This window comes from Paenibacillus sp. FSL R7-0297 (genome assembly GCF_038009025.1).
Lineage (GTDB): Bacteria > Bacillota > Bacilli > Paenibacillales > Paenibacillaceae > Paenibacillus_AQ.
In genome coordinates this window covers 4,262,106-4,319,776 of record NZ_JBBPAQ010000001.1, presented here as the reverse complement: position 1 = coordinate 4,319,776, position 57,671 = coordinate 4,262,106, and the positions used below count along the sequence as shown (strand labels likewise).

Below are 57,671 nucleotides of genomic sequence, written 5' to 3'. Positions count from 1 at the left end.
CGGATCATCGTTTAGCACTCCACTCACCTGAGTGCTAACACTACCTTTTATATAACATATTCTCGTTTTTGATGTCAATATCTTGCTGCATATAGAGCTCCGCTCAAAAAAGAAATGAATTCTATTTTAGTCCATGTTAGCATTCGGAATGTACTCATTACAGCGAAAGAAAGGACAATGAAACGATGAAAATCCAGCTCGAAACGCTTCCAGCAACACGTATTGCTTATATGCGCCAGACAGGCCCCTATGGTCCCGGTAACAGTAAGGCTATGGAGGCCTTAAAGGAGTGGGCACGTGCACACCAGCTGCTTACCGGATCAGCCATCCTCTTCGGGATTCCCCAGGACAACCCGGACACCACCCTGCCTGAACACTGCAGATATGATGCCTGTATCAGCGTGCCAGAGAACGCCCCAGCGGATAAGTCTATTCACTACGGTGAAATTCCCGGCGGGACCTATGCGGTTGTTACTATACAACATACCGCTGAGGCTGTTCAAAAAGCATGGACGGAGATCCTCCCCGCCCTCTACAGCAGCGGACATCTGCTCGATTACCAGCGGCCGGTCATGGAGAGATATACAGGTGATATGATCAGCAATCATCTTTGCCAGTTGTGTTTTCCTGTGCACTAAGTTAGAAGCTGAGTTTTCCGCCATGGTAGCAGTAGTAGGATTGTGCGTTAAGAGCTTTTAACCGGTTCAACGACTGCTCTGCACTCTCCAGGTCGATACAATACTGCGGATTCGCAACAGCCAATGCACTCCCCTCATTCACTGCTGCATCCCCGGTTATGACAATGCCCAGTGCCGGAAAATACAAAGAAATATGACCTGACGTATGCCCCGGGGTGGCAAGGACCTGACACTTACCATCCAGAATGCACTCTCCATCCCGGACCGTCTGATTCACCGGAACATGCCGCAAATTCTTCAATAGCTGTACAAACTCTTCACCGGACGCCTGTTCTTCTTCAGGCATCTCCACTAGCAGAGCTTCTGCCTGGATCAGCCGCTCAGATTTCATCAGGCCTAAGATCGATGGGCTCTCCACTTCGCTCGCGATGACCGTAACGGACGGGTATTTCTCCACGAACTCATACAAGGCGCCGATATGGTCATCGTCGTAATGGGTAATAATGATATTCTTCAGATTCAAGGGGTCGTACCCCAGCCTCAGGATCTCCTTCTCTATCAAAGGCATGAAAGCGGGATAACCGGTATCGACCAGGGTTAACTCTTCCCCGGATACAATGAGGCTCGGGTAAATGTAATATGGCTGTCCTTCATACTCAAACTGAATAGGTAGCTCAATGATATTCATATGATCCTCCGCATGTCTATATTAGAACATTGCATACTTCGCTTGCTCAGGCTTCCACCCTCACAGTACAGCGGCTTTAGCCTTCGCATCCTCACGCAGCATCTGGATCAGTGACTGGAGCGGCAGCGACTTCCACTTCTTCGGATGGAGCAGGAGTTGCAGATCGAAATGAATCTCCGGATGGGCAAAAGACAGCTCGGCGAGATTCCCCCGCTCGATCTCCTCCTCAGTCACAATTCTCGGCAGCAGCGCGATGCCCAAGCCGTTCCGCACACAGCGCTTGATCGCTTCCAGATTCGACAGCTCAAAACCGATCCGGAACACAATCCCGTGCTCCCGGAGCAGGTTCTCGAACAGGCTGCGGTAGATACAGCTCTCCTCCGAGACAATCAGCTCACAGTTGTTGAGATCCTGCAGCGTAACCCGCGCCAGGCTTGCCAGCGGATGACTGGCAGGCGCCACGAGAACGAGCGGCTCCTCCCGGATGATTGTACGCTCAAGCAGGGTATCCACTGTGCTGCGGTCCAGGAGGAGGCCAATATCGACCTCGCCGTCCCTGATTTTGGAGACCAGATTGGCCTCCTGCTCCGTTTGCAGATGAATGTTCAGCCCGGGGAACATGGTCCGCAGCTGCTGCAGGAACGGCGGCAAATAAAAGGCGGCAAGTGAATCAATCGTCCCGATCGTCAGTGTGCCGCCAATCTGCTGGGCAATTGTTTCTTTGGAGCGGTCGTACAGATCAAGAATCTCCACGAACAGCTTCAGCAGCTCTTCCCCCGGCGGAGTCAGACGCAAGGCCCGGCCATGCCGCTCTATCAGCGGTACGCCGTATTCCTTCTCGATCTTCTGAATCTGCATCGTTACACTGGACTGGGCATAGCCCAGTTCTTCAGCCGCACGGGTGAAGCTCTGCCGCTTAGCAACCTCGCGGAAGGTCCGCATATAGGTTAAGTCCATATCATCCACCCTAACATCAATATTATTGATAACCTACATCATTTATTATAGCTAACGACGATGCAATAATCCATGGTACAGTAGGATAAAAGGATTTTACAATTTTGGAGGACGATATTCATGTTAACAGAAGAACAGATTTATGGAATCTATGTTCCCGTGGTAACCCCGTTCCATGCCGCCGGCGAGATTGATCTGGAGTCGTATCAGCGGTATGTGAACAACATCATCAAGAACAGTATTCATGGTCTGGTCGTTAATGGAACCACTGGAGAATCGCCGACAGTCAACATACAGGAATTGCAGACACTCGTGGATGCATCACGCGAGCTTTTGAAGTCCAGTCCGATCCCGCTCGTGGTAGGTACGGGTACGAACGATACCGCTTCTACTGTAGCCCGCACAGAGCTTGCCGCGAACTCCGGTGCCGATGCCGCACTGGTTGTTGTCCCTTATTACAGCCGTCCTTCACAGGAAGGCATCATCGCCCATTTCCGCAAAGCGGCTGAGGTCGGTCTCCCGGTCATCGCGTATGATATTCCCGGCCGCGCCGGTGTCGGCATGTCCGTAGACACCGCCCGTACGATCCTTGAGATGAACAACGTTGTCGGGTTAAAAGACTGCTCAGGCTCTCCGGTGCTGGTCTCCGAGCTGTCCCGCCACGGCTCCAAGCCGGTTCTCTGCGGCGATGACTTGAACTTCTTCGATATGCTGGGCTGCGGAGCCGCCGGTGGTATGCTGGCCTCGGCCAATGTATATACTGCCTCCTATCTCAGCATCTACGAACAGTACAGAGCCGGCCAGGTTGACGCCGCACAGGCTGCCTTTGATCAGCTCGTGCCGCTGATGAAGCTGCTGTTCAAGGAATCCAATCCGGCGCCGATCAAATGGCTGCTCAGCGCACGAGGTGAGATCTCCTCCGACACGCTCCGCCTGCCGATGACCTCCATCAGCGCTGCGCTGCGTGAAGAGCTGGGTGCTTATCTCGCCGGGTAACTTCTTCTACTCAGAATGGTAACGATAAAGGTAACATCGGCGAAACCGCCGCTTCTCAGTCAGGGACTGGAAAGCGGCGGTTTTTGCTTGTTCTTCTACCAAGTAATGTTTGACGAGTAAATGATGTTTGACTAGACGCTTCCTTACATTTCTCACAAGCATAAGAGCCCATTGTATGCGATAAACCGAATACATCCGCAAAGGTTCTACCTCAAATCAAATAAAGCAGCCTCCCAAGGGAAGGCTGCAGTTTATCTTACATTATTCATCTCAAAGAGTTATTGAGATCTGCCTGCTTTGGCCGCAGGACGGCTGCTGGGGCGTCCGTTCTGGCTGCTGCCGGGTCTGCTGCCAGATTGGCTGGACCGGTTAAACTGTCCACCACCCGGTTTATTGTTTGAACCGCCCCCTGGACGGGACGCAGATTTTTCGCCCGGCCGGCTGCCGGAGCCTGCTCTGTTGCCGGACTCGCCAGCAGGCCGGCTGCTGCCAGCCCCGCTGCCCGCATAGCTACTGCCTGATGCGCTTTTCGCACCGCTGCCCGCATAGCTACTGCCCGATGCGCTTTTCGCTCCGTTGCCTGCATAGCCACTGCCCGACGCGCTTTTCGCTCCGCCGTTACCGGCGCCTTGCTTGCCTTGCGTGAACCATTCCGATTTCGGCTTGCGTGCCGGATTCGTTTTGGCTTTCTGCGACGGTTTGGCCGGTGCTTTGCCTGGACGGTCTGCCAGCAATGCCAGATTGCTCTTGGACATCGGATAAGCATGATCCTTCACTTCCGGAATCACCTTGCCGATCAGCTTCTGGATATCCTTCAGGTATGGAATTTCCTCAGCTTCGCACAGCGAGATGGCAACTCCGCTCATTCCCGCACGGCCGGTCCGGCCAATACGGTGAACGTAGGTTTCCGGAATATTCGGCAGGTTGAAGTTGATGACATGGGATAGCTCATCAATATCAATCCCGCGGGCGGCGATATCTGTAGCTACCAGCACACGTGTCGCGCCGCTCTTGAAGTTTCTCAGCGCATTCTGGCGGTCATTCTGCGATTTGTTGCCGTGAATAGCCTGGGCGGTAATATTAATTCGGGTCAAATCGCGGGTTACCCGGTCAGCTCCGCGCTTGGTGCGGGTGAAGACGAGCGCTGACACGATCGAAGGATCCTGCAGCAAACGGTTCAGCTGATTCTGCTTATTACCATTCTCCAGCAAATAAATCGATTGCTCAATTCTGTCTACGGTCGAAGATACCGGAGTAATCTCAATTTTCACCGGGTCCACTAGCAATGTCTTCACCAGCTGTGAGATCTCCGCCGGCATCGTTGCCGAGAAGAACAGCGTTTGCTTCTTGGCCGGCATTTTGGCAATAATCCGCTTCACGTCATGAATGAAGCCCATGTCCAGCATGCGGTCCGCTTCATCCAGCACGAGAATCTGCACATGCTGCAGATCCACATGTCTCTGGCTGATCAGATCGATCAATCTGCCCGGTGTAGCAATCAGAATATCTGCACCCTGGCTAAGCGCCCGTTCCTGGGCCTTCTGGGATACCCCTCCGACAATCGCTGTCGAGCGGATCGTTGTGAACTTGCTGTACGCCTGAATATTCTCGGAGATCTGCAGAGCTAGCTCTCTGGTCGGGGTCAGAATCAGGGAACGGATACGTTTCGCTCCGCCGGTTCTGGCCGGCTGCTGGCTGAGCAGCTGAATAATCGGCAATGAAAAAGCTGCGGTTTTTCCGGTACCCGTCTGGGCGCAGCCCAGAATATCTCTGCCGGCCAAGGCCGCAGGGATGGATTCCTCCTGAATTGGAGTCGGGGATGTATAGTTTTCCAGGCTCAGTGCCTTGAGAATCGGGGGAATCAAGTTCAAATCGTTAAATGTCATTTTATCTCCTTAATTTTGAGTACATATATTAGCAAGCCATTAATCACTGTATATATCATCTGCGGCGTCTCCACATAGCGCTCGTCAAAGTCATAACACATAATGATAACACGTTTTGCCATTAAAAAGAAGCGATACTTTCATCTCCCCTCTTCAAAACCAATATACGCCGGACTTTTTTCAGTTGTTCTTTAATGTTTTTCGAAAAAACAAGAAAAAAAGCAGAGGATTTCTCCCCTGCCCGTTACTTTGCAATAATATGATAAGACTAATCTACGATTTCAGCAGTATCGCCGTTATTGGCACCTGCAGCGTTAGCTTCGTCGGTGTCGATATGCATATCAAGCTTGAAATTGTCGGATACGCGCGCAATCACGTTCTCCAGCACAAGGCCGCGTTCGCCGCCAAGGCGTACTTTGAGGAGCTGCTTGTCGGCAATGCCCCAAGCTTCTGCTTCAGAAGTGTGGAAGTGGATGTGACGGGCTGCCACGATGACACCAGTCTCCAGTTCAACTTCACCGGCTGGACCTTTGATAGTGATGCCTGGTGTTCCTTCGATATGACCGGATTCACGGACAGGTGCTTTCACGCCGAGGCTGAATGCGTCTGTGCGGGATACTTCCAGCTGCGTGGCCGGGCGGGCAGGTCCGAGAATTCTTACTTTGTCGAACTTACCTTTGGTACCGATTACTGCCACTTGCTCATTTGCTGCGAATTGTCCTGGTTGTGAAAGAGGTTTGAACTCAGTCAATTGGTAACCTGCTCCAAACAATGCCTCCACGTGCTCCTGCGTAAGGTGAATATGTCGGGCCGACACACCTACGGGTACAGTCTTGCTCATTTTTAAGTCACTCCTTGTATTTTCTCTAGTATCTGTACAAGCCACTGAACATTATACATCTTATTACCCATAAAAAAAAAGACCCTCATCACAATGAGCGCCTTTTTTTGGACATTTTGCGATTCGATATATGGATTGTCATAACTTCGCCATTTTATCATCCTACTGTGGAAGGCGCCGGATTGGAGTCTGCAAAAGAAGGCAGATGATTTCTCAGGAAGGTCATCGCATTCCCGCTCAACCAGCCCTTCACTTCCTCCTCGGGGTAGTACCTCAGCAGCAAGTCGGTAAACTCCGCATATTTCCCCGGATGCTCAAGGCCTTCGACCCACATCTCAATGCCGTCAAAATCTGATCCGAACATGAGCTGCTTCGTGCCTCCCAGCGCGCAGACATGTTCAATATGCCTCCGCACATCATCCACCTTCGCCCCTCCCCCATCACGAACAAACCAGGGGACAAAGGTTAAACCCATCCGCCCGTCCATCGCAATCAGCGCCTGAATCTGCTCGTCACTCAAATTACGGGGATGGCCGCAGATGGCCGAGCTATTGGAATGTGATGCTATGAACGGGCGTATACTGCGTTCCGCCAACTCCCAGAAGCCTGCCGGTGCCAGATGGGACACATCCAACAGCATGCCGCTTCCGTTGCACCACTCGATCAGCTTCCTCCCCTTCTCCGTGAAACCACCATTGCGCGGCTCCAGCACACCGTCCGCAGCCCAGTTGGCGTAATTCCAGGTTACCCCCAGGAAACGCACTCCCAGCTCAAAGCACAGCTGTGCATAGAACAGCTTGCCCTCCAGACCGTCCACGCCTTCCAGAGAGAGCATCCCGAAGGCAGGGGCTGTTAGTATCTGTTCATCTGCCTCTTCCTTCCAGCGGAGCCACTGCAGGCCCCCTAGGCCAGCTACCTTCTGCCGGAATAATTCAATTTGCCCGAGAACATCCTCAAACTTCGCTCTCCCGCGGTCCGCCGACAAATAAACCGCAAAAACCTGAAGTTTGACATTCCCCTCCACCAGCCGCTCTGCCGTCACATCCAGACGATGGTCATTCTTGAAATCTATCTCCGGACTGGCCTGCAGCTTGCTTAAGGCATCGCAGTGGAAATCCGCCACTCTCAGCTTCTTGACACTCACTGTAAAGGTCATCTCCCTTCTCTTGAAGAACAGAAATAACGGTGGAATCTCTTATTTATAGTGTATGCCACAGCATCAGGGAAGAGACGGGACAGTAAATGAACACGGCTACGCAGTCCTATATGAGACGTGGTGTTTCAGTGATAAATAGAAGGAGAGGTTATCATGCGAAGCATATACATTCTAATATATCAAAATAACCCCACAAAGCGGGGCAACCCAAAAAATACAAAAACCTGTTTACAGTGTAAACAGGCTCAATCTAAAAAGGTCATATAATTATCTGGGTTCAACAATAAGTTTGATCGCCGTCCGGTCTTCCCCATCAATCACTATATCCGTAAAAGCCGGGATACAGATCAAGTCGACTCCGCTAGGTGCGACAAATCCCCGGGCGATGGCAACTGCTTTGACTGCCTGGTTCAGTGCTCCTGCTCCAATAGCTTGTAGCTCGGCCGATCCACGTTCGCGAAGAACACCTGCTAGTGCGCCAGCAACGGAATTTGGATTGGATTTAGCTGATACTTTTAATACATCCATAGTAAGTACCTCCCCTGGGAAAATGATGGTGTTCTTCTTCCACTACAGTAGATGTTATTCGCGAGAGAAGATTTAATTCCTTCTTTTTGCGGACCTCTCCGGAGAAATTAGTTCAAAAGATACTCTTTTTCGATATAATAAATATCACACTTAACCCAAAACAAGCGATTTTTCCCGAAAACCCTGATTTTTGTCAATCCTCTAGCTCATCACCCATTCATCTTCACGCAGCCGGATCTTCTCCAGTCGTGTCGCCTTACCCGTAGCTTCATCAAGTTCTACAAATAAACCGTGCAGCTGCCATTTGCCTTCGTCGACCACAAACCGGGAGGGAAGCTGAGTTGTAAATTTATAGATGATCGCATCCTTTTCCATACCCAGAATTCCTTCTCTTGAACCAACCATGCCCGCATCTGTTAAATAAGCCGTGCCTCCAGGCAGGATCACATCGTCATTGCTCTGTACATGAGTGTGCGTTCCAACAACGATCGAGGCGAGGCCGTCCATGAAATAGCCCATGGCAATTTTTTCGGAGGTAGCTTCAGCATGGAAATCAACCAGAATACATTTATACTCTCTGCGCAGCTCTTCCACAATCTCCTCGCCAATGCGGAAGGGATCATCAATCGCCGGTAGGAAGGTGCGGCCCTGCAGGTTCACAATTGCCAGCTGTTTGCCGTTGCCTTTAACGACTGTGTACCCTCTGCCCGGAGTCCCCGGCGGAAAATTAGCCGGACGGATGATCCGCGGCTCGTCATCAATGAACTCAAAGATATCCTTGTTGTCCCAGGTGTGATTGCCCATCGTAATCCCGTGCACACCCCAGTTGAAAAATTCATTGGCTATAGCCGCTGTGATCCCTCTTCCGGCTGCTGCATTCTCACCATTGGCAATAATAATATGCGGCTGATATTTACTTTTCAGAGATGGCAGCATTTCTCGCAATGCCTTTCTGCCCGTATTGCCAACGATGTCACCGATAAATAAAACTTTAATGATTTTCTCCTCCTAAAAGTTTTGTATGAAAGAAAAAAGGCCCCGCAGGGGGGCCGATTTCCTTGCTTATTTAGCGTATTCTACAGCGCGTGTCTCACGAATAACGGTAACCTTGATATGACCCGGATAATCCAGCTCACTCTCAATCATCTTCGTAATGTCACGGGCCAGACGGAAAGCTTCAGCATCATCAATTTTCTCAGGCTGTACCATTACACGGACCTCGCGGCCTGCTTGGATAGCATAGGATTTCTCAACGCCCTCGAAGGACTCGGAGATCTCCTCCAGCTTCTCCAGACGTTTGATGTACGTTTCCAGGGTTTCGCGGCGTGCGCCGGGACGTGCAGCTGACAATGCATCAGCAGCTCCGACCAGCATAGCAATCACCGAGGTAGCTTCGCAATCTCCGTGATGGGATGCGATACTGTTGATAACCACCGGATGTTCTTTGTACTTCTTCGCCAGTTCGACGCCGATTTCAACATGCGAGCCTTCTACTTCATGATCAAGCGCTTTGCCGATATCATGCAGCAGTCCGGCACGTTTTGCAAGCACGATGTCTTCCCCAAGCTCACCGGCCATAAGTCCAGTCAAATAAGCAACCTCCATGGAGTGCTTAAGTACGTTTTGACCGTAGCTCGTACGGAATTTCAGACGGCCCAGAATTTTGATCAGATCCGGATGCAGACCATGAACGCCAACCTCGAAGGTAGCTTGTTCACCGTATTCACGAATCCGCTCATCCACTTCTTTACGGGATTTCTCCACCATTTCTTCAATCCGTGCCGGATGGATACGTCCATCAGCTACCAGTTTCTCAAGTGCTGTACGGGCCACCTCGCGGCGGATCGGATCAAATCCTGACAGTATAACCGCTTCCGGCGTATCATCAATAATAAGATCAATCCCCGTAAGAGTTTCCAGGGCGCGGATGTTACGGCCTTCGCGGCCAATAATCCGGCCTTTCATCTCTTCATTCGGCAATGTAACAACAGAAACCGTGGTTTCTGCCACATGATCAGCTGCACAGCGTTGAATAGCCAGTGTAATAATCTCGCGGGCTTTCTTGTCCGCTTCTTCCTTGGCCTGCTGTTCTATTTCCTTAATCATCTGAGCAGTTTCGTGGCGAACTTCCTGTTCTACATTGCTGAGAATGATACTTCTGGCATCATCGATGCTCAGATTGGAGATACGTTCCAGCTCAGTAACCTGATTCTTGTAAATAACATCAATCTGCTGTTGGGTTTCATCAATTCGTTTCTCTTTGTTAGCTACTTGTTCTTCTTTTCGTTCAAGCGATTCCATTTTTTTATCCAGCGATTCTTCCTTTTGCAGCAAACGTCTCTCTTGCCGTTGGATTTCATTCCGACGTTCACGAGTTTCTTTCTCAGCTTCGGTACGGATTCTATGAACTTCGTCCTTAGCCTCGAGTACCGTTTCCTTCTTCAGCGCCTCCGCCTCTTTCTTCGCGTTCTCCACGATGACTACGGCTTCTTTCTCTGCGCTTGAAATCTTAGCTTCTGCAAGGGATTTACGAATAAAATAACCGAATCCAAAGAATGCTGCAGCTACAACGAGAACGATAATGACCCAGATCACTGTTTCCATCTGTTCACCTCCTCGTTGATATCCTCCAAGGCTTACCCTTGGGTATTTGTGCAGTTGTTAAACTATCCGTTCATCACCATACAAAAAACCGGTAATACACCGATTGCCATACTGCACATGCTGCACATGCACACTGCCCGCCTTATCCGGCGATTACATTTCATATGAGTTGTACGCGAACCGGAACATAAGAGTCTGCTTTTTGGGAAGGAAAAAGGATTCTTAGTTTATGCCGATTCATGTTATATTTTATTATTTATAAAAAGACATTGTCAAGAGAGTCGATAAACGCATTAAAGTCAAGAGAATCAATCCAGATCGAAAATCTCCTCTTCTTCCCCCGCAGAATCCTCTTCCGCACGTAGAATCTGGATCACCTGGCGTACCATTTCACCGGAGAAACCTCTGCGCATCAGAAAGGCGCCCGTCTTGCGCCGCTTCTCATTTATATCTCCGCGGAGCAAATTCCATTTCTTCCGCCCAGTCTGCAGTGCGCCCTCCATTTCCTGCTCAGGGGTGATCTGATCGAGTGCTTCAGAGATCAGCGATTTATCAATCCCCTTCTCGCGGAGCTCCTGGCGGATCCACATTTTGCCCTTGCGCTGGTTCGTTATGCGCTGTTCCGCCCACTGCTTGGCATACAGGGGGTCATCCAGAAGCCGCTCCTCCTGCAGCCGCAGCAGAACTTCGGCAATAACAGTCTCCCCTATTTCCTTCTCCCGTAAACGGCGGGCCATTTCCTGTGCCGTTCTGGGCTTACGTTCCAGATATCTCAGACCTTCTACGTAGGCCCGCTGGCGTTCATCTGCAGCAACAATTTCCTCCAGATCCGCCTTCACAAACGAGCTTCCGGAAATCATCCGGTATTTAATCATGACATCTTCATGAACAGTCATGTTATAGGCACCGAAATGAATCAAATAACGGTAGTTCGACTTCTTCAGCCGCTCTACGCGCGTGATTATGAGCTCTTCATCTTCGGGAAAATCGGCCAGAATCTGTACATCCTGTTCATCCGGCTCAGAATCCAATTGTATCACCATAATTGTCATTCACCTCGTTAACATAGACATAATGCCGTTTAATTTACGAAAAAGCACCCTGCTCATTCATCACAGGGCGCCTTATATCTTATCTTCATTATTAAAATTAAATTGCTAAGGACCTGCAACTTACCTTATTCAATCTCAAGCAGCAATTTCTCTTCTTCCTCTTGTTCTGCAACCACATCAGCTTCTGTTGGTGCAGCTACCAGAGTAGATAAGTTACTTGCTTCGCGGATCTTATTCTCGATCAACAGGGCAATATCCTGATGTTCTTTCAGGAACTGCTTGGAGTTCTCACGACCTTGGCCAAGACGCTCACCTTCATAAGAATACCAGGCACCGCTCTTGTTAACGATATCCATCTCAGTACCGATATCCACAAGGCTTCCCTCTCTGGAAATCCCTTCGCCGTACATGATATCCACATCCGCTTGCTTAAACGGAGGCGCCACCTTGTTCTTCACGACTTTGATCTTGGTGCGGTTACCCACAACATCGTTCCCCATCTTAATGCTCTCTACCCGGCGTACGTCGAGACGAACGGAGGAGTAGAATTTCAGAGCGCGTCCACCCGGAGTGGTCTCAGGGTTACCGAACATAACTCCGATCTTCTCACGAAGCTGGTTAATGAAGATGGCAATCGTGTTGGATTTGTTAATGGCACCCGAAAGCTTACGCAAGGCCTGGGACATCAGACGTGCCTGCAAACCTACATGGGAATCTCCCATGTCGCCTTCGATTTCGGCCTTCGGTACCAATGCGGCAACGGAGTCCACAACGATGATGTCTACAGCCCCACTGCGAACGAGTGCTTCAGCAATTTCCAGTGCCTGTTCGCCCGTATCCGGCTGGGATAGCAGCAATTCATCAATGTTAACGCCAAGCGCATTCGCATACTTAGGGTCAAGGGCATGCTCCGCATCGATGAAAGCAGCTTGTCCGCCAAGCTTTTGTACTTCTGCGATAGCATGAAGTGCAACGGTCGTCTTACCGGATGATTCCGGTCCGTATACTTCAATAATGCGTCCTTTGGGAAGTCCGCCAATACCTAGTGCAATATCAAGTGCCAAAGATCCGCTAGGTACTACTTCCACTTTCATGTGAGTGGATTCTCCCAGTTTCATGATCGAACCTTTACCGAATTGTTTTTCTATTTGACGAAGCGCCATATCAAGCGCTGCACGACGATCTGACAATCAGACCACTTCCTTCACTGTTTATAGTATTATAATAACGTGTTTTGGAGGTCTTGCCAAGCTTTTTTTCGAACATACATTCGTTTTTTTTGTCTCCCGGGTTAATACTCCCTTTTATTGTAAGCCTCCTTCCGGATGATAGACACACAAGCTTAATCCTCAAAAGGTCTCACGCGGTGGATCATAGAGGTCACGCCAGCGGGGAATATAAACAAAGAACCGCAGCAGAGAATTTCTATGCCACGGTTCTTCCGTATGAACAAATTATATACCGGCCCGGTTGATTATTGCAAGGCCGATCCTTCAAGCGGGGTTGCCACTTTGCGTTCCTCCAGCCGGCGCCAGAGGCGGTACAGCAAAGCCTTGACTGTACGCAGGCGGATGTTCTCACGGGTTCCCTTGAGATTCAGCTCGTATACTTCCGTCTTCCGGCCGCGTTCGGCCAGTCCGACGAACACAAGCCCCACAGGCTTCCGTTCGGAATAGCCCGGCCCGGCTACACCGGTAACAGACAAGCCAAAGTCACAATCCCCGATCATCCGCACCTGCTCTGCCAGCACTTCGGCTACCTCACGGCTGACCGCTCCGGGTGCATCAGGACCCTCCAGCATAGCTGAAGGCACATTCAGCAGCTTCTTCTTCAAATCGTTCGAATAACAGACGATTCCCCCGGCGAACATGGATGCACTGCCCGGGATGTTCGTAATGCTCTCCATAAGCAGTCCGCCCGTGCAGCTCTCAGCAGCACTAAGCGTCAGGCCTGCATCCGCCATCCAGTCGACAATCAGCTGTTCCAGCGGCACATCAATATTGGCATACAGATTCTCTGGCAGAATTTCGGCAATCTTCTTCTCCAGCACATCAAGCTTAACCATAGCCTCACGCTCGGACGGGGCTTTGGTGGAAATACGCACTGTCACCTCGCCTTCCTTGGCGTAAGGAGCAATCGTAGGATCGCTCTGGCCGCGGATCAGGTCAATCAGCTTGTCCTCCAGCAGCGATTCGCCAATGCCTGCAAACTTAAGCATCTTGGAGTAGATCGGCATTTCGCTGGTCAGTGCATGCTGCTGCAGCCAAGGCTTGGCTTTATCTGTGAACATCGGCTTCATCTCCCGGGGAGGACCCGGCAGCACGATGTAATACTTGTTATCTTCTGCAAAAGCAATACCTACCGCAAGGCCGATTTCATTAGACAACGGTGTCGTCCCTTCAATCACCAGCGCCTGCTTGCGGTTATTCTCAGTCATGATAATCTTGCGGTCATCGAAGAAGCGCTGCACATGATCCATAGCAAGCTGGTCGATATGAAGCGTACGGCCAAGCGCCGCAGCCAGTGCATCTTTGGTCAGATCATCTTCTGTCGGTCCGATTCCACCGGTGAACAATATAATATCCGCACGGTTCTGTGCAATCTCAATCGCTTCCAGAAGACGGTTCTTGTTGTCACCGACTACGGTCTGAAAATATACATCAATCCCTAACGCAGCCAGCTCTATTGAAAGAAACTGGGCATTGCTGTTTACAATCTGTCCAAGCAAAAGTTCTGTTCCAACGGCAATAATTTCCGCTTTCATAGCTGGCGTTCTCCTCCTGATTGTAGAAATCATGCAAAAATCAAGCAGCTCGGCAAACTTCAGGCATTATGTAGCTGCAGCAAGTCCTTGTTCTTCACAAAATAATCAATCCCCGAATAGATGGTGATAATCGCTGCAGCCCAAATTGCAATATCATCCACCGGGATGCTGACGAACTGGAACGGGAAATTGTTGAGCAGAAGCAGCGATATTGCGACAATCTGAGTGACAGTCTTTATCTTGCCCCATTTGCTAGCGGCCACTACTTTGCCTTCAAGCAGTGCCACCTGGCGCAGGCCGGTCACGGCAAATTCGCGGCTGATGATGACAATGGCAATCCAGGAATCGCATCTTCCCAGCTCAACCAGTGAGATCAATACTGCAGAGACCAGCAGCTTGTCTGCAAGCGGGTCCAGCAGTTTGCCGAGATTGGTGACCATGTTATACTTTCTGGCTATGTACCCGTCTATTCCATCTGTACTGGCGGCAAGCAGGAAAATAACAGCTGCAATCAAATGATTAATTGAAAGCTGAAATGAGCCCCAATGTATCGGTTCCGGATAGAAGCTGAAATCCACCAGCAGAAAAAACATCATAATCGGGATAAGACAAATACGTGCAAGCGTGATGCGGTTGGGCAAATTCACTGAAGTTCCTCCCCTGATCCATACGAATCCGATATTCCACAATTTCCTTCAAAACTGCTTTAGCTAGTATATTATAGCCATAAATAAGTGTCAAAAAAACATAAAACACCCCGCAAAGTAAGATGCGTATACACTGCGGGGTACGTAAGCTTACTTTAAATTGTTAAACTGCAGATCGAGCGGCAAATCAGCTTTGCGCAGGAGCTGGATAATTTGCTGGAGATCATCGCGGCTTTTGCCGGTAACACGGATCTGATCACCCTGAATGGTGCTCTTCACCTTCAGCTTGGAGTCGCGGATCAAGATGTTAATCTTCTTCGCGTTCTCCTGATCAATTCCCTGCTTCAGGCCCAGACGCTGGCGTACAGTGCCCAGTGAGGCGGGTTCTACTTTGCCGAAATCCATATTTTTCAATGTAATTCCGCGCTTAACCATTTTCGACTGCAGGATATCGATAACCGCATTAAGCTTGTATTCATCCTCTGAAGCAATGATCAACGCATCTTTTTCCAGCTTTAGACTGCTTTTGCTGTTCTTGAAATCGAAGCGGTTATCAATTTCCTTCTCCGTCTGGTGAACCGCATTGGTCAATTCCTGCATATCCATTTTGGATACAATGTCGAATGAACTTTCCGAACTCATGATTCCACGTCCTTTGCTTACATTTAGTCTGTTCCTATTATATGAGAAAGGGACTCTTAAGTCTAATACTGGAAAGAAAAGCAGCGCCGGCATTACAAAATAACCCCACAATGTGGGGCCTTGGCTTCCAGAGATAGAACATATAAGAGACAGAGCGTATAACTATGTATTAAGGATTACATAATAAAAAACACGTCTCCCGAAGCAAACTCCGGGAGACGCTCAATCCAGGCATTATCTGCTACGTGCAGGAGCCCGGAACATATCCAGAATCCCGAGCACAATATGTGCCAGTCCGAAGCCCAGAATACCATAGCCCCAGGCACTCGGTGTCAGATAATATCCGAGGAGACTGACAATAATGCCAAGCCCTGTTACGATCCAGCTGACGGTCATGAGAGAATACACCTCACTTTGGAGTATGAACTGTAAATCATTCCTAGGTTCTCCAATCCGCCGAAACCTATACATTGGATTTGCTATTCGGTAGTGGTACTCTCACCGTCAGCAGTCGCATTATCTGCACCATCACTGCCGGAGACAGAAGTTCCGTCATCCAGCTCCAGTAGCAGCCGGGACGATGTTTTGCCATCGGTAATAACTTGTCCGTTCACTGAAATTGTGGTGGCCGGGGAATATCCGGATTTGATGTACATTCCTGCACTTCCGAGTGTAAAGCTCATATTATCGCCAGCCTTAGTGTTCCCGAAGCTTAGCTTCTCCCCCTTGGAGTTCTCGCCCTGGTAGACTTCAAGCCAGCTGACTCCCGTTGCGGCAATCTCTACCTGAACCGAGCTTCCCGCAGGTGCCGTAACCTTATAGATTGTCGTTTTGCCCGACTTGCGGTCCTCTGTAACCGTTATGGACTGCGTGGATGGAGTCGGGGATGGCACCGGAGTTGCAGTAGGTGCAACAGTCGCAGTTGCTCCAGTATCCGTAGTAGCTGTAGCTGCTGCACCGCCGCCGGCCGCTGTGGCCGAAGGCTGAACCTTCGCCGGGTCTTGCGTAGCGGTAGTCAAACTCCCCGAATCCGTTTTGTCCGCATCTTCTTTATTCATCGTTGAAGATGCATACAGATAAATGACCACTAGGATTAAGACTGGAAAGGTCCACATCAGCAAGGTAGGCAGCCACTTGGCATTCCGTTCCGTTTCAGGCTTGCGGCTCCGCTTCTGGATCACTGTCTCCATGGTGGTATCAACCGGAGCCGCAGGCACATTGCCGTGCTCCTCCATCAGTTCATCCGGGTTTACCCCGACTGCTTCAGCATAGGTTTTGATAAAGGCCCGGACATAGAAACTTCCCGGAAGCACTTTATAATCACCAGCTTCGATGGCTTCCAAATATTTTTTGCGGATCTTTGTTACTTCCTGGACATCATCAAGACTCATCCCTTTTTGCAGACGCGCCTCCTTCAAATGCCGGCCCAGTTCCGACATACCATCACCCCCTAAAAATATAGTATATATTAAAGATCATCACTGTAGCTTGTCGTAAACGACTCGTACAATATCTCTTCGTTCGGCATATTGCGCAGCTCGATAATGATATCGAAATCATCAAAGGTGTACTCGGATTCCCGCACAAAAATATCCGGATGTTCAATCACCTTGGTGCTCGGCATACTCATAACATTCTGCAGCAGGTTATAATGCTTCTCATTCGAACGTATGGTGCTGACAATTCCGTCAATGATGAACACATTATTCGGGTTCAGCTCATCATCCGCCAATTGGCTCCGTACCGTCTGCCGCAGCAGCGTGGACGAGACAAAGGTCCAGCGCTTCATGGCACATACACTTCCGGCAATAATAGATTCCGTCTTCCCTACACGCGGCATGCCTCGTAGACCTATAACCTGATTCCCTTCCCGCTTAAACAATTCCCCGAGGAAATCCACCAGCAGTCCGAGCTCATCTCGGGTGAAGCGGAAGGTCTTACGGTCATCCGAATCGCGGTCAATATATCGTCCATGACGGACGGCAAGCTTATCCACAAGGCGCGGAGAACGCAGTGCCGTAACCGTTATATTATCAACTTTTTTGAGCATCTCGCCCATCAGCATAATCTTCTCATCGTCACTTGTTTCCAGCAGCATCCCGCGGGTTTTGCCTTCAACACCGTTAATCGTCAGGATATTGACTTCCAGCATTCCCAGCATTGAAGCGATATCTCCAAGGAGACCGGGTCTGTTCTTATGTATCTTGTACTCCATATACCATTGTTTATATTCCACTTTTGCGCACCTCATAGATTCCTTTTCCCTGCATGTCACTTTCGCTACACGGGTCATGTTAATGATATATAAAAAAATTTTGAAAGGCAAGGACACTGTTGTAATAATTGCAGAAAAGCTCCCGCAAGGGGAGCTTCTTCCGCGTGCTTATGCGTTTTTCTTTGCCAGTTTGACCATGAGTCCAGCAATGGTATGCTTCTCATCATCCGTTCCGACATCCCAGAGCTCTTTGATGGCCCGGTTGGAATAGTTGCCCGGATCGACCTTCTTATCGAGGAATTCCCCGATTTCAAAAGCCAGCTTGGTGATGGTCTCGTCGCTCATCCCCATTTTTTCAGCCTGAATGACCCGGTCTCCCAAAAAGCTTTTCCAGGTATCAAAGTTCTTCACTACGGAATCTGTTGACATCTTAAATCCTCCTCAAGTTGTAATGATATTGAGATTTAAAAGCAACAGTTATAATATGTCTCAAGCCGGAAGTTCTTATGCTGGAGCATTTCTCCAGAACTCATGCTGCCTGGCCTTAAGTAATCCAGCCGCCGTTCGGACTGATGATCTGGCCGGTAATATAGCCCGATTCAGGCAGCGCAAGAAAATAAACCAGCGATGAAATATCTTCAGGAGATGCAAGCCTCCCCGCAGGGATCTCATCCTCCAGCATCTTTACCTCATCCGCCTGCAGATTGGCTAGCATGGCCGTGTGGACCGCTCCCGGTGCAACAGCATTCACTGTGACCTTGGAAGGTGCCAGCTCCTTCGCCAGCGCCTTGGTAAAGGCATTTACTCCGCCCTTGCTGGCCGAATACGCCACTTCACAGGAGGCGCCCGAAATCCCCCATACGGAAGATACATTAATAATCCGCCCGTAACGCTGGGAGACCATATAAGGCATAAAAATCTGGCTACACAAAAAGGTGCCCTTCAGATTCACCGCCATAATATCGTCCCACTCTTCCTCCGTTACATCGGCCAGCATGCCATAATGCGCCTTCCCGGCATTGTTGACAAGGATATCCGGCATCATGCCGCTGGCCTCAAGCCGCTCGGCCATACGCACAAGCTGGCTGCGGTCCTTCATGTCCGCAGCCACAGTCATCACCTTTGCCCCCAGCGCCATGCACCGCCGGGCAACATCATTCGCCGCTTCATGCGAATTCATATAATGAATCACAATGTTCATGCCTACCGAAGCAAATCGCTCGGCGATGGCTCCGCCGATTCCCCCGCTGCCTCCGGTAATAAGCACTGTCATTTCTCCAATCGCTTTGCTGTCCTCTCCCGGTAATGCCATTAAGGACTCACCACAAGCGATACGGCCAACTGCTCCCAGTCCACATGATTACGCAGCCGGTCATTCACTTCCTCCAGTGTGATCGATTCATAAAGGGGAAGCACTTCGAACAGATCTCCGCCGCGGAACTGGTAGCGGGTGAACTCATGGGCAATGCTCTCCGGCGAATTCAGCATACGCAGATAGCCGCCGATTTTCTTTTTGCGGGCACGCTCGAAATCCTTCTCGGCGAAGCCCGTCTCCTGGATATGTCCAATCTCTTCTTTGATCCGGTCAAGCAGCAGGCCCGGATCTTTGGTATCGCCACCGATTGCCGAGAACGCATACTGCGGGGAGCTGTTGAATTCATGGCCGAAGCTGTCCGAGATCAACTCCTCATCATAGAGCTTCTGATACAGCGCCGTACTGCTGCCGAGCAGCAGATCCAGCATCAGTCTGGTGGTCAGATCACGGCGAACTGCCGCCTCACCTGTGAGGCCATCTACCTTTTCCTTGAACCCGAACATCATTTTGGGAATGGAGACCGCGAGGCGGCTCTCCACATGCTTCGATGCCACCTCATGCGGCTCCTGCTCGAAGATACGGGTGATTTCACCCTGCTTCTCATAGTTTTTACCCTTTTGATTGTTGCGGATCAGTTCAATTACCTGCTCAGGATCGACACCGCCGACAATGAACAGCAGCATGTTACTGGGATGGTAGAAGGAGTTGTAACAGGTATACAACGTTTCTTTGGTAATGGTAGCGATCGACTCAATGGTTCCGGCAATGTCAATATGAACCGGATGTTTGGCATACATCGCTTCAATGAGCCCGAAATACACACGCCAGTCCGGGTTATCCGCATACATGTTAATCTCCTGGCCGATGATTCCTTTTTCCTTCTCCACATTCTCATCCGTGAAATAAGGACGCTGCACAAAATCAACGAGGGTACTGAGATTCTGCTCAATATTCTCCGTCGCTGAGAAAAGGTATACCGTCTGGTCAAAGCTGGTGAATGCATTCGCAGAAGCGCCGTTTGAAGCAAAGGTGGCAAAGATATCGCCTTCCGGCTCTTCGAACATTTTGTGCTCCAGGAAGTGAGCGATACCGTCAGGCACTGTGGTTTCTTCTCCGCCAGCTACCTTAAAGTGATTGTCTACCGAACCATATTTGGTCGCAAAGGTAGCGTAGGTTTTGAGAAAAGACGGCTTCGGCAGCACATACACCTGCAGACCGTTATCCATAACCTCATGATAGAGTGTTTCTTGAAGCCTTTCGTAATGAAGCTTTTCCACCGCTATTCCTCCTTCCCTGTCAGGAAATAAATCGTATCAAGCTGGAAGGTGTCTGCCGCTGCCTTCACTTCTTCCGCCCCGATGTGGTCAACCTGGTCCATCAGTTCCTGTGCAGAACGGTCTTTGCCTGATAACTGGCGGTTGAAATCAAACGAAATCATCTCAAATGCTGAATCTTGAATTTCGGACAAAAGGTTGCGGATCATCGCTTTGGTCTGGCTCAGCTCCAGATCACTGATATTCCCGGCCTTCAGCTCATCCAGCTGCTTGCGGATAATATCAACGGCCTTACCGTAATTCTGGGTTTCGATTCCCGATTGAATCGTCCCGATGCCCTTATGCCCGTCGTAGCGTGAGGAAGCATAATAGGCCAGGCTCTCTTTCTCGCGCACGTTGACGAACAGCTTCGAATGCGGATATCCGCCCAGAATGCCGTTGTACATGAGCGCAGAAGCGTATCTGTCATCCTTGTACGTGATTGAGGTGCGCAGACCCATATTCAGCTTGCCTTGATTGACATCCAGCTCCTCCTCCACCGTCCGCACTTCCGTAACCGTTACCGGGGTGAAGTCTGAGGTGTACGGCGCAGATTCGGAATGATGGGCACGTCCGAAATTGGCAATGATCAGCTTCTCTACTTCTTCCGGTGTAGTATCACCTACCACGTACAGATCAAGGGTCGCTCCATTCAGCCAGGAATTATAGGACTGGTACAGCGATTCAGGGGTGATGGTATCCAGATCGGCTCTTTGTCCGAGCGGATGCAGACGGTAGGGTTCAAGGCGGCACATTTCCTCAATGCAGCGTTCTGCCGCGTAACGGATTTTATCGTTCACAATCGCTTCCAGCTTCTTGCGGACGGTCTCGCGTTCAGTCGCCACATAAGATGCGCGGAAGCTTCCATCCTCTAGCAAAGGCCGGGTCAATACTTCTCCGAGAAAAGCAAAAGATTCTCCAAGCAGGCTCTCCTTGCTCTGAACGAAGGAGTCATTGATCGTGTCCATCCGGAATTGCACAATCTGATAATCGCCGCGTTTATAAATATCGAAGCCGAAACCGGCACCATAAAGCTCTTCAAGGCGTTCGCGGAACTGTGTGGTTTCAGGGTAGGAGGCTGTGCCCCGGCGGAGCACAAAAGGAACCAGCGCTGTAGAGGTGACGGTACTTTCGTCAAGCGGAACGCCGGCATAAAGTGAGATGGCGAACGTCTTGAACGCCTTGGTAGGCAGAACGTGTATGCGCATGCCTGCGGCACTGCCATGTTGAAATCCATTATTTGTCAAGTCCAAAACTCCTTTGCGGCGAGGGTAGATGCTATACAACAACTTTATGAAGTATTATCCATTCTAAACCATTCCAAAGTAAGGAAGCAACCGGAAGACAGCGTACCGGTTGCTCTCAGAAAAGATTTATACGGACGCTGTCATGCTGCCTTTAATGCCTTGGTGCAAAAACATTCCTACAGCTACATACAGAAAATATGCTCACCGATCGTCTTCACCTGCGGCCGGCTCCAGATCCACTTGGAGGTGGCCGTCTTGGGATTGAAATAATAGATGCAGCCACCGGAGGGGTCCCAGCCATTCAGCGCCTGTTGTACAGCTTTTCGCGCCTGTTCATTAGGCTCCAGATAAATTTGCCCGTCAGCAACAGCCGTGAAGGCCCCCGGTTGAAAAATCACCCCCGAAGGCGTATTGGGAAAGCTTGGTGATTTCACCCGGTTGAGAATGACCGCCGCTACGGCTACCTGTCCTTCAAACGGTTCCCCGCGTGATTCACCGTATACGGCATTAGCCATGATTTTCAGATCATTTTCGGATAGCCCCATCGTATTGCCGGAAGACAGCTCTGCTGTATTCGTTTTTGCTGTATCATTCTTTTTTGCCGCTGTGCCGGATGGTGTATCCTTTGTGGCGGTTGATGTCTTGGAGGCGGTAGGTTTCCAGGCTGTTGTTGCATTGTACAGTTTGAGCTTTGTTTTGGCACCAACGACTCCGTCGGACTTCAAGCCGAATTTCCACTGGAACCAGGTGACGGCATTTTTCGTTTTGGCCCCGAACTGGCTGTCAATAGCACCGGCATAATAGCCCAGATGCTTAAGTCTCCCCTGGAGCTCATACACATCCTGCCCGGAAGATCCAAGCTTCAGCGGCGTTGTTCCAAATGCGGGCAATGCTTCTTCCCCTTCGTCAGGAGTTTCCGTTATAACTGGCGCTGCAGCATACGATTGGGCGTAAGTCACGCCGCGATCTTCAAAGAATACGCCGGCAAACGGTGCGGCGGCCAAGCCAAGGGTTAGTACGGCCAAGATCCACTGCTTATGTTTTGTCATAGGGGTTCGCTCTACCTTTCTCTTGTAAGTTCTGCATGAATGGCTAAAGTTATTATGACGACTGACAAGACATCCTATGCATTACCGTAAGACTGGCAAGACCAAATCCATTGCAACTGAGAACAATTATCAACTATACTTGGGTTATGAACCAGCAGGAGTTGAGAAGAATCATGAATCTGAAGGACCACATTGTAATGTGGAACCACGCTTTAATAGAAGTTATTGATATCCGCAAGACCCTTTCACTTCGGGAGAACCTCCGTTGCTGTACCGCCTTCCAGCCAGTACATATAGTAAATGTAGATTAACCACAAATTTCCTAACTTAAAAAGATGACCCGTATTACTTCTACGGGTCATCTTTTTGGGGTTATGAACTGATTCTGTTATGCTGATACTGTTCGAGTGACATCAGCACCTCACGCGGCTTGCTGCCCTCGTAAGGCCCGATCACGCTTCTAGCCTCCATGGCATCGATTAAGCGTGCAGCACGGGTGTAACCGACCCGCATGCGCCGCTGAAGCAGCGACACCGAGGCTTGCTTGGCTTCAAGCACAATCTGGACAGCTTGTTCATATAATTCATCCTGCGGATCCTGATCTTCCGATAGGGTATCATCCACTTCAGGAACAAGGGATTCATCATAATTTGCTTCACCCTGGCTGCTTACATAATGCACAATCGTTTCGACCTCCTGATCACTCATGAAGGCCCCCTGAACACGGATCGGCTTGGAAGCCCCCATTGGCAGGAACAGCATATCCCCGCGTCCCAGCAGCTTCTCTGCACCCGGCATATCCAGAATGGTCCGTGAATCCACATTCGAGGATACTCCAAATGCAATCCGCGAAGGAATATTCGCCTTAATCAGTCCGGTAATGACGTCCACGGAAGGACGCTGTGTGGCGATGATCAGATGAATTCCCGCCGCCCGCGCCATCTGGGCAAGCCGGCAGATCGCATCCTCGACATCATTCGCCGCCACCATCATCAGATCGGCAAGCTCGTCCACAATTACTACAATGTAGGGCAATATCGCAGCCGGATTATCTTTCATTAATGTATTATAGCCTTCCATATTACGTGTGCCTGACTTGGAGAACAGCTCATAGCGCTTCTCCATCTCCACTACTATCTTCTTCAAAGCAAGACTGGCTCGCTTGGGATCGGTAACCACCGGTGCAAGCAGATGCGGAATGCCGTTATATACATTCAGCTCGACCATCTTGGGGTCAACCATGAGGAACTTCACTTCATTAGGCTTCGCCTTATACAGGATACTGGTGATAATGCCGTTAATGCAGACGGATTTACCGGAACCGGTAGCCCCCGCTACCAGCAGATGGGGCATCTTGGCCAGATTGCCTATAATCGTCTGGCCGGAGATATCCCGCCCGAACGCAATCGACAACCGTGACTCCGCCTCCTGAAAAATCTGCGTTTCCATCACTTCCCGCATGGTTACAATTGAGACCTCGGAGTTCGGTACTTCAATACCGATGGCGGACTTGCCCGGAATCGGCGCCTCCATCCGGATGTCCTTGGCTGCCAGCGCCAGCGCGATATCATCGGTAAGATTGACAATCCGGCTGACCTTGACGCCGATATCCGGCTGAATCTCATACCGGGTAACAGCCGGTCCACGGACCACCTCAAGCACCTTCGCCCTGACACCGAAGCTCTCAAGTGTAGCTTCCAGCTTACGGGCCGTCTGCATGTAGTCATTCTGGTCTCCAGCCTTAGCTCCGTTATTAGGCTTGGCCAAAAGCCGGAAGGATGGAAGCTTGTACGGCTTGGGAGGCGGAGGTGGCGGAATTGCCGGAACCACTTCACCATTCTCTGCCGTTCCCAGCAGCCCTTCCAGTTCTACAGGAAGTCCGTCCTCTGCAGCTTTATCCGCCGCTGCAGGATGTCCGGCAGCAGCAGGGAGAGCTTCATCGCCCACACCTGTAACAGCACCGCCGCGTGCAGCCGGCGAGAACTCGCTCCACTCCTCCCGGTCCTCCGCGTTCAGACCTTCCGAGCGGATGTGCTCGAAGAAGTCGCGGATGATAGGCGTAACCGGCTCCAGATCTTCTTCGGGGAATTCATCCTCGCAGAAATCCTCCGGCGGCATTCCCCTGCCTGCCGCAAGCCCTGATATTATCGGACCGTTCCGCGGTCCTGTCAGGATTACATCCGGCATTTCCCCGTCATCATATTCTTCCGTCCCGGGTTGCTGCTGATTACGGGCAGAGCCGCTGAACCAGCCGGCCACTCTTCCCAGCAGGTTCGGCTGTGCACGTCTAGGCAGCTGATTATTATTCTCTTCTTCATCGTCCTCGTAGTAGTCATCATCATCTGCCGGCTGTGGTGCAGCAGGTGTGCTGTTTCTTGCAGCCCTGGGCACTACCGGAACCGCTGCAGGGCGGTTGGCTGATCTGAGCTTAATTCCTTCCACCAGCTTAACCGCTCTTACCCGGAGCAGCGTAAACAGCTCCACATACGACAGATTGGTAATCAGCATGAAGCTGATCGCCAGCAGAACTATCATAAGCAGCTTCGCACCCAGATTGCCAAACAGCCACAGGAGAGCTGCATACTCCAGCGCTCCGATGTACCCTCCGCTGATGTCCTTGCCGAGCATGTACACACTGCTCTCACCAGCACCCGGAGACAGTGAACCTGAAAGGTCATTATGTATTTGGGCCAGCACATTGCCCGGATGCAGCATCCCGATCGGTCCCAGCTTCTGCTGCATAGCCGAAATCGTACTCATTAGGCACATGGACAGCAGCAGCAACAGCCCGCCGGTATACCGGCTGTTCCAGGTTGACGGCCATTTACGGTGAATCATGACCATCAGTCCATAGAAAATGCCGGCCAGCGGCAGCACAAAATAGAATCTGCCGAGTAAGTATCCCGCCATACTTGAAAGAGAGCGCCCTACAGCCGCTTCACCTGACAAAGCAATGACGGAGATGGTAATTAGCAGAATTCCATAGATTTCATATTTTAAAACGCTGCCCAGCAGCGCTTTTTTCTTTTTCTTTTTTCTTTTTTTAGCCACGCCAGCCACCCCCACAATATTATACCATATAATGGCGTGGCGTACCTATGTTCTCTTTTGTCAGAAAATGCATCTATAGGCAGTATGTTCGCATTTATTTGTCTAATTGAATGACCGATCCGGGGGACAGAGCTGCGTCCAGATACCTGTGGAGCGGACACTGAAGCAGCCTGACAATCCGCGCCTGACCGCCTTCAAGCGGTTCGACCTGCATCAGCATCCCCTGATAGCTGACCTCCTGCACCGGCAGCGCATAATGAAAAGCCCCCTCAAACACCTGCTCCATCGGCAGAATCGTATAAAAGGTCATTGCGGCAGCCCTCCCGGCGGCAGATGATCAGGCGAAAGCGAAACGTTTCCCGCAATCATTTGGTTCAAATGGGCCAGAGCGGCTCCTATACCGCCCACCTCATCCATAAGACCATATTTCACGGCATCCTGTCCGCCGACAGCGGTACCGATGTCACGGTTCAGCTCTCCGGTTTTGAACATCAGATCTTTAAATTGCGACTCAGTGATGCGAGAATGCGAAGTTACAAATTTAACCATCCGTTCCTGCATCCGTTCCATATATTCAAAGGTTTGCGGCACTCCGATCACAAGACCGTTCATCCGGATTGGATGGATCGTCATCGTTGCACTCTCAGCAATGATGGAGTAGCTGGAGGATACCGCGATCGGGACGCCAATGCTATGGCCGCCGCCGATTACCACAGTCACAGTTGGCTTGGATAAGGAGGCAATCATCTCGGCAATAGCCAGCCCGGCCTCCACATCCCCTCCGACGGTGTTCAGGATAATCAGCAGCCCTTTAATATTCTTATTCTGCTCGGCGGCAACCAGTTGGGGAATGATGTGTTCATATTTCGTAGTTTTATTATGCGGCGGCAATACGAAATGTCCTTCGATCTGGCCAATAATCGTCATGCAGAAAATATCCGGCTCCCCTGTAGGCACCGCCGTTTGCCCCAGCTCCTTCAGAACCCCCACCGGTCCGGGCAGCACAGGTTCACTGACCCCGGGTTTGATCTCTCCAGGCATAATCTCTTCGTTCTTGCCGCTGTTCATGCTTGCTTCTGTGAAGTCCATTGTGCGCAGCTCTCCCTTTCTGCTTACAGCACCCATCCGCTGCAGCCATACTATCTCCTGGTAGTATGACATTCCGGGGGACTCCCTTATGCAAATCCGGTTATAAAATATCAGTCTGTGTTTGTTCAAGTTAATAGGGATCTGCTACGGCACCAAGCACAGCCCCCCGGATATAGGTTTGTCCATTCAAGCTTTTCAGACCTGCGGCAGAGCCGGTGACAACAACTCCCAGAATCCGGACATCTGCGGCGTCAGGCTCAGCCTTATCCTTTTTTAGGTACCGGCTGATCCGGCTGTATTCGCTATAATAATTGTCTTTGTGCTCCAACCCGGATTGAAGCAATCCGAGAAAATCCTCCGGCGACACCTCACCGCCATTGTCATTGGGTCCGGTGCCGAATCCATAGATGCTCGAGGAAGATGACACAGGCTGCGGGCTTATCATTACGCCATCCCTACTCTCGTGGGGTTTCAGATAGAATCCGGAGCTATCGTCATACGTATCCACCCAATACCATACAGGTCTGGCCTCTTTGGGAAGCATTCTGTTTACCTCCTCGAAGGAATAGGGTTGATCAAAAGACAGCGCCATCTCTGCCAATTCATCCGGTTCCATCGCGGTAAGCAGGTTAAGGTCATTGAGGATTGAACTGTCGTATTCCACGCCCGGGATGTAATAGGCCATCTCCTTTTGCCCATTGTGCGGGTTATACTGCCTTCTGTATGCATTGCTGTCTGTGCTCCCCGGCGGCCGGATTTCCTCCAGATTCGATGTTCCCCCGTAAGCTCCGGTAGCAAACGGAAACCACCACTCGTTATAATTGAACCATTTCTCATTCCACGGAACAGGTACGCCTTCAATGATCTTGTATGTGTTCATTTCCAGCACTCCTGACAAGAATCCGCGGTTGTCTCTATAGCTGGACGTATATTCATTGGGACTGCTGATCATCAGATATTTCCATTCACTCATCTTTGTCTCAGCGGAGCGGTGGGCCACCAGCTGTGCCGCACCGAAGAATATCGCGGTCAATGTTAGAAGGGTAACGAGCAGTGAAATAACAATACTGCGGATTAAGCTTTTACGTTTAGCTTTTTTTAGTGTCAGGGCCAGATTCTGATCCTCTTGTCCTTCCCATGGGGCTGTCATTTAGCCTTACCTCCATAAATATGTTGAAACTGCTGTCTGGCACGATATAGAGAAGCCTTTACTATCCCTTCTGTGACTCCCAGAAGCGCAGCAATTTGTTTATAGGAGAAATCCATTTCATACTTCAGCAGAATTAGCTGGCGGTTCGCCGGATTCATTCGGCCAAGGATCTTCTCAATAAGTATTTTTTGCTCCTGCTGCAGCAGCATGGACTCCGGAAGTTCGCTCTCCGGCGCTTCATAATCCTCCATTTCATCAGAATACCGGAACCGTGTCTGCCTCCGGCATAGATCATAATAGCTGTTAATCGCTACCTTGTAGAGCCAGGCACTGAACTTATGCTCCTCAATTCCGTCAATATACAGCAAGGCTTTGTAGACTGTATCCTGCACAATATCTTCAGCATCCGCATTGCCGGCGCCAAGCCGGATTAAATATCTGCGTATTTCCGCCATTTTGGATTGGAGCAGCTGCTCTCTGTTTCCAGCCCCCACTTTCGCACCCCCTTGGCAGTATAACGATTGAGCTCCTTAAATGTTGTGTCCGCTGGCGAAAAAAATCTTATAGCTGCACAAAAAGCCCCTCCTCCCCAGGAAACCGTCCAATATTTCCGGGGAGAAGGGGCTATTGCCCTGCATATATTCTTAAATAACGTTTTGAATTATACTTCCATGATGATCGGCAGGATCATCGGTCTGCGGCGTGTCTGCTCGTAGAGGAAACGGCCGAGCGAATCTTTGACACTGGTCTTCAGAGAAGCCCACTCATTGACCTTCTCGCTCATCAGGCGCTGCAGCGTACCGGATACAATCCGGTTAGCTTCGTCCAGGAGACCTTCAGACTCCCGCACGTAGACAAATCCGCGGGAAATGATGTCCGGTCCGGAGACAATAGCTCCATTCTGCTTGCTGAGTGTTACCACTACAACCAGAATTCCGTCCTGGGACAAGAGCTTACGGTCACGCAGTACGATATTGCCGACATCGCCGACACCAAGTCCGTCAATGAGCACGTTGCCTGCAGTAACCTTACCGGCTCTGCGTGCTGCACCTCCGGAAATTTCAATCACTTCGCCAAGCTCCGTGATGAAGATGTTGCTTGGTTCTACACCGACGGACTCTGCAAGAATTGCATGTCTGCGCTGCATCCGGAACTCACCGTGAATTGGAATGAAGAATTTCGGCTTCATCAGGTTGAGCATCAGCTTCAGCTCTTCCTGGCTGCCGTGACCGGATACGTGAACACCGGAGTTGGAGCCGCTGTAAATTACATTGGCGCCAAGGCGGAACAGTTCATCAATGGTACGGCCTACATACTTCTCATTACCCGGTACCGGTGTAGCTGCAATAATAACGGTATCGCCCGGCATAATGTCAACCTTGCGGTGACTGGAGCGTGCCATTCGCGTTAACGCGGACATAGGTTCGCCCTGGCTGCCTGTACAAAGCACAACTACACGGTTGCCGGCCATTCTGTTCATTTCTTCCGGTTCAATCAGCATACCGTCAGGAATGTACAGATAACCGAGCTCGGAAGCAATGGAAACTACGTTAACCATACTGCGTCCGATGACAGTAATCTTGCGGCCTGTCGATTCTGCTGCATTCACCACCTGCTGGATACGGTGCACGTTGGAAGCAAAGGTTGCTACAACTACACGCTGTTCAGCTTTACGGAAAATATCTTCCAGAACAATACCGACATTCTTCTCCGAAGGTGTAAAGCCCGGCTTCTCGGCATTGGTACTGTCCGACAGCAGTGCAAGCACACCCTTCGATCCGATTTCGGCCATCCGGTGCAGATTCGCAAATTGACCGTTAACTGGCGTGTGGTCGAATTTGAAGTCACCTGTGTGGACAACGTTGCCTTCCGGAGTCTCGATGCATACACCGACGGAATCAGGAATACTGTGGTTAGTTCTGAAGAATGTTACCTTAAGCGAGGTGCCCAGTTCAATTTCCGAATCTTCGTTGATCAGAATCCGTTTGGTTTCACCCAACAGGTTCGCTTCCTTGAGCTTGTTATCCACAAGGCCAAGTGTAAGTCTTGTTCCATAGACTGGAACATTCAGGTTCTTGAGCACATAAGACAATCCGCCAATGTGATCCTCATGTCCGTGGGTAAGCACAATCCCTCTTACTTTGTCACGGTTCTCAGTCAGGTACGAGATGTCAGGTATTACAATATCAATACCGAGCATATCTTCTTCCGGGAATTTCAGGCCGGCATCCACGACTACAATGTCATTGCCGTACTGAATAACGTACATGTTTTTTCCGATCTCGCCGACTCCGCCTAATGCGAATATCGACAATTTATCGTTGTTGTTTTTTTTCGACAAATGAATCTAACCCTCCTATGATGTTGGACGTCATACTTTTATTTGTAAACAATGAGCTTCAATTATTTCAGCGGCGCTGTAGACTTTCTTCAAATTGCTGTTAACTTTCCTTATTCGACAATGAAATTCCGATAAGTCTGTATAATTGCGCAAGGCGAAACTCCCGAACCGGGCAGTAATATCGTCTTGAAGCGGGCAAACGCCGTCAAAATTTCACCACCGCGCCCCTCGCGCGAAAATCCGGCAGTTTTAGCACAGACTTATCCAAGGACCTATCCTGTCTCACAATGTAAAATCACATTGACGGAAGATTACCGCATATTTTATTTTAACCGCACCGAATCACTTAAGGACATTATACATGATTTTTTTGGCAAAAGACAAGTCATCCTGATCCCAGTCCTATTCTTTCCTTAACAAACAGCCATTATTTGAGGAAAAGACAAGCAAAAAAGTGGTTATGGCTTGCGTTTTTTTACATAGTCTTTATCCCGATCTGACAAACTAAAAAACCGGGCGCTCTCTAGAGCGGCCGGTTAAAGGTATAAATCTGCTTGAAATATAGCGGCAATGCCTATTTCAGTAAAGCTGCAATGAAAGCCGCTTCCTCTTCCGTCGGAGAGACCAGCGGCAGACGGACGGAACCTACGTCGATCCCGCGCAGACCCAGCGCATATTTCACCGCCGAAGGATTCGGCAGCGGCTGCGGGCATTCGAACAACCCTTTGAACACAGGAAACAGCGTCCGGTGGAGCTCACCGGCACGCTGGACGTTCCCGGAAGTGAAAGCTTCGATCATCTCCAGCATCTGCGCCCCGACAATGTGGCTGGCTACGCTGATAATGCCATGGCCACCCACAGCAAGCGTGGCCAGACCCGCAGAATCATCCCCCGAGTAGACATGGAAATCATCCGGGCAGGCCGAGGCAATCAGGGTGATCTGATCCACCGAGACGCATTCCTTCGTAGCGACAATGTTCGGAAGTGCGGCCAGACGCAATGTCGTTGCGACGCTAAGGCTCACCGTAGTGCGGCTTGGTACATTGTATAAAATGCAAGGCAGCGAAGTCTCAGCGGCAATGGACGAGAAATGCCGGTAGAGCCCTTCCTGATTAGGTTTGTTGTAATAAGGGACGACCAGAAGCACACCGTCCACGCCGATTTTCTCGGCTTCCTTCGTGAGCTCGATGGAATGTCTAGTGCTGTTGCTGCCGGTTCCGGCGATGATTTTGCAGCGTCCGCCTGCCTGCTTTTTGACAAAAGAAAAGAGCTTCAGCTTCTCATCATCGGTTAAGGTAGGCGATTCACCCGTTGTTCCGCAGACTACCAGCGCAGCGGATTTCTGTTCTTCTATCAGGTAATCGACAAGCCTTGAAGTTGCTTCCCAGTTGATTTCTCCGTCCCCGTCAAACGGGGTTACCATTGCGGTTATTAGTCTTCCGAAATCCACTTTGAATTCCTCCTTGTCAGCGGTGCAATTCAAACTTGGCATGCAGGGCGCGAACCGACTGCACCATATCTTCCTTCTTCACCAGAACCCAAATGGTTGTATTGGAGTCTGCGGATTGCAGAATCTGAATATTTTGCGAGCTGAGCGCTTCAACAATACGGGCCATGATTCCCGGCACCCCGTTGATGCCTCCGCCGATAACGGATACCTTCGCACAGCCAGACAAGCTCCTAGGGCGCAGCCCCAGCTCCTGTAGCACAGAGATTGCCTTCTCCGATTTGTCATCGAATACAGTGTACAGAGCCTCGGATGGAGTCACATTGATGAAGTCTACGCTGATTCCATTATCCGCCATGCTTTTGAAAATCTGCAGCTGTACACCGGTTCCGTTGCCGTCCGGACATTCAACGGAGATCTGTGTAATGTTGCTGACGTACGCAACGCCCGTGACAAAACGGTCAACGACTCCGTGCGAAACATCGCTAAAGCCTTCAGGATGGGTAACAAGCGTCCCTTCCGCTTCGGAGAACGTTGACCGTACACGTACCGGAATCTGAGCCTGCATGGCGATTTCCACAGCCCGGGGATGAATTACCTTGGCTCCCTGATAGGCCATATTGCAGATTTCCGTATAACTGACATAAGTAAGCTGCTTGGCATCTTCGACAATCCGCGGATCAGCGGTCAGAATGCCGTCGACATCGGTATATATATCGACCATGTCCGCACGCAGTGCGGCTCCGAGCGCTGTAGCCGAAGTATCGCTTCCTCCGCGGCCAAGGGTTGTGAAGTCGCCAGCCTCAGTTTGGCCCTGGAACCCTGTTACTATTACTACTTTATGCTCACGCAGTTCGCGTAGAATGCGTTCTGTCCGCACATCCAGAATTCTTGCATTGCCGTAGCTGCTGTCTGTTACAAATCCCGCCTGCGCCCCCGTAAGCACGGTAGAACGGATTCCTTCCTGCTCCAGCAGTCCGCACAGATTGGCCGCCGAGATAATCTCCCCGCAGCACATCAGCAGATCACGCTCGCGGTCGGGCAGCGAGTTCCCGCTTTGAGCCGCCAGATCCAGCAGTGTATCTGTAGCATAAGGCTCACCTTTGCGGCCCATTGCCGAGACTACAACCACCAGGCTGAACCCGCTGGCCAGCTCCCGTTTGACATGACGGATTACATGTTCTCTGGCCACCGGTGTGGAGAGCGAGGTTCCGCCGAATTTTTGCACCAAAATACCCATTTATAATTCCTCCAATTACTTCTCTAAGCAAGCGCTGATAAATACGCAGAATAGCTGTTACTTTCATAGAAAACAGCTCTTGCTGCGCTGGGTGCATACCTTGAAATACTGAATCATGTGTTAATCAAATCTCTGACAGTTCATTCTTCCCCCGGCGTGTGCGAAACCTCGTCCGAAATCGACTGCAGCAATGCACCAGCCATAATCCTCCCTGCGCTTGCCGGGGCGACAATTCCGGGAAGGCCCGGGGCGAGAATCGCCTTGATCCCCCGCTTCTCCGCGTAACGGAAATCACAGCCGCCCGGAGCCGAAGCCAGATCGATAATTACACACTGCCGGGGGACACGCGAAAGAACCTCTGCCGTAAGCAACATGCCGGGAACGGTATTGAAGATAAGGTCAACATCATCCACATGAAGCTGCAGGGCTCCGGTCATAAAAGGCTTCCACCCCATTTCTTCCGCACGGGCGTAATGCTCCTGCTTCCTGACCCCCACAGACACCCTGGCTCCAAGGCCTTGCAGGGTCCGGGCCATCGTGAAGCCGGTTCTTCCCATGCCCAGCACCATTGAATTGGAGCCATGTATGGTGAAATCGGTGTTCTGAATGGCTATAACCAGCGCGCCTTCCGCTGTAGGAATGGAATTGTATATCGCCACATCATCCCTGTCCAGCAACTCCACGAGCTTCAGTGAATGCCTGGTACACAAGGCACGCAAATAATCTTTGGCTATACCAGTATATACTATACAATCTGCCCGCAGCGCCGCGATATGTTCGTCCAGCAGCTGCAGCGGACCGGAGGAATACATCGCGTTAAGCTTCCCTTCCTCATCGCATCCTGCCACGGGCAGCACTAGCACATCAGCTGTGCCAAGCAGTTCTGCGGACATCAGTTCCAGAGACACCCCCGGAACCGGAGTCTTCCACTGGTCGAACCCCGCGGCACTTACTGCCGCATTCATCTCTACGCATCTGCGGATCACTTCGAGCTGTCTTGCGTCCCCGCCCAGGAATACGATCCTGATGCCAGTAAGCATAAGGAAAATGCCCCTTTCCTCCACCCTGAAAAATGCTCCAACCTTACCCTGCTGAATAAATTGTTGAACCGCCCTCAGAATGAGGACGGCAGTTAGGTTACATATGTGCTTGGCTGCTGTGAAGAGCCGTAATGCTATGCTGAATGAAACCGTTCGATAATCATAGGCTGCAGCTGGCTGCCTTGCAGGGCTGCATAACAAGCCTCAGGAATAAGGTCCATCCGGGCCACAAGTGAGTTAGGCTTAGCAACCGGATTATCCTGGCCGAATGGCACAAAATAAATATTTTTAGTTACCAGCAGCTTAGCAATATTCGCCGCATTCAGGCCCAGGCCATCGTTGGTGGAGATCGCCAGCACCAGCGGACGCCCATTGCGCATCTGCGATTTGGCAGCCATCAGCACCGGACTATCCGTCATGGCATTCGCCAGTTTGCTTGTTGTGTTCCCTGTGCAGGGAGCAATCGTAAGTACATCCAGCAGCTTCGAAGGACCCAGCGGTTCCGCTTCAACAATTGTAGAAATGATATCATTCCCCGTTATATCTTTCAACTGTTTTAACCAATTTTCCGATGTGCCAAAGCGCGTATCCGTGTTCAGCACAGATGCCGATACAATCGGCACCACGTTGGCGCCGCCATCCATAAACCGCTGAATCTGCGGCATTACCTCAGCAAAGGTGCAGTGAGAGCCGGTAATTGCATAACCAACTGTTTTACCATGCCAATCCATTTATTCGTCCCCCCTGATTGAAGTCTCGCCTGATAACGACTGTACCAGCGCATTAGCCATAATGATTCCGGCGCTCTTGGGGGCCACAATACCGGGAAGTCCCGGTGCCAGCATCGCCTTGATCCCGCGCTTCTCGGCATAGCGGAAATCACACCCGCCCGGTGCGGAAGCCAGATCGATGATCACGCAGTGCCGCTGAAGACGCGATAGAACCTGTGCGTTAATAATCATGCTTGGAATGGTATTGAAGATCAGATCCGCTTCCGGTACGTGAAGCAGCAGATCTCCGGTCATAAACGGCTTCCAGCCCATTTCCTCTGCCCTTGCATAATGCTCCTGTTTCCTTACGCCTACTTTTACAGTTGCACCCATGCCTTGCAGTGCCCTGGCCATGGTGAATCCCGTCCTGCCCATTCCGAGTACCATTGAGGTAGAACCATGGATGGTGAAATCGGTATTCTGTATAGCCATAACCAGTGCACCCTCAGCAGTCGGGATAGAATTGTAAATGGCCACATCATCCCGGTTCAGCAGCTCCACCAGCTTGAGTGAATGTCTGACACACAGGCCGCGCAAATAGCTTTTGGCCATGCCGGTATACACGATAGCCCGGGACGGCAGCGCAGCTATATGCTCTTCCAGCAGTTGCAGGCGTTCTGAAGCAAATACCGCATTAATATAACCCTCATCATCGCAGCCGACAGCCGGCAGCACCAGCACATCTGCGCTGCTGAGTAATTCTGCCGACATTTGTTCCAGGTTTACCCCCGGGCTTGGGGCATCCCACTTGTCGAAACCGGCAGCGCTTACCGTCCCATCCATTTCCACACATTTCCGAATCACTTCAATTTGTCTCGCGTCCCCGCCCAGGAACACGATCCTGATGCCAGTAAGCATAGGGATGACGCTCCTTTCAACATACACATTCGACTATAGAGCATCTTATGCCGTGTGGTGCAGATGGGTGAAGAGCGGAGATGAATTCCGGTGAAGCTGAGATAAATCACTGATAATAAGTGTTATTCATTCTACAATCAGCTATAAAAGTAAATTCACCCGCCCCGATCCCAGCCGTGATCCGGCCAATGCAGTTATGCCTGATATCGAAGTCTATACAACGGCTCAGGATATTATCGACCGCCGGGATGCCCAGATGGAGAAGCTCTATGAGGTAGTCGGGCATAAACAGGCTAAGGGCACAGCCAAATAGAAGGCTAACGTATTTACGCATATGCCAAACATAAAAAAGCTTGCGGTTACGCACCATGAAGGTGCGGTTTCCGCAAGCTTTAGTCTAATTTCTATAAGATCCTATACGAATTTGCTGCTTATTTACCCGTATGTCCAAAGCCTCCGACGCCGCGCTCCGTTTCATTGAGCTCACCGACTTCCACCAGCGTTACAGATGGCACAGCCTGGAACACCATTTGGGCAATCCGCTCATTGCGGGCAATCGCAAACGGCTCCTGACCCAGGTTGATCAGCAGCACCTTAATCTCACCACGGTAATCCGCATCGATGGTACCCGGGGTATTCAGGCAGGTGATACCGTGCTTAAGGGCCAGGCCGCTGCGCGGACGGATCTGCGCCTCCAGCCCGTCCGGCATGGCGAGTGAGATTCCTGTGGGGATTAATGTGCGCTCGCCCGGAGCAAGCACCACAGCCTCTGCTACAGCGGCATACAGGTCATACCCAGAGGCCTGTTCGGACATTTTGCAGGGCAGCAGCACATCCTCATTCCCGGGAAGCTTGTTAATTTGAACGTAATAAGACAAGATCATCTCTCCTAACATTGGCTATCGCTTTATCTGTTGAGCCTACCATAGCCAGAGACAACGGCTGTGCGAACATAAAATCCAGCAGCGCATTGATATCCTCCATGGTCACGGCCCCTATTTTGGCAATCATCTCATCGAGGGTATCCTGCCTGCCGAGCATCAGCTCATTTTTGCCCATCCGGTTCATCCGGCTGCTGGTGCTTTCCAGACTCAGGATCAGACTGCCTTTCAGCTGCTCCTTGCCTTTGCGGAGTTCATCCTCACTCAGGCCGTTCACAGCAAGATCGTGCAGCATTTCTTTGATCAGCTCGGTAACCTCTTTGGTCTGCTTCGGCGCTGTGCCGGCATATACGGTGAACAAGCCACTGTCGGCCTGGGCACTATGATACGAAAATACTGAGTACGCCAGACCGCGCTTCTCACGGATTTCCTGGAACAGCCGCGAGCTCATTCCGCCGCCAAAGGCATTGTTCAGCAGAGCCATAGGATACTGCAGCGGGCCGCCGCTCTTCACACCGGGCAAGGAAATGCAGATGTGATTCTGCTCTGTTTTCTTCTTGTGGAAGACCAGCTCCCCCTGATAATCCGGTTCAGTCAGCGAAGGCGATTCACCGTGGTTCGCGAACGAGCCAAAATGCTGCTCCAGCAGTTCAATCAGCCCGTCATTAATATTTCCGGCTACGCTGATTACCGTATTCTCGATCGTATACTGCTCTTTCATGTATGCACGCAGGTCATCCGGCGTCATTTCCAGCAGACGTTCCTTGAGTCCGAGTATCGTGTAAGCCAGCGGGTGTTCGCCGTATGCAGCTGCACACATCAGCTCATGGACCAGATCATCCGGCGTATCCTCGCACATGGAGATTTCCTCCAGAATGACATTCTTCTCTTTAGCCAGCTCCTCGGCATCCATCCGTGAACGGAAAAACATATCCGCCAGCACATCCACAGCAATCGGCAGATGCTCATCCAGCACTTTGGCATAATAGCATGTATATTCCTTCGAGGTAAACGCGTTGACATTACCGCCAATCGCATCAAACTGTTCGGCGATCTCCTTCGCGCTGTACCGGTCAGTTCCCTTGAAGAGCATATGCTCGATGAAATGAGAAATCCCGTTGTTCAGCGGGTTCTCATTGCGTGAGCCCGTCTTGACCCAGATTCCGAAGGATACGGATCTTCCGGTAGGGATCTTCTCGGTAACCACCCGAAGTCCGTTCGATAATAATATTTTGTCCAATGTAAAATCCTCCTGGCACAGCCCCTGTATCTGTCTGTATTTATTATTCGCGCCTCTTATCCTATCAGAAATAGTCTGTTCACTCAACTTCCGGAGGTGTAATACGCTCTGTTGAGAGTGTCTGACTGACGGTTCCCAGCTGCAGGCCCTTGGCTCTAATCCCACGGATCATTCCCCTCAGCGCCTGGGAAGAGGAGTCTGTAGGATGCATCAGTACCAGGGTTCCGGGCTCCGCTTTGCTGCTGATCTTGGCAATAACCGAATCCGGAGAAGGATGGCGCCAATCGACTGTATCCAGCGTCCATAATACCGTTTTTAGTCCCAGTGAGGCTGCAATCTCCACCGTCTGCTGATTAAAATCTCCTGAAGGCGGAGCAAACCATTGGTTGGTTACCCCCAGGGTATTCTTCAGCAGCTTCTGTGTCTTCTCAATCTCGGCCGTTGCACGCGCGCGGCTGAGTGTACTCATGTTGGGATGTGTGTAGGCATGGTTCTCTACTTCATGTCCCCGCTTCAGCATTTCGGCGGCAAGCTCCTTGTTATGACTAAGCCAGCTTCCATCCAGAAAAAAGGTCACCTTGACCTTCTCCTCGTCCAGAATATCCAGCATCGGCACAATATACTCGTTCCCCCACGCCACATTAATCATCAGCGACACCATCGGCTTGGCCGGATTGCCCCGGTAGATCGGCTGCGCCCCCAGATCACTCAGCGATACCTTCGGCTCTGTCTGGCGGTACACCAGTTTGAGGCTGTCCGCCGGGCCCCGCAAAAGCGCGTTCCGGTAGGTTGCCTCCACATCCACTTCAAGTCCATTGTACCCCGGTATGGCTTTCCATACCCGGTCAACGACAGCATCGACAGGCTGCGCATTCAGCTCCGCTGCCTTGCCGGCAATCTGCGCGCGCAATTCATCGTTGGTTTGCTTTGGCGCATAGCTCATCACGGCCGTATCGGCCTGCGGCTTAAGCCCGGCGATCATCTCTTTGACCGGCCCATTCGTGCTGCCAATCCCGATTACTACTGCAATGCAGGCCAGCACAAGCGCTGCTTTGTCCGTCTTCATGACGTCTTTCCTCCCCGGCAGAAACGGTCTGATCCATCCCGGCACAAGGGTAGAAGTGCAGGGACGCTTTGTCCCAGCCTATGTATGAAAAGGGCCGAATATGCATAACGCAAAGAGTGCAGCCCACTGCCATATACTATCCGCACCTGAGTACTGTCGGTTCATTGCTAGAAAAAAAGAGCCAGAACGGTACTGCTTCTGTCTCTTCTTCATTCATTTAATTAGATTTCCGGAAAACCGCAGGCGAGGTTATCCTTACGCCTTCGCTCCGCTTTCCGAAGTCAGCACAGCTTTGCGCGACAGATTGACGCGGCCCTGCTGGTCGATTTCGGTTACCTTTACGGTAATGGTATCGCCGATGGCAACAACATCTTCCACTTTAGCTACACGTTCTGTAGACAGCTGGGAAATATGCACGAGGCCGTCTTTACCAGGAATCAGTTCAACGAATGCGCCGAACTTCTCAATACGTCTAACAGTACCGACATAGATCTCGCCGACCTGTACTTCACGCACAATGCCTTCGATAATGCCGCGGGCCTTCTGAATCATCTCTTCGTTGGAGGACCCAATGAAGACACGGCCATCTTGTTCGATGTCGATCTTTACGCCGGTTTCTTCAATGATTTTGTTAATGATCTTACCGCCAGCACCGATAACATCGCGGATTTTGTCCGGATTGATGTTGATGATAATGATTTTTGGAGCATATTTGGACAGGCTTGTTCTTGGCGCAGAGATTGCTTCATTCATTTTACCTAAGATGAACATACGTCCTTCTTTGGCCTGCTGGAGCGCATCCTGCAGAATTTTACGGTCGATGCCGTCGATTTTGATATCCATCTGAATCGCCGTTACGCCTTCTGCTGTTCCCGCTACCTTAAAGTCCATATCGCCGAGGTGATCTTCCATACCCTGAATATCTGTCAGGATGGAGACATGTTCTCCGTCTTTGATCAGACCCATTGCGACACCGGCTACCGGCGCCTTGATGGGCACCCCTGCATCCATCATCGCCAGGATACTGGCACAGATACTCGCCTGGGAAGTCGAACCATTGGATTCAATGGCTTCCGATACGAGACGGATGGTGTACGGGAATTCAGTTTCACTCGGAATCACTTTGGACAATGCGCGTTCACCCAGTGCACCGTGGCCGATTTCGCGGCGTCCCGGTGCTCTCAGCGGCCGGGCTTCCCCTACGCTGAACGGAGGGAAGTTGTAATGATGCATAAAGCGTTTGGTTTCAGCCGGATCGATTCCGTCAAGAATCTGTACATCCCCCAGCGCACCCAGTGTACAAACGCTAAGGATCTGTGTTTGTCCGCGTGTGAACAGACCAGAACCGTGTGTACGCGGCAGCAGCGCTGTATCGCATTCAATCGGACGAATCTCATCCAGCTTACGGCCATCTGGACGTACCTTATCATGCGTGATCAGACGTCTTACTTCGTCCTTCACGATATCATGCAGCACTTCCTTAACATCTTTAAGAAGCTCTGGTGACTCTATGTATTTCTCTGCGAAATACTCCACCGTTTCATTATTAACCAGATCGATAGCATCCTGACGGGCATGCTTCTCGGCAATCTTCACGGCGTCAACCAGACGGCTCTCCGCATAGGCACGAACCTGTGCGTTCACATCAGCGTTAACCGCATGCAGCTTCACAGCCATCTTTTCTTTGCCGGCAACGGCTACGAGCTGCTCGATCACAGCTACGATCTTGCGGACTTCATCATGTCCGAACATGATCGCTTCAAGCATTACATCTTCAGTGACTTCATTGGCTTCAGCTTCCACCATCATGATAGCGTCCTTAGTACCGGCTACAACGACATAGATATCGCTGATTGCCTGCTGGGCTACATCAGGGTTGATGATGAATTCACCGTTAATACGTCCAACAGCTACGCCCCCGATTGGACCGTTGAAAGGCACATCGGAAATACTCAGAGCAGCGGAAGTACCGATCATAGCTGCAATATCAGGCGCACAGTCCTGATCCACGCTCATAACCAGGTTCAAGACTTGCACGTCATTGCGGAATCCTTCAGGGAACAATGGACGAATCGGACGGTCGGTCAGACGGCTCGACAGGATCGCCTTTTCACTTGGACGTCCTTCACGCTTAATGAACCCGCCCGGAATTTTACCCACTGCGTACAATCTTTCTTCGTAGTTAACCGTAAGCGGGAAGAAATCCAGATCTTTAGGCTCACTGGATGCTGTAACCGTACACAATACTGAAGTATCTCCGTACCGCACCATAACGGCTGCGTTCGCTTGTTTGGCCAGACGGCCTGTTTCCAGCACAAGGCGTCTTCCGCCCAGCTGCATTTCCACACGTTGTTCCATAAAACCCCTCCTTGAATGATAGTAATTTGTTCTGTATGTTCTACAAGCAAAAACGGCTTGTCCTCCATGAGGTGATCTAGCCGTTTTTGCGAATAATATCCACTTATCTACTGTAAAAGTTTACCCTAAATTTTCAAAAAGCAACCCGGCTGTCCCGCTGTCGCTCGTAAGAAGGACATACGGTATACAACCAGGCTGCTTTAGGGCTCTACTTATGGAAAATTAACGACGCAATCCCAGTTTTTCGATCAGGGCGCTGTAACGTCTGATGTCTTTGTTCTTCAAATACGCCAGCAGTTTACGACGTTGTCCAACCATCTTCAGCAGTCCGCGACGGGAATGATGATCCTTCTTGTGCGTGCGCAAGTGGTCAGTCAAATTAACGATGTTCTCCGTAAGGATAGCAACTTGCACCTCAGGGGATCCAGTATCGGATTCGTGAGTTTTGTGCTCGTCGATCAATTGGTGTTTACGTTCTTGAGTCAATGCCATCCTGTTCACCTCCTTCATTATAATCGCCAGTAGCCTCGTCACCGTCGGTGAGAACAAGCAACCAAGCTAAGGTTATGCTGCTGTCATTCCAGCAACGTTAATCAGTATAGCACCTACAAAGACAAAAGTAAACGGCATGTCCGGGAAAGATTAGGAATGATATCCCAGAAGCCCTTTGGCTGTCTCGGCATCTGCGCCGATCTGGGCGATTAAGGCCTGGATGGACTCAAACTTGCGTTCAGAACGGATAAAGGATACCAGTTCTACCTTAAGCTCCTGCCCGTAAATATCTCCCGCGAAATCAAACAGATGCACTTCAAAGCTTGGAGCAATCATCCCGTCATGAAACGTAGGCTTCACGCCGACATTCATCACACCGTACAATACTTCTTCCTTGTAAAATACCTTGACGGCGTACACGCCTCTGGCCGGAATGACATAGCGGTCATCAAGCTGCAGGTTTGCTGTTGGAAACCCGATGGTCCTGCCCCGCTTCTCTCCATGACCCACAATTCCTCGCAGGTGATAACAACGTCCAAACCAGGCATTGGCTTTATCCAGTTCCCCGTTCAGCAGGCTCTTGCGGATGCCGGAGCTGCTGACCTTCTCTCCTTCGAGAAGAAACGGGGAGACCGTTTCTACATTCATAACACCCTGCCCCAGCTCCCGAAGTGTGTCTGTATCGCCTTCGCCCTTGTAGCCGAAGCGGAAGTCGAAACCGACTACGGCGGTAACAATCTGCAGCGGCAGCAGCATTACAGAGACAAAGTCCACCGGGCTAACCCGGGAGAGTTCTTCATTAAATGCAATAATATATAAAATATCAACGCCCATCCCGGCAAGCAGCTCCTGCTTGTCCCGGGATGGTGTCAAATATCCTTCATAGTCACCTTTACCCATAACATCCTTAGGATGGGGATAAAAGGTCATGACAGCTGCAGGTACACCTGCCTGGCGGGCAAGAGCTACAGCAGATGTTATGACGCTGGCATGTCCGCGGTGCAGTCCGTCGAACTGCCCCAGGGCAACTACTTGAGGCTGCGCCCACTCTGCTGCCGTCTCCGGCAACATAGGATAGCTTAAGGTTACGGTTCTCACGCTGTTTCTCACCTACATTCACAAATAAATTAAAGTCTAAGCCTGTGCAAACACTTTAACAGGAGCAATCGCACCGGTGGCTTCTAAAGCATAGATGCCTAGAAACTCCCCTTGCAGATCATAGAGCCGGAAATCTCCGCTGCTCTTTACTTCAGGTGCCACAACGCGTAGCGACAGACGTTGCCCTTGTAGGGCGGCCTTCTTCTTCTCCTCGGCTACCGTATGTTTGGGCAAATGCGAAATCGCCTCATCGGCGGCAATTAAATGTTCTTCCAGCGTACCTGCTTCCTTATATTCAGCAATTTGCTCCAGGGTCAGACAATGACTGGCAGATATCCCTGCCGACATGGTCCGCTCCAGCTTCACCATCACACCCGGTACTCCAAGCGCACGCCCGATATCCACGCATAGGGTACGGATGTACGTTCCTTTGGAGCATAATGCCCGGAACGTGATATCGGGATAATTGCCGCTCCAGACCATACCCTGCATTTCAATCTCATAAATTTCCACTTCACGGCTCTTACGTTCCACCGTCTTGCCTTCTCTGGCCAGCTCGTACAGACGCTTACCATCCACCTTCACTGCTGAATACATCGGGGGAACCTGTGAAATCACACCTTTGAAGGAATTCAGAACAGCCAGCACTTCAGCTTCCGTAACTTGAACCTCTTCAACTGATTCCGTAATCGTCCCTGTTAAATCCTCTGTATCACTGGCAAATCCCAGCCGCAGCGTAGCAACATACTCCTTGGGAAGCTCCTGGATGTACTCAACCACCCGCGTGGCCCGTCCCAGACATAACGGCAGCACTCCGGTCACCTGGGGATCAAGTGTACCGGTATGTCCTATCCGCTTCATGCCGAGAATCCGCCGCGCCTTGGCCACAACATCATGTGAAGTGAACCCTGCCGGCTTATATACGGCCAGAACACCTGTAAGTTCACTCATAAATGAAGTTTAACCTCCTCAAGCACCTTCGCTACCGCCTCTTCAAGACTTCCGTTAATGCGGGCTCCCGCTGCCCGCGTGTGCCCGCCGCCGCCGAAGACCTGCGCCAGCGCCGCGACATCGACCTTACCTGCTGAGCGCAGGCTGGCCTTCACCGCATGCTCATCGATTACCTTGAACAGAATGCCTACTTCAACCCCGCGGATATTACGCGGATAATTGACAATCCCTTCAAGATCCTCGTTGGCCGCATCACAGTCCAGCATATCCTGAGGTGTAACGTACACCCAGGCAATATCCCCTTCAGGACTGAGCTGCAGTGTACTGAGTGCCCGGTTCAGCACTTTGACCTGCGGAAGAGTCATCTCTTCAAGCAGTGTCTCTGCCAGTTCAGGTCCATTCACGCCTAATGCCAGCAGTTCGGATACAGCTGCCATCACTTTAGGCGAAGTGTTGTTATAGCGGAAACCGCCGGTATCTGTTAAGAGACCGGTATAAATGGCCGTGGCAATATCGATATCCCATTCCACCTCAAACGTCTTCAGCAGGTCGAACAGAATCTCTGCTGTAGCTGCCGCATCCGGCTTGATGAGCGTTACGGCACCGTACCCATTATTGGTGGGATGATGGTCTATGTTTACGATAAGTGCATCACTGGTGAAATGACGCTGGGTAAGTCCTACACGCTGAAAATCCGCACAGTCGACACAAATGACGTTGCTGTACTGGCGCGGCAGTTGGCCTGCAGCAGACAGATTGACAATTTGATCGGCATGCCATAAATATTCCATACGCTGCGGAATCTGGCCCTCGTTCAGCATACAATATTTTTTGCCCAGACATGAGAGAAGCCAGCCCACCGCGAGGGTGGAGCTGACTGCATCTCCGTCCGGCTGAACATGCGACACTACAAGATAATCGTCGTGTTCCAGCAGAAACTTACGGGTCTGCTGGAGACTTTGTTCATAGCTCTGCATTCGCCGTCTCCTTTATGTTCCGTAGCTCTATTCGGTTTTGCCGATTTCTCCGAGCAGCTTCTCAATATGACTTCCGTAAGCAACGGATTCGTCAATCTTGAAGATCAGCTCAGGAGTGTGGCGCAGGCGGATTGCTTTGCCAAGCTCCGAGCGGAGAAAGCCGTTAGCTTTCTCAATCGCCTTGAGCGAGTCTGACTTCTGCTCCTCGTCCCCGAATACGCTCAGGTATACCTTGGCCTGTGACAAATCATTTGTCACATCTACGCCAGTTACAGTTACGAACCCGACGCGCGGGTCCTTCAGTCCACTTTGGATGAGCTGGCTCAGTTCTTTCTTAATCTGTTCGCCAACCCGTCCGGTTCTGATTTTAGACATCTATATTCACCTCTTCGCTTAGCGCTCTACCGTTTCCATAATGAACGCTTCGATAATGTCGCCTTCAACGACATCATTATAGCGTTCCAAAGTTATGCCGCATTCATAACCCTGCGCCACTTCTTTGGCATCATCTTTGAAACGTTTCAAGGTGTCGATCTTGCCTGTGAAGACAACGATACCGCTGCGGATCAGGCGCATCTCAGCGTTGCGGGCAATTTTGCCGGAAGTAACCATACAACCTGCGATGGTACCCACTTTGCTGATTTTGAACACATTGCGCACTTCAGCATGGCCGATAACATTCTCTTTGTAGATGGGATCAAGCATCCCCTTCATGGCACTTTCAATTTCTTCGATTACATTGTAGATAATGTTATGCAGACGCACATCCACTTTCTCCTGCTCAGCTGCCGCTTTCGTCTGGGTATCCGGACGAACGTTGAAGCCGATAACAATAGCGTTGGATGCTGCTGCCAAGGTAATATCGGATTCCGTAATCGCTCCGGCACCGCTGTGAAGGATCTTCACGCGAACACCTTCAACTTCGATCTTGGCCAGGGAGCCTTTCAGCGCCTCTACCGAACCTTGTACGTCACCCTTGATAATCACGTTGAGATCTTTGATCTCTCCGTCCTTGATGTGCTTGAACAGATCATCCAATGTTACACGGGTGTTCGTGTTCAGCTCAGACTGGCGCTGCGTAGTCGAACGTCTGTCCGCAATCGCACGGGCCTTGCGCTCATCTTCGAAGGCCATAAACGGATCGCCCGCCTGCGGCACTTCAGTCAAACCGGTAATTTCCACTGGTGTGGAAGGTCCCGCTTCTTTGATCTTGCGTCCCTTGTCATTGACCATGGCACGTACGCGTCCGAAGCAGTTACCTGCTACAAAGGCGTCGCCGACTTTCAGCGTACCGTTCTGTACGAGAATACGGGCAACTGGTCCACGGTTTTTGTCAAGCTCAGCTTCTATAACAGTACCGCGTGCCCGTTTGTCCGGGTTCGCTTTGTACTCATTTACTTCAGCAACAAGCAGAATCATTTCCAGCAGCTCTTCCAGGTTGATGCGCTGTTTGGCCGACAGGTTAACGAAGATCGTATCGCCGCCCCACTCTTCCGGAACCAGCTCATAGCTTGTAAGCTCCTGCTTCACCTTGTCAGGGTCCGCACCTGGCTTGTCGATCTTGTTAACTGCAACAATGATCGGAAGTCCGGCTGCCTTGGCATGGTTGATCGCTTCTACCGTCTGCGGCATAACACCGTCATCGGCAGCGACGACGATAATCGTCATATCCGTAACCTGGGCACCACGGGCACGCATAGCAGTGAACGCTTCATGGCCCGGTGTATCAAGGAACGTAATTTTCTTGTGGTTGATTTCGACTTGGTACGCACCGATGTGCTGTGTAATTCCGCCTGCTTCTCCGCCAGTTACGTTCGTGGAACGGATGGCATCGAGCAAGGTTGTTTTACCATGGTCAACGTGACCCATGATCGTTACAACCGGAGGACGGGACTGCAGATCATCGTCGGAATCATTCTCTTCCACGGTTTCGAAGCTGTCTTCATCTACAGGGATCTTCACTTCTACTTCTACACCGAACTCGCCGGCCAGAAGCAGGATCGTGTCGATATCAAGCTCCTGATTGATCGTGGCCATAACGCCCATCGAGATCAGCTTCTTAATCACTTCCGAAGCATCCTTGTGAAGCAGCTTCGCCGTTTCACCAACCGTCATGCTGCCGCGGACAATAATCTTCTTCGGTGTGTTGTCAATCTTCTCACGGTGTACCATCGGCTGGTTTCTGCCGCGGTTGTTCTTGCCGCCACGGCCGCGGAAGTTGCCGCCTTTGCCGTCATCAAAACGTTTCTGGCCGCTGTTATTGTTCGGTCTGCCGCCAGTAGCATTCTTCTTCGGACCTCTGTCACCGCCGCGGGAGAAATCTCCGCCTGCGTTGCCTTGACCCTGCGGGCGGTCGCCCGTGCGTGGTGCAGTACCTTGACCTTGTGGACGGTCACCTGTACGGGGTGCGCCGCCTTGACCTTGCGGACGGCTACCAGTGGTGGAGCTGCCCTGCGGACGGCTGCCGCCGGTGGAGCTGCCTTGCGGACGGCTGCCGCCAGTGGAGCTGCCCTGCGGACGGCTGCCAGTGGTGGAGCTGCCTTGTGGACGGCTGCCAGTGGAGCTGCCTTGTGGACGGCTGCCAGTGGAGCTGCCTTGCGGGCGGCTGCCGCCAGTGGAGCTGCCTTGCGGACGGCTGCCAGTGGTGGAGCTGCCTTGTGGACGGCTGCCAGTGGAGCTGCCTTGCGGGCGTGAATTCTGCGTTGTACCTGTTGTTTGTGTTCTGCGGGAATCTTGTCCGCTTTGGGGCCTTGGGGACGTCGTCGATTGGTTGTTGTTTTGGTTACTGTTCATACCTACCTGCTTTTCCGGTTGATTTTTGTTGGCATTCTGAGCACTTTGGGGTTCGGCTGTTACCGCGCCGGTAGTTACCGGTCGGCTGCTGGTGCCGGTGTCCCGCTTGGCTGCAGCGTTTGACTTGATGTCCTTGAAGAACTGTTCTACTTTGTTCACGGAGCCATTCTCCATGACACTCATATGATTATTCACAGGGACATTCAAACGCTTCAGAATTGTAATGATTTCTTTACTGCTCATGTTCAGAGACTTCGCGTATTCATACACGCGCAGTTTATCCTTATTGTCTTCTTTAGTCAATAACTCCACCTCCGACAGTATCTCCAAGCGTTCTGGAGATCATTTCCGCGAATCCTTTATCCGTAACGGCCAGCACTACGCGCTGGTCTTTACCAATACTTGCACCGAGTTCATCCCGGTGAAATGCGATTACTAGTGGAATATCGTAGGTCCCGCACTTATCGCGGAACTTCTTTTGGGTATTATCTGAAGCGTCACCTGCCAGGACGACCAGCCTCGCCTCTGAAGACCGCACTGCCTTAAGCACAGCCTCGTCGCCGGTGACAATCTTGCCTGCTCTCATCGCAAGCCCTAAATAAGAAAGAGTCTTACTCATTGTCCTCACTATCCTTCGCTGCCAAAAATTGCTCCTCCACGGATGCAAAATCCCGGGCAAGCTGGGCATAGATTTCAGGACTCACTTGACATTTCAATGCTCGGTCAAGTGCTTTGGTCTTTTGTGCCAGCTTAAAGTATTCCAGTTTACCGCAGATATAAGCGCCACGGCCCGACTTCTTGCCCGTCAGGTCAATGAGCACTTCGCCCTCAGGCGTTCTCACCACGCGAATCAGCTCTTTTTTGGGCATCATCTCTTGGCTGGCAACGCATTTGCGCAGCGGTACCTTTCTTTGCTTCATAGTAGCGCCTCCCGTCAGTCAGCAGATTCATTAATCGATGGAGACGGAATCCTGATGCATTTCATCATTAGAAGTTCTGGGTCTGCCGTATTCCTGCTCTGCCTGAGTCTCACTCTTGATATCAATTTTCCAGCCGGTCAGCTTAGCAGCAAGACGGGCATTCTGCCCCTTGATGCCGATCGCCAGCGACAATTGGTAATCAGGAACGATGACACGCGCCATTTTCTCAGCTTCAAAGACCTGAACTTCAAGCACTTTGGACGGGCTGAGTGCATTGGCCACATACTCCTGCACAAGCTCGGAATACCGTACGATATCAATCTTCTCGCCCCGAAGCTCGGTTACGATGGTCTGAACACGTGTGCCTCTAGGGCCTACGCAGGAACCAACGGGATCGACTTCGGGATTACGCGAGAACACGGCGATTTTGGAACGGAAGCCGGCTTCGCGGGCAACGGAACGAATCTCAACCACTCCGTCAAAAATCTCCGGCACTTCCAGCTCGAAGAGACGCTTCAGCAGACCCGGATGACTGCGGGACAGCATGATCTGCGGTCCTTTGGTCGTATTCTCCACCTTGGTGATATAAGCCTTGATACGCTCGCTCTGCTTGAACTTCTCGCCCGGCATAAGCTCGCCCAGCGGCAGAACCGCCTCGATTTTACCAAGATCCACATAAATGTTACGCATATCCTGACGCTGGACAAGGCCGGTAACAATATCATCTTCCTTGTCAATAAAAGCGTTATAGATAAGTCCGCGTTCCGCTTCACGGATACGCTGTGTAACAACCTGCTTGGCAGTCTGGGCAGCAATACGCCCGAAATCACGCGGTGTAACTTCGAGTTCGGCAATATCCTCCAGTTGGAAATGCGGGTTGATCTCCCGGGCTCCCGGCAGAGAAATCTCTGTCCGTGAGTCCAGAACCTCCTCCACAATCAGCTTGCGGGCAAAAACCTTGATTACGCCTGTGTTGCGGTTCATATCCACACGCACATTCTGCGCCGCATTGAAATTGCGTTTATAGCTGGAGATCAGCGCAGCTTCGATGGCTTCAAACAGCACATCCTTGCTGATGCCTTTCTCCCTTTCCAGTTCATTCATAGCTTCGATAAACTCCATACTCATGAAATTCCGGTCCCCCTTTCAAGACGTTAAAAAATAATGGCCAATCTCGCACTGGCGACCTTGGCGTACGGTACTACATGTTCTTTTTTGCCCGCGGAGATGAGCAGTTCCTCGTTCTCGAACGAGAGCAAACGACCTTCGAATTCTTTGAGTCCTTGAATCGGCTCATACACCGTTACATATACATCCTTGCCAACCGCTTTGGCAACATCCGCCGCTTTCTTGAGCGGACGTTCAGCTCCGGGCGAGGAAACCTCAAGGAAATAAGCTTCGGAAAACGGATCATTCTCATCCAGCTTCTGGCTGATGTATTCGCTGATGGTACCGCAGTCATCGATATCAATGCCGCCTTCTTTATCTACGAATACGCGCAGGAACCAATTGGAGCCTTCTTTCACGTATTCAACGTCCACCAGTTCGAAACCATTGTCCTCGAGATAGGACCCGAGCAGCTGCTCTACCGTCTGTTTAATTTTGGATTTGGGTGTGCTCAAAAGAAGATTACCTCCACGAACTTGTCTTTTGCTATATACCAAAGATAAAGAGTGGGTTTCCCCACTCTTTACACAACGGACTTATCTCATTATTACCAAAAAAATTATACCATAGTGAGTCTGCACTGACAAGTACCAGCCCTTGACTCCCTTATTTCAAAGCATGATTTGCAGCGGAATTTAGAATAATGACAGCTGGTTGCTCTCAGGCAGACCGCGGAAGCAGCCCATTCCATTCAGCAGCTCAATTACCGTTTTACTGGCTTTGGATTTCTGCTGGAAGTCCTCAATGGAGAGGAATTCTCCGGCATCCTTGGCAGCCGCAATATTGATCGCGGCATTATCACCAATACCCGCAAGCGAAGAGAACGGCGGAATCAGGCTGGTGCCGTCAACCGTGAATTTGGTGGCATCGGAACGGTACAGATCGATATTTTTGAAGGTGAAGCCGCGGGCAGTCATCTCCAGTGCCATTTCCAGTACCGGAAGCATCGCTTTTTCCTTCGGCAACGCCTGGAAGCCTTTTTGCTCGATCTCTACAATCTGGCGACCAATGGCCTCATAACCCTTACAGCAGAGTTCAATATCAAAATCAGCGGCACGGACAGAGAAGTAAGTCGCATAATATTCAATCGGATAATACAGCTTGAAGAAGGCGGTCCGCACTGCAGAGATGACATACGCTGCCGCATGCGCCTTCGGGAACATGTACTGGATTTTGAGACAGGAATCAATGTACCACTGCGGCACCTTGCATTTCTTCATCTCTTCGATCCACTCGGGAGGAAGCCCCTTCCCTTTACGCACACTTTCCGTAATTTTGAAGGCCAGGCTGGCATCCATATCGGCCTTATAAATCAGGTAGAGCATGATATCATCACGGCAGCCGATAACCGTCTTGATGTTGCAGGTATTATTCTTGATGAGCTCCTGGGCATTCCCCAGCCACACGCCGGTCCCGTGGGACAAGCCTGAAATCTGCAGCAAGTCGGCAAAGCTGGAAGGCTTGGCTTCCACGAGCATCTGGCGGACAAACTTCGTCCCCATCTCCGGCACTCCGTAGGTGGCTACAGGGGTACGGATCTGATCCGGTCTTACCCCGAGCGCATCTGTGGAGTTGAACATGCTCATTACCTTTGGATCATTCATTGGAATGGTGGTCGGGTCTACGCCGGTCAGATCCTGCAGCATGCGCATCATGGTCGGATCATCATGGCCCAGGATATCGAGCTTCAGCAGGTTGGCATCGAAGGCATGATAGTCAAAATGGGTTGTTTTCCACTCTGCCGTAACATCATCTGCCGGGAACTGCACCGGGGTAATGTCTTCGATCTCCATATAATCCGGCAAAACAACGATACCGCCGGGATGCTGCCCCGTACTGCGCTTCACACCCGTGCAGCCGGCCGCCAGACGGCCTATTTCGGCTCCGCGCCAGCGTTTCTGGTGATGCTCTTCATATTTCTTTGTGAACCCGAAGGCGGTCTTCTCAGCTACGGTACCGATGGTGCCTGCCCGGAATACATTATCAGGTCCAAACATCGTTTTGGTAAAATTGTGGGCATTCGGCTGATACTCCCCCGAGAAGTTAAGGTCGATATCGGGAACCTTATCCCCCTTGAAGCCCAGGAACGTCTCAAACGGGATATCCTGGCCTTCCCCCTTCAGATTCCCGCCGCAGTCCGGACAGGCCTTGTCCGGCAGGTCGAAACCGCTCGGTACACTGCCGTCCAGGAACCATTCACTATACCTGCATTCCGAATTCGTGCAGATATAGTGGGCCGGCAGCGGATTAACCTCAGAAATACCAAGGAACGTTGCAACAACAGATGATCCTACCGATCCACGTGAGCCGACGAGATATCCATCCTGGTTCGACTTTTTAACGAGCCGTTCCGAGATCAGATAGTTGGCAGAGAAGCCGTATTTAATAATCGGCGCAAGCTCCTTCTCCAGACGGGCTACTACAACCTCCGGCAATTCCTCGCCGTAAATTGATTTGGCTGTCTCATAGCAGGTATTGCGGATCTCATCATCCGCTCCTTCAATAATTGGGGTGAACAGCTCGCTCGGGAATAGATCATATTCCTCGAAACGTTCGGCCAGCTCCACGGTATTGGTGACCACAACCTCCATCGCTTTTTCCGGGCCCAGGAACTCAAATTCCGTAAGCATTTCCTCGGTGGTCCTGAAATGGGCATCTGGTTTACGCTGGTCTTTAAGCGGACTGAAGCCGGTAATCCCATGAATTGTAATATCACGGAACAGCTTGTCACGCGGCTCCAGGTAATGCACATTGCCGGTAGCAATGACCGGCTTGTTCATCTGGTCGCCGATTTCGCATATCTTGCGCACAACACCGCGTAAATCCTCGGCACTGGCCACGAAACCTTTATCCACCAGATGCATGTACATGGTCAACGGCTGAATCTCCAGAACATCATAGAACTGGGCCACCTCTATGGCCTCCTCCACTGTCTTGTTCAGCACCGCTTCAAAGAACTCGCCGCGCTCACAGCCGGAGATGACAATCAGCCCGTCCCGGTGTTCCTCAAGCTTCGATTTGGGGATACAGGGTACCCGTTTATAATATTCCGTATGTGACATGGAGATCAGCTTATAGAGGTTCTTTTTGCCGGTCGGATTCAGTGCATAAATACCGCAGTGAAACGGCCGTACATTCGAGAGGTCATTGCCTACATAATCATTCAGCCGGTCAAGCCGGGTCAACCCTTTCATCTTTTCCGCATCCGCGAGCAATCCATTGAGGATTCCGCCCAGGGCAATCGTATCGTCCACCGCCCGGTGATGGCTCTCCAGCAGCACTTTGTACTTGTCAGCGAGTGTATTGAGCCGGTGGTTCTTCATGGTCGGGAAGAGCAAACGCGCAAGCTCCAGCGTATCCAGTGAAGGATTCGGCAGCTGCGGCTGGCCCAGCTTCTTCAGGGAAGCCTGAATGAACCCCATATCAAACCGTGCATTGTGGGCTACCAGAATGCTGTCGCCGATAAACTGGGCGAACTCTTTTAGTACAGGTTCCAGATCAGGAGCGTCTTTGACCATTTCATCGGTAATGTTGGTCAGCTGCTGGATATGATAAGGAATCTTTTCATGCGGATTAACAAAGGTGGTATAACGGTCCAGCTCTTTGCCTTCGCACATTTTAATTGCTGCAAGCTCTGTAATATTGTTGCGCGTGATCGACAGACCGGTGGTTTCGATGTCAAATACGACATAGGTTGCTGTTTTGAGCTCCAGGGGCTGTGCATTCTCCACGATGTTTACTGCGTCATTTACAACGTTGGCCTCCACACCATAGAGCATTTTGAGCTTATGCTTATGTGCAGCATGGTTCGCATCCGGGAAGCTCTGGACATTACCGTGATCCGTAACAGCCAGTGCCGGGTGTCCCCATTTCGCAGCGGTTTTGACATAATCGGTGATGGTTGCCACTGCATCCATCGTGCTCATTGTAGTATGCAGATGGAATTCAACCCTCTTCTGCTTGGCATTGTCCTTACGCGCCGGCGGTGCTGAAACTTCCGACAAATCCGACGGGATCATCACCAGTTCTGGAATTTGCATGAAACGGTCATATTCAACTTTGCCGCGTGCCCGCACCCATTTACCGTTAGCCAGCTGCCCCATCACTTTCAGATCTTCCTTAGTCTTCGCAAACATCTTCATCTGCAGAGAGTCGGTGAAGTCGGTGATGCAGAAGGTATACAGTGTGTTGCCGTTACGCAGCTCTTTGGTGTCGAGTCCAAATATCGTGCCTTGAATCGTGATCTTCTTCTCTTCATCCTGTATGTCCAGAATGGATACGGCCTGTTCTTTGATCTCATACCCGATCTGAAGCTTAATCACCTCATTCGGATCACCGGGTTCCTCAGGCTCGTCCGGTTCACTGGCCATCATCATCATCTCTACCAGTTCACGCTGCTCCTGCTGGAGCTTCTGCTGGAATTCCTCGTAGGCATCCGCTTTGCTCTCATTCTCGGCAATCTGCAGCTTCACCTTAAGGGTAAGTCCGAAATATTTATCATAATATTTAATAATGGCTGCTTCGATGCCCTTTTTACGGGCCAGCTCAAGAGACATGGAATCGCTCAGGCTAAGCAAAAGCGTGCCGTCCTGCAGGTCCTGACTGGAGCGCGTCAGCCATCCGTTAACAGATGGAATCTCACGCTGGACCCACTCGAGGAACATTCCCCAATACTCCTGTACAATATCCGCTCTGCTGATTGAATCATCATATAGGAACAAGAAGCTGACTTTTGCAATATGCTGCAGCTTCTCACGCATTCTAAGGACAAAGGTCCGGTAGGTCTGGGCCGGAACCAGGCTGTCTTTCGCAATTACAATATGCCAGTCACGGTTGCCGCGGCTGATTTCCACACGCTCGATCTGCCCGTCCAAAAAGTAGGGATCAATGATGGCCGGAGGAATTTCCCCCTGCTTCATTAACAGCTCGAACCTTTTTCTTCTCTCCACGCTTAGCTCCATGGTTTCCCCACCTAACTCGGCAATAATTAGCTATACCTATACTATAATTCTAGTATAGTAAGAAAAGCTTCCGGTTCAAAAAGCATTGGGTAATTGCGGCCCGCCGACTCCTCTCGCCAGAAGCTAATATAAAGGATCAAATAAAAATTGAAGTTGCCGCTTAATACGCTTTGGCGAATACAACTGTATGCAGGGCCGGCTCACCGCAGCAAATACAAGTCTCTTTCGTTTCTGACGGATTGAACGGAATATTACGGCTGCCTGCGCCTGTTTCTTCCTTCACCTTGGATTCACATTCCTCCGAGCCGCACCAGCCTGCAAGTGCAAAGCCGCGCTTCTCTTCCATGGAATCCTTCATTTGCTCTAAGGTATCTACAGAATAGAAATGATCCTCACGGAACTTCAGAGCCCGCTCGAACATTTCCTGGTGAACCTGCTCCAGCATAGCCTTCACTTCTTCAACCAGATTCTCCTGCTGGATAATCTTCTTCTCACCGCTGATCCGGGATACGATTACGCAGACTCCGTTCTCCATATCACGCGGTCCAAGCTCCAGACGTACCGGTACACCGCGCATTTCGTATTCATTGAACTTCCAGCCCGGTGTAACATCTGCGCGGTCGTCTACACGTACGCGGATTCCGGCACTCTTCAGCTCTTTGAACAGCTCATCTGTGCGCCCGATCACTGCTTCACGGGTCTTAGGCGGCCCGATCGGAATCATAATGACCTGAGTAGGCGCTACCTTCGGCGGCAAAGCCAGCCCGCGGTCATCCCCATGCACCATGATCAGTGAGCCGATTAGACGTGTGGTAGAGCCCCATGAGGTTGTATGTGCATGTTCAAGTACATTATCACGGCTTAAGTATTGGATATCAAAAGCCACTGCGAACTTGGTACCCAGATAATGAGAGGTAGCCGCCTGCACAGCCCGTCCATCTTTCATCATTGCTTCAATGGAATACGTGTCCACCGCACCGGCGAATCGCTCGGATGGTGTCTTCTGTCCGGTAACCACCGGAATCGCCAGAAAAGTCTCTACGAAATCACGGTAGTTATCCAGCATCTTCATCGTTTCTTCACGCGCTTCCGTCTCATTCTCATGAGCGGTATGGCCTTCCTGCCAGAGGAATTCCGTAGTGCGGATGAATGGCAGTGTGCGCTTTTCCCACCGGACTACGTTAGCCCATTGGTTGATCAGCACCGGAAGGTCACGGTAGGACTGAATCCATTTGGAATACATATGGCCGAACATGGTCTCGGAAGTTGGGCGGATTGCCAGACGTTCTTCCAGCACATCGCCGCCAGCTTCAGTCACCCAAGGCAGCTCCGGATTGAAGCCTTCAACATGTTCTTTCTCCTTCTGGAAAAAACTCTCCGGAATAAACAGCGGGAAGTAGGCATTGCGGTGTCCGGTTTCCTTGAGGCGGCGGTTCATCTCCTCCTGGATATGTTCCCAGATCTCGTAGCCGTCCGGTTTGAACACAATACAGCCGCGGACCGGAGAATAATCCATCAGGTCCGCTTTTTTGATCACATCAATATACCAGCGTGAGAAATCTTCGCCCTGCGGCGTGATTTCCGTAACGAACTGCTTGTCTTTTGCCATGTAAAGAGATCCTCCTAAATTCGCCCCGCAAAGCGCCGGTTAACAAGCGAAGCTCTCAAGCACTTTGCGGGGACCCCAAAAGAATGTAATGTGAACCAATCAGCCGCTTATGAGGCGTAATATATCATTATAAGTCACAGCAATCATCACCAGGAACAGCAGTGCAAAGCCTACAAAATGGACCATGCCTTCGCGGTTCGGGTCCACCGGCTTACCGCGCAGCGCCTCCACACCGAGAAACACGAGCCGGCTTCCGTCAAGTGCAGGAATCGGCAGCAGGTTGAAGATTCCGAGATACAGGCTGAGTATAGCCGCCCAATAAGTCAAATACTGAATCCCCTGCTGGGCAATCTGCCCGGTCAGCTGGAAGGTTCCCACGGGTCCCGAGATATCGTCCATATTGAATTTGTTGATCAGCTGCTTGAAGCCGATGAAGATCAGCTTCGTGGTATCCACCATGGCAGTGCCTGATTTGGTGATAGTCTCACCAACCCCGGCCTTGCGTGTAGGAAGCTCCGGAGTGATCCCGACTTTACCGCCTTCCTCCCCTTCCATACTGCGGGGAATCATAGCTACATTAAGGGTTTCATCGCCGCGCTGCAGTGTCCATTTCATCTCTTTGCCCTTGGACGCGGAAGTGAGCGAGATCATCTTCTGGTAATCTCCACCGATAGTTTCGCCGTTAACGGCTACAACTATGTCGCCCTTCTGCAGACCGGCTTCCTGGGCTGGCATTCCTTCGCTTACATCGCCGATCTTCACATAGGTCGGATTCTCCACCTGGATACCGGCCATTTGCAGATGAAGCGCGAACAGCACAAAAGCCAGAATGAAGTTCATCACCGGACCGGCCAAGATCGCCACCGCGCGCTGGCCTACGCTTTTGCTGCCGAACTGGCGGTCTTTGGGCGCGATCTGCGTCTGCTGGCTTCCCTTAATCATCATCGCCTGCGGATGTACGTCGTATGTGGTTACTTCACCATCCACATCCAGACGGATTTTCAGCTCATTCTCAAGATCCGTGAATTGCGCTTCACCGCGGATAACATTTCTGCGTGTATCCAGCGAATCCAGGTAAATATTCTTCACCTTATTATCCTGGCCCAGTCTGACCGCAATGGTCTGTCCGGGACCGATCTCAATCATTTCCGGATCCTCTCCGGCCATTCGGGCATATCCCCCAAACGGCAGCAGGCGAAGCGTGAACTGGGTTTCATTGCGTTTATAAGAAAACAGTTTCGGACCGAAACCGATAGCAAATTCCCTCACAAGAATTCCGGCGCGTTTGGCAAAATAATAATGTCCCCATTCATGGACGGTCACCAGAACAAAGAACATAAATACCGTCAAAAAAACGACTCTTACCATCTCCATTGCGAAACATTCCCCCCTTTAGGTGTAAGACCGAAGTATGTCCTCTTAATTTATCATTATTCCAAGGTAAGGCACAAGAGAATCAACAGTCCACCCCTATTTTTCAGGGCATAACAAATATTTCCGGAAAACAAAATGCGCACTGTCCGCTTACAGCACAGCCGCAAGTTCCCGGGTCACCGTATCACAGTGCTTAATCTGCTCCAGATTCGGATGAGCCGCATTCTCATGGCGCTGAAGGACTTCATCAATAATCTCGT

At 51.0% G+C, this 57,671-nt stretch carries 52 protein-coding genes (1 of these 52 only partly in view); 2 read left to right on the top strand and 50 right to left on the bottom strand.

Annotated elements, in window-relative coordinates; all coding sequences use genetic code 11:
- Positions 1-185 precede the first annotated feature (185 nt).
- Entirely contained in the window at positions 186-638 is a 453-nt protein-coding gene (locus MKZ24_RS19005) for an AraC family transcriptional regulator (RefSeq protein ID WP_042237058.1), read from the top strand.
- A 1-nt stretch (position 639) separates the two neighbouring features.
- Here the strand turns inward: MKZ24_RS19005 and MKZ24_RS19000 are convergent, their stop codons facing one another.
- Positions 640-1,326 (bottom strand): MBL fold metallo-hydrolase, encoded by a 687-nt coding sequence (locus MKZ24_RS19000; protein WP_042237061.1) that lies wholly within the window; start codon positions 1,324-1,326, stop codon positions 640-642.
- A gap of 60 nt (positions 1,327-1,386) precedes the next feature.
- Positions 1,387-2,283 (bottom strand): LysR family transcriptional regulator, encoded by an 897-nt coding sequence (locus tag MKZ24_RS18995; RefSeq protein ID WP_340785499.1) that lies wholly within the window; start codon positions 2,281-2,283, stop codon positions 1,387-1,389.
- 120 nt (positions 2,284-2,403) lie between these two features.
- Between MKZ24_RS18995 and dapA (MKZ24_RS18990) the strand changes: the two genes are divergently transcribed.
- A complete protein-coding gene (gene dapA / locus MKZ24_RS18990; protein WP_042237063.1) occupies positions 2,404-3,279 on the top strand; it encodes a 4-hydroxy-tetrahydrodipicolinate synthase in 876 nt (291 codons plus the stop codon).
- Positions 3,280-3,557: 278 nt separating this feature from the next.
- Here the strand turns inward: dapA (MKZ24_RS18990) and MKZ24_RS18985 are convergent, their stop codons facing one another.
- The 48 genes from MKZ24_RS18985 to MKZ24_RS18750 form a co-directional block, all read right to left on the bottom strand.
- Positions 3,558-5,165, bottom strand: coding sequence for a DEAD/DEAH box helicase (locus MKZ24_RS18985; protein ID WP_340785496.1), 1,608 nt, complete (start codon positions 5,163-5,165; stop codon positions 3,558-3,560).
- Between the two features lie 268 nt (positions 5,166-5,433).
- A complete protein-coding gene (gene pduL / locus MKZ24_RS18980; protein WP_340785495.1) occupies positions 5,434-6,006 on the bottom strand; it encodes a phosphate propanoyltransferase in 573 nt (190 codons plus the stop codon).
- A gap of 157 nt (positions 6,007-6,163) precedes the next feature.
- On the bottom strand, positions 6,164-7,162 hold the full coding sequence (locus tag MKZ24_RS18975; protein ID WP_340785492.1) for a dipeptidase: 999 nt from the start codon (positions 7,160-7,162) through the stop codon (positions 6,164-6,166).
- Between the two features lie 267 nt (positions 7,163-7,429).
- On the bottom strand, positions 7,430-7,690 hold the full coding sequence (locus MKZ24_RS18970; RefSeq protein WP_019910496.1) for a stage V sporulation protein S: 261 nt from the start codon (positions 7,688-7,690) through the stop codon (positions 7,430-7,432).
- Positions 7,691-7,891: 201 nt separating this feature from the next.
- Entirely contained in the window at positions 7,892-8,686 is a 795-nt protein-coding gene (locus MKZ24_RS18965) for a TIGR00282 family metallophosphoesterase (RefSeq protein ID WP_340790186.1), read from the bottom strand.
- Between the two features lie 66 nt (positions 8,687-8,752).
- Complete coding sequence (rny, locus tag MKZ24_RS18960; protein WP_042237068.1) at positions 8,753-10,294, bottom strand: ribonuclease Y; 1,542 nt, start codon at positions 10,292-10,294, stop codon at positions 8,753-8,755.
- 308 nt (positions 10,295-10,602) lie between these two features.
- The gene (locus MKZ24_RS18955; protein WP_340785490.1) at positions 10,603-11,337 is read right to left on the bottom strand and encodes a regulatory protein RecX; all 735 of its coding nucleotides are present in this window, start codon (positions 11,335-11,337) and stop codon (positions 10,603-10,605) included.
- Between the two features lie 134 nt (positions 11,338-11,471).
- Entirely contained in the window at positions 11,472-12,536 is a 1,065-nt protein-coding gene (gene recA / locus MKZ24_RS18950; RefSeq protein ID WP_042138075.1) for a recombinase RecA, read from the bottom strand.
- 284 nt (positions 12,537-12,820) lie between these two features.
- Positions 12,821-14,110 (bottom strand): competence/damage-inducible protein A, encoded by a 1,290-nt coding sequence (locus MKZ24_RS18945; RefSeq protein ID WP_042237073.1) that lies wholly within the window; start codon positions 14,108-14,110, stop codon positions 12,821-12,823.
- A 59-nt stretch (positions 14,111-14,169) separates the two neighbouring features.
- On the bottom strand, positions 14,170-14,757 hold the full coding sequence (gene pgsA / locus MKZ24_RS18940) for a CDP-diacylglycerol--glycerol-3-phosphate 3-phosphatidyltransferase (protein ID WP_039294770.1): 588 nt from the start codon (positions 14,755-14,757) through the stop codon (positions 14,170-14,172).
- Positions 14,758-14,907: 150 nt separating this feature from the next.
- Complete coding sequence (locus MKZ24_RS18935; protein ID WP_042138080.1) at positions 14,908-15,399, bottom strand: YajQ family cyclic di-GMP-binding protein; 492 nt, start codon at positions 15,397-15,399, stop codon at positions 14,908-14,910.
- 234 nt (positions 15,400-15,633) lie between these two features.
- Positions 15,634-15,795 (bottom strand): hypothetical protein, encoded by a 162-nt coding sequence (locus tag MKZ24_RS18930; RefSeq protein WP_167347618.1) that lies wholly within the window; start codon positions 15,793-15,795, stop codon positions 15,634-15,636.
- Positions 15,796-15,878: 83 nt separating this feature from the next.
- The gene (locus MKZ24_RS18925; RefSeq protein ID WP_340785477.1) at positions 15,879-16,838 is read right to left on the bottom strand and encodes a RodZ domain-containing protein; all 960 of its coding nucleotides are present in this window, start codon (positions 16,836-16,838) and stop codon (positions 15,879-15,881) included.
- A gap of 29 nt (positions 16,839-16,867) precedes the next feature.
- Positions 16,868-17,635, bottom strand: coding sequence for a DUF3388 domain-containing protein (locus MKZ24_RS18920; protein WP_039294778.1), 768 nt, complete (start codon positions 17,633-17,635; stop codon positions 16,868-16,870).
- A 147-nt stretch (positions 17,636-17,782) separates the two neighbouring features.
- Positions 17,783-18,043 carry a DUF3243 domain-containing protein gene (locus MKZ24_RS18915; protein WP_036692667.1) on the bottom strand — a complete coding sequence of 87 codons (261 nt, stop codon included), beginning with the start codon at positions 18,041-18,043 and terminating at the stop codon, positions 17,783-17,785.
- 115 nt (positions 18,044-18,158) lie between these two features.
- Positions 18,159-18,926: an elongation factor P 5-aminopentanone reductase gene (gene ymfI / locus MKZ24_RS18910; protein ID WP_340785474.1), complete on the bottom strand. Its 768-nt coding sequence runs from the start codon at positions 18,924-18,926 to the stop codon at positions 18,159-18,161.
- The gene (yfmH, locus tag MKZ24_RS18905; protein ID WP_042237079.1) at positions 18,926-20,206 is read right to left on the bottom strand and encodes an EF-P 5-aminopentanol modification-associated protein YfmH; all 1,281 of its coding nucleotides are present in this window, start codon (positions 20,204-20,206) and stop codon (positions 18,926-18,928) included. Before yfmH ends, ymfI begins: the two co-directional genes overlap by 1 nt.
- A gap of 2 nt (positions 20,207-20,208) precedes the next feature.
- Positions 20,209-21,489, bottom strand: a complete 1,281-nt coding sequence (gene yfmF / locus MKZ24_RS18900; protein ID WP_340785471.1) for an EF-P 5-aminopentanol modification-associated protein YfmF — start codon at positions 21,487-21,489, stop codon at positions 20,209-20,211.
- A gap of 182 nt (positions 21,490-21,671) precedes the next feature.
- Positions 21,672-22,538, bottom strand: a complete 867-nt coding sequence (gene sleB, locus MKZ24_RS18895) for a spore cortex-lytic enzyme (protein ID WP_081956571.1) — start codon at positions 22,536-22,538, stop codon at positions 21,672-21,674.
- 372 nt (positions 22,539-22,910) lie between these two features.
- Positions 22,911-25,589 (bottom strand): FtsK/SpoIIIE family DNA translocase, encoded by a 2,679-nt coding sequence (locus tag MKZ24_RS18890; RefSeq protein WP_340785468.1) that lies wholly within the window; start codon positions 25,587-25,589, stop codon positions 22,911-22,913.
- A gap of 94 nt (positions 25,590-25,683) precedes the next feature.
- Complete coding sequence (locus MKZ24_RS18885; protein WP_042237086.1) at positions 25,684-25,899, bottom strand: YlzJ-like family protein; 216 nt, start codon at positions 25,897-25,899, stop codon at positions 25,684-25,686.
- Entirely contained in the window at positions 25,896-26,630 is a 735-nt protein-coding gene (locus MKZ24_RS18880; RefSeq protein ID WP_231637907.1) for a ClpP family protease, read from the bottom strand. The genes MKZ24_RS18885 and MKZ24_RS18880 overlap by 4 nt, the downstream gene beginning before the upstream one ends.
- Before the next feature lie 178 nt (positions 26,631-26,808).
- Positions 26,809-27,828, bottom strand: coding sequence for an anti sigma factor C-terminal domain-containing protein (locus MKZ24_RS18875; protein ID WP_052416492.1), 1,020 nt, complete (start codon positions 27,826-27,828; stop codon positions 26,809-26,811).
- Positions 27,825-28,322 carry an RNA polymerase sigma factor gene (locus MKZ24_RS18870; RefSeq protein WP_231637675.1) on the bottom strand — a complete coding sequence of 166 codons (498 nt, stop codon included), beginning with the start codon at positions 28,320-28,322 and terminating at the stop codon, positions 27,825-27,827. The genes MKZ24_RS18875 and MKZ24_RS18870 overlap by 4 nt, the downstream gene beginning before the upstream one ends.
- Positions 28,323-28,489: 167 nt before the next feature.
- On the bottom strand, positions 28,490-30,169 hold the full coding sequence (locus MKZ24_RS18865) for a ribonuclease J (RefSeq protein ID WP_039294807.1): 1,680 nt from the start codon (positions 30,167-30,169) through the stop codon (positions 28,490-28,492).
- Positions 30,170-30,743: 574 nt separating this feature from the next.
- Positions 30,744-31,619 carry a 4-hydroxy-tetrahydrodipicolinate synthase gene (gene dapA / locus MKZ24_RS18860; RefSeq protein ID WP_340785461.1) on the bottom strand — a complete coding sequence of 292 codons (876 nt, stop codon included), beginning with the start codon at positions 31,617-31,619 and terminating at the stop codon, positions 30,744-30,746.
- A 16-nt stretch (positions 31,620-31,635) separates the two neighbouring features.
- Positions 31,636-32,856 (bottom strand): aspartate kinase, encoded by a 1,221-nt coding sequence (dapG, locus tag MKZ24_RS18855; protein WP_039294812.1) that lies wholly within the window; start codon positions 32,854-32,856, stop codon positions 31,636-31,638.
- A 140-nt stretch (positions 32,857-32,996) separates the two neighbouring features.
- Positions 32,997-33,896 carry a dipicolinate synthase subunit DpsA gene (gene dpsA / locus MKZ24_RS18850; protein WP_340785459.1) on the bottom strand — a complete coding sequence of 300 codons (900 nt, stop codon included), beginning with the start codon at positions 33,894-33,896 and terminating at the stop codon, positions 32,997-32,999.
- Positions 33,897-34,030: 134 nt separating this feature from the next.
- The gene (locus tag MKZ24_RS18845) at positions 34,031-34,627 is read right to left on the bottom strand and encodes a dipicolinate synthase subunit B (protein WP_039294817.1); all 597 of its coding nucleotides are present in this window, start codon (positions 34,625-34,627) and stop codon (positions 34,031-34,033) included.
- Positions 34,628-35,524, bottom strand: a complete 897-nt coding sequence (dpsA, locus tag MKZ24_RS18840) for a dipicolinate synthase subunit DpsA (protein ID WP_340785456.1) — start codon at positions 35,522-35,524, stop codon at positions 34,628-34,630.
- Between the two features lie 431 nt (positions 35,525-35,955).
- Positions 35,956-36,402 (bottom strand): dUTP diphosphatase, encoded by a 447-nt coding sequence (dut, locus tag MKZ24_RS18835; protein ID WP_340785454.1) that lies wholly within the window; start codon positions 36,400-36,402, stop codon positions 35,956-35,958.
- Positions 36,380-37,645 (bottom strand): M16 family metallopeptidase, encoded by a 1,266-nt coding sequence (locus MKZ24_RS18830; RefSeq protein ID WP_042138111.1) that lies wholly within the window; start codon positions 37,643-37,645, stop codon positions 36,380-36,382. Before MKZ24_RS18830 ends, dut begins: the two co-directional genes overlap by 23 nt.
- Before the next feature lie 79 nt (positions 37,646-37,724).
- Positions 37,725-38,711 carry a polysaccharide deacetylase family protein gene (locus MKZ24_RS18825; RefSeq protein ID WP_042237096.1) on the bottom strand — a complete coding sequence of 329 codons (987 nt, stop codon included), beginning with the start codon at positions 38,709-38,711 and terminating at the stop codon, positions 37,725-37,727.
- A 255-nt stretch (positions 38,712-38,966) separates the two neighbouring features.
- Positions 38,967-41,069, bottom strand: a complete 2,103-nt coding sequence (gene pnp / locus MKZ24_RS18820; RefSeq protein WP_042237097.1) for a polyribonucleotide nucleotidyltransferase — start codon at positions 41,067-41,069, stop codon at positions 38,967-38,969.
- A 222-nt stretch (positions 41,070-41,291) separates the two neighbouring features.
- The gene (gene rpsO, locus MKZ24_RS18815; protein WP_019910460.1) at positions 41,292-41,561 is read right to left on the bottom strand and encodes a 30S ribosomal protein S15; all 270 of its coding nucleotides are present in this window, start codon (positions 41,559-41,561) and stop codon (positions 41,292-41,294) included.
- A 150-nt stretch (positions 41,562-41,711) separates the two neighbouring features.
- Complete coding sequence (locus MKZ24_RS18810; protein WP_042237101.1) at positions 41,712-42,659, bottom strand: bifunctional riboflavin kinase/FAD synthetase; 948 nt, start codon at positions 42,657-42,659, stop codon at positions 41,712-41,714.
- Between the two features lie 36 nt (positions 42,660-42,695).
- Positions 42,696-43,610, bottom strand: a complete 915-nt coding sequence (gene truB, locus MKZ24_RS18805; protein ID WP_042237103.1) for a tRNA pseudouridine(55) synthase TruB — start codon at positions 43,608-43,610, stop codon at positions 42,696-42,698.
- Positions 43,607-44,587, bottom strand: a complete 981-nt coding sequence (locus MKZ24_RS18800; RefSeq protein WP_042237105.1) for a DHH family phosphoesterase — start codon at positions 44,585-44,587, stop codon at positions 43,607-43,609. Before MKZ24_RS18800 ends, truB begins: the two co-directional genes overlap by 4 nt.
- A gap of 27 nt (positions 44,588-44,614) precedes the next feature.
- A complete protein-coding gene (gene rbfA, locus MKZ24_RS18795; RefSeq protein WP_042214811.1) occupies positions 44,615-44,962 on the bottom strand; it encodes a 30S ribosome-binding factor RbfA in 348 nt (115 codons plus the stop codon).
- 18 nt (positions 44,963-44,980) lie between these two features.
- Positions 44,981-47,683 carry a translation initiation factor IF-2 gene (gene infB / locus MKZ24_RS18790; RefSeq protein WP_042237107.1) on the bottom strand — a complete coding sequence of 901 codons (2,703 nt, stop codon included), beginning with the start codon at positions 47,681-47,683 and terminating at the stop codon, positions 44,981-44,983.
- Positions 47,676-47,999 (bottom strand): YlxQ family RNA-binding protein, encoded by a 324-nt coding sequence (locus MKZ24_RS18785; protein ID WP_039295273.1) that lies wholly within the window; start codon positions 47,997-47,999, stop codon positions 47,676-47,678. The genes infB and MKZ24_RS18785 overlap by 8 nt, the downstream gene beginning before the upstream one ends.
- The gene (gene rnpM / locus MKZ24_RS18780) at positions 47,992-48,300 is read right to left on the bottom strand and encodes an RNase P modulator RnpM (RefSeq protein WP_036692616.1); all 309 of its coding nucleotides are present in this window, start codon (positions 48,298-48,300) and stop codon (positions 47,992-47,994) included. The genes MKZ24_RS18785 and rnpM overlap by 8 nt, the downstream gene beginning before the upstream one ends.
- Positions 48,301-48,330: 30 nt before the next feature.
- Positions 48,331-49,428, bottom strand: coding sequence for a transcription termination factor NusA (nusA, locus tag MKZ24_RS18775; RefSeq protein WP_039295270.1), 1,098 nt, complete (start codon positions 49,426-49,428; stop codon positions 48,331-48,333).
- A gap of 26 nt (positions 49,429-49,454) precedes the next feature.
- On the bottom strand, positions 49,455-49,922 hold the full coding sequence (rimP, locus tag MKZ24_RS18770; RefSeq protein WP_036724721.1) for a ribosome maturation factor RimP: 468 nt from the start codon (positions 49,920-49,922) through the stop codon (positions 49,455-49,457).
- Between the two features lie 180 nt (positions 49,923-50,102).
- Complete coding sequence (locus MKZ24_RS18765) at positions 50,103-54,428, bottom strand: PolC-type DNA polymerase III (protein ID WP_042237110.1); 4,326 nt, start codon at positions 54,426-54,428, stop codon at positions 50,103-50,105.
- 160 nt (positions 54,429-54,588) lie between these two features.
- Positions 54,589-56,037 carry a proline--tRNA ligase gene (proS, locus tag MKZ24_RS18760; protein ID WP_340785445.1) on the bottom strand — a complete coding sequence of 483 codons (1,449 nt, stop codon included), beginning with the start codon at positions 56,035-56,037 and terminating at the stop codon, positions 54,589-54,591.
- A gap of 99 nt (positions 56,038-56,136) precedes the next feature.
- Positions 56,137-57,411 (bottom strand): RIP metalloprotease RseP, encoded by a 1,275-nt coding sequence (gene rseP, locus MKZ24_RS18755; RefSeq protein WP_042138122.1) that lies wholly within the window; start codon positions 57,409-57,411, stop codon positions 56,137-56,139.
- Positions 57,412-57,561: 150 nt separating this feature from the next.
- Positions 57,562-57,671 carry the 3' end of a 1-deoxy-D-xylulose-5-phosphate reductoisomerase gene (locus tag MKZ24_RS18750; RefSeq protein ID WP_340785442.1) on the bottom strand. Its footprint extends 1,030 nt past the window's final position, so 110 of the gene's 1,140 nt are visible here — the last part of the coding sequence; the start codon falls outside the window, past its right edge; the stop codon is at positions 57,562-57,564.

Coding starts and splice junctions, on each gene's coding strand:
- MKZ24_RS19005 (WP_042237058.1), top strand. CDS start 186: ATGAAAATCCAGCTCGAAACGCTTCCAGCAACACGTATTGCTTATATG.
- MKZ24_RS19000 (WP_042237061.1), bottom strand. CDS start 1,326: ATGAATATCATTGAGCTACCTATTCAGTTTGAGTATGAAGGACAGCCA.
- MKZ24_RS18995 (WP_340785499.1), bottom strand. CDS start 2,283: ATGGACTTAACCTATATGCGGACCTTCCGCGAGGTTGCTAAGCGGCAG.
- dapA (WP_042237063.1), top strand. CDS start 2,404: ATGTTAACAGAAGAACAGATTTATGGAATCTATGTTCCCGTGGTAACC.
- MKZ24_RS18985 (WP_340785496.1), bottom strand. CDS start 5,165: ATGACATTTAACGATTTGAACTTGATTCCCCCGATTCTCAAGGCACTG.
- pduL (WP_340785495.1), bottom strand. CDS start 6,006: ATGAGCAAGACTGTACCCGTAGGTGTGTCGGCCCGACATATTCACCTT.
- MKZ24_RS18975 (WP_340785492.1), bottom strand. CDS start 7,162: ATGACCTTTACAGTGAGTGTCAAGAAGCTGAGAGTGGCGGATTTCCAC.
- MKZ24_RS18970 (WP_019910496.1), bottom strand. CDS start 7,690: ATGGATGTATTAAAAGTATCAGCTAAATCCAATCCAAATTCCGTTGCT.
- rny (WP_042237068.1), bottom strand. CDS start 10,294: ATGGAAACAGTGATCTGGGTCATTATCGTTCTCGTTGTAGCTGCAGCA.
- MKZ24_RS18955 (WP_340785490.1), bottom strand. CDS start 11,337: ATGGTGATACAATTGGATTCTGAGCCGGATGAACAGGATGTACAGATT.
- MKZ24_RS18945 (WP_042237073.1), bottom strand. CDS start 14,110: ATGAAAGCGGAAATTATTGCCGTTGGAACAGAACTTTTGCTTGGACAG.
- MKZ24_RS18935 (WP_042138080.1), bottom strand. CDS start 15,399: ATGAGTTCGGAAAGTTCATTCGACATTGTATCCAAAATGGATATGCAG.
- MKZ24_RS18930 (WP_167347618.1), bottom strand. CDS start 15,795: ATGACCGTCAGCTGGATCGTAACAGGGCTTGGCATTATTGTCAGTCTC.
- MKZ24_RS18925 (WP_340785477.1), bottom strand. CDS start 16,838: ATGTCGGAACTGGGCCGGCATTTGAAGGAGGCGCGTCTGCAAAAAGGG.
- MKZ24_RS18915 (WP_036692667.1), bottom strand. CDS start 18,043: ATGTCAACAGATTCCGTAGTGAAGAACTTTGATACCTGGAAAAGCTTT.
- ymfI (WP_340785474.1), bottom strand. CDS start 18,926: ATGGCATTACCGGGAGAGGACAGCAAAGCGATTGGAGAAATGACAGTG.
- sleB (WP_081956571.1), bottom strand. CDS start 22,538: ATGACAAAACATAAGCAGTGGATCTTGGCCGTACTAACCCTTGGCTTG.
- MKZ24_RS18885 (WP_042237086.1), bottom strand. CDS start 25,899: ATGACCTTTTATACGATTCTGCCGATGGAGCAGGTGTTTGAGGGGGCT.
- MKZ24_RS18880 (WP_231637907.1), bottom strand. CDS start 26,630: ATGCCTGGAGAGATCAAACCCGGGGTCAGTGAACCTGTGCTGCCCGGA.
- MKZ24_RS18875 (WP_052416492.1), bottom strand. CDS start 27,828: ATGACAGCCCCATGGGAAGGACAAGAGGATCAGAATCTGGCCCTGACA.
- dapG (WP_039294812.1), bottom strand. CDS start 32,856: ATGGGTATTTTGGTGCAAAAATTCGGCGGAACCTCGCTCTCCACACCG.
- dpsA (WP_340785459.1), bottom strand. CDS start 33,896: ATGCTTACTGGCATCAGGATCGTATTCCTGGGCGGGGACGCAAGACAG.
- MKZ24_RS18845 (WP_039294817.1), bottom strand. CDS start 34,627: ATGGATTGGCATGGTAAAACAGTTGGTTATGCAATTACCGGCTCTCAC.
- dpsA (WP_340785456.1), bottom strand. CDS start 35,524: ATGCTTACTGGCATCAGGATCGTGTTCCTGGGCGGGGACGCGAGACAA.
- MKZ24_RS18825 (WP_042237096.1), bottom strand. CDS start 38,711: ATGAAGACGGACAAAGCAGCGCTTGTGCTGGCCTGCATTGCAGTAGTA.
- pnp (WP_042237097.1), bottom strand. CDS start 41,069: ATGGAACAACGTGTGGAAATGCAGCTGGGCGGAAGACGCCTTGTGCTG.
- rpsO (WP_019910460.1), bottom strand. CDS start 41,561: ATGGCATTGACTCAAGAACGTAAACACCAATTGATCGACGAGCACAAA.
- truB (WP_042237103.1), bottom strand. CDS start 43,610: ATGAGTGAACTTACAGGTGTTCTGGCCGTATATAAGCCGGCAGGGTTC.
- MKZ24_RS18800 (WP_042237105.1), bottom strand. CDS start 44,587: ATGCAGAGCTATGAACAAAGTCTCCAGCAGACCCGTAAGTTTCTGCTG.
- rbfA (WP_042214811.1), bottom strand. CDS start 44,962: ATGTCTAAAATCAGAACCGGACGGGTTGGCGAACAGATTAAGAAAGAA.
- MKZ24_RS18785 (WP_039295273.1), bottom strand. CDS start 47,999: ATGAGTAAGACTCTTTCTTATTTAGGGCTTGCGATGAGAGCAGGCAAG.
- rnpM (WP_036692616.1), bottom strand. CDS start 48,300: ATGAAGCAAAGAAAGGTACCGCTGCGCAAATGCGTTGCCAGCCAAGAG.
- nusA (WP_039295270.1), bottom strand. CDS start 49,428: ATGAGTATGGAGTTTATCGAAGCTATGAATGAACTGGAAAGGGAGAAA.
- MKZ24_RS18765 (WP_042237110.1), bottom strand. CDS start 54,428: ATGGAGCTAAGCGTGGAGAGAAGAAAAAGGTTCGAGCTGTTAATGAAG.
- proS (WP_340785445.1), bottom strand. CDS start 56,037: ATGGCAAAAGACAAGCAGTTCGTTACGGAAATCACGCCGCAGGGCGAA.
- rseP (WP_042138122.1), bottom strand. CDS start 57,411: ATGGAGATGGTAAGAGTCGTTTTTTTGACGGTATTTATGTTCTTTGTT.